General features: G+C 42.5%; 52 protein-coding genes and 1 pseudogene. 28 read left to right on the forward strand and 25 right to left on the reverse strand.

Features of this window, described 5'->3' with window-relative positions; genetic code table 11:
* Positions 1-154: 154 nt before the first annotated feature.
* From HXY43_RS14485 to HXY43_RS14495, 3 genes are all read left to right on the forward strand, one after another.
* Positions 155-454, forward strand: a complete 300-nt coding sequence (locus HXY43_RS14485) for a 2Fe-2S iron-sulfur cluster-binding protein (protein WP_026731065.1) — start codon at positions 155-157, stop codon at positions 452-454.
* 302 nt (positions 455-756) lie between these two features.
* On the forward strand, positions 757-1,008 hold the full coding sequence (locus HXY43_RS14490; protein WP_290883971.1) for a FeoA family protein: 252 nt from the start codon (positions 757-759) through the stop codon (positions 1,006-1,008).
* 92 nt (positions 1,009-1,100) lie between these two features.
* Complete coding sequence (locus tag HXY43_RS14495) at positions 1,101-2,048, forward strand: heme o synthase (protein ID WP_290883973.1); 948 nt, start codon at positions 1,101-1,103, stop codon at positions 2,046-2,048.
* Between the two features lie 82 nt (positions 2,049-2,130).
* Here HXY43_RS14495 and HXY43_RS14500 read toward each other — a convergent pair whose 3' ends face one another.
* Positions 2,131-2,340, reverse strand: a complete 210-nt coding sequence (locus HXY43_RS14500; protein WP_290884058.1) for a molybdopterin-binding protein — start codon at positions 2,338-2,340, stop codon at positions 2,131-2,133.
* A 1,025-nt stretch (positions 2,341-3,365) separates the two neighbouring features.
* Between HXY43_RS14500 and HXY43_RS14505 the strand changes: the two genes are divergently transcribed.
* The 3 genes from HXY43_RS14505 to HXY43_RS14515 all read left to right on the forward strand — a co-directional run bounded on the left by HXY43_RS14505 (position 3,366) and on the right by HXY43_RS14515 (position 5,315).
* Positions 3,366-3,962, forward strand: coding sequence for a CBS domain-containing protein (locus HXY43_RS14505; RefSeq protein WP_290883975.1), 597 nt, complete (start codon positions 3,366-3,368; stop codon positions 3,960-3,962).
* 161 nt (positions 3,963-4,123) lie between these two features.
* On the forward strand, positions 4,124-4,348 hold the full coding sequence (locus HXY43_RS14510; protein ID WP_290884064.1) for a hypothetical protein: 225 nt from the start codon (positions 4,124-4,126) through the stop codon (positions 4,346-4,348).
* Between the two features lie 598 nt (positions 4,349-4,946).
* Positions 4,947-5,315: a hypothetical protein gene (locus HXY43_RS14515; protein ID WP_290883977.1), complete on the forward strand. Its 369-nt coding sequence runs from the start codon at positions 4,947-4,949 to the stop codon at positions 5,313-5,315.
* Between the two features lie 132 nt (positions 5,316-5,447).
* On the opposite strand, the gene HXY43_RS14520 is transcribed toward HXY43_RS14515, so the two are convergent.
* Complete coding sequence (locus tag HXY43_RS14520; RefSeq protein ID WP_290883979.1) at positions 5,448-5,969, reverse strand: hydrogenase maturation protease; 522 nt, start codon at positions 5,967-5,969, stop codon at positions 5,448-5,450.
* Between HXY43_RS14520 and HXY43_RS14525 the strand changes: the two genes are divergently transcribed.
* The 6 genes from HXY43_RS14525 to HXY43_RS14550 all read left to right on the forward strand — a co-directional run bounded on the left by HXY43_RS14525 (position 5,963) and on the right by HXY43_RS14550 (position 11,505).
* Complete coding sequence (locus HXY43_RS14525) at positions 5,963-6,355, forward strand: hypothetical protein (RefSeq protein WP_290883981.1); 393 nt, start codon at positions 5,963-5,965, stop codon at positions 6,353-6,355. The genes HXY43_RS14520 and HXY43_RS14525 overlap by 7 nt on opposite strands.
* A 514-nt stretch (positions 6,356-6,869) precedes the next feature.
* Entirely contained in the window at positions 6,870-7,370 is a 501-nt protein-coding gene (locus HXY43_RS14530; protein WP_290883983.1) for a DUF2231 domain-containing protein, read from the forward strand.
* Positions 7,367-7,972, forward strand: coding sequence for a DUF2231 domain-containing protein (locus HXY43_RS14535; protein ID WP_290883985.1), 606 nt, complete (start codon positions 7,367-7,369; stop codon positions 7,970-7,972). The genes HXY43_RS14530 and HXY43_RS14535 overlap by 4 nt, the downstream gene beginning before the upstream one ends.
* Before the next feature lie 57 nt (positions 7,973-8,029).
* Positions 8,030-8,995, forward strand: a complete 966-nt coding sequence (locus HXY43_RS14540) for a cytochrome c oxidase subunit II (RefSeq protein ID WP_026731074.1) — start codon at positions 8,030-8,032, stop codon at positions 8,993-8,995.
* 14 nt (positions 8,996-9,009) lie between these two features.
* On the forward strand, positions 9,010-10,713 hold the full coding sequence (ctaD, locus tag HXY43_RS14545) for a cytochrome c oxidase subunit I (protein WP_290883988.1): 1,704 nt from the start codon (positions 9,010-9,012) through the stop codon (positions 10,711-10,713).
* A gap of 189 nt (positions 10,714-10,902) precedes the next feature.
* Positions 10,903-11,505 carry a heme-copper oxidase subunit III gene (locus tag HXY43_RS14550; RefSeq protein ID WP_290883990.1) on the forward strand — a complete coding sequence of 201 codons (603 nt, stop codon included), beginning with the start codon at positions 10,903-10,905 and terminating at the stop codon, positions 11,503-11,505.
* 630 nt (positions 11,506-12,135) lie between these two features.
* Here the strand turns inward: HXY43_RS14550 and HXY43_RS14555 are convergent.
* The gene (locus tag HXY43_RS14555; protein ID WP_290883992.1) at positions 12,136-12,960 is read right to left on the reverse strand and encodes a carbonic anhydrase; all 825 of its coding nucleotides are present in this window, start codon (positions 12,958-12,960) and stop codon (positions 12,136-12,138) included.
* Positions 12,961-13,378: 418 nt separating this feature from the next.
* Between HXY43_RS14555 and HXY43_RS14560 the strand changes: the two genes are divergently transcribed.
* The gene (locus tag HXY43_RS14560) at positions 13,379-13,591 is read left to right on the forward strand and encodes a helix-turn-helix transcriptional regulator (RefSeq protein WP_290884060.1); all 213 of its coding nucleotides are present in this window, start codon (positions 13,379-13,381) and stop codon (positions 13,589-13,591) included.
* Between the two features lie 398 nt (positions 13,592-13,989).
* Here the strand turns inward: HXY43_RS14560 and HXY43_RS14565 are convergent, their stop codons facing one another.
* The 3 genes from HXY43_RS14565 to HXY43_RS14575 form a co-directional block, all read right to left on the reverse strand.
* Positions 13,990-14,412: a hypothetical protein gene (locus HXY43_RS14565; protein WP_026731078.1), complete on the reverse strand. Its 423-nt coding sequence runs from the start codon at positions 14,410-14,412 to the stop codon at positions 13,990-13,992.
* Between the two features lie 105 nt (positions 14,413-14,517).
* Positions 14,518-16,113, reverse strand: a complete 1,596-nt coding sequence (locus HXY43_RS14570; protein ID WP_290883994.1) for a nickel-dependent hydrogenase large subunit — start codon at positions 16,111-16,113, stop codon at positions 14,518-14,520.
* 110 nt (positions 16,114-16,223) lie between these two features.
* Positions 16,224-17,186 (reverse strand): hydrogenase small subunit, encoded by a 963-nt coding sequence (locus tag HXY43_RS14575; protein WP_290883996.1) that lies wholly within the window; start codon positions 17,184-17,186, stop codon positions 16,224-16,226.
* A gap of 799 nt (positions 17,187-17,985) precedes the next feature.
* Between HXY43_RS14575 and HXY43_RS14580 the strand changes: the two genes are divergently transcribed.
* The 11 genes from HXY43_RS14580 to hypB all read left to right on the forward strand — a co-directional run bounded on the left by HXY43_RS14580 (position 17,986) and on the right by hypB (position 27,106).
* A complete protein-coding gene (locus HXY43_RS14580; RefSeq protein ID WP_290883998.1) occupies positions 17,986-18,960 on the forward strand; it encodes a hypothetical protein in 975 nt (324 codons plus the stop codon).
* A 92-nt stretch (positions 18,961-19,052) separates the two neighbouring features.
* Positions 19,053-19,292, forward strand: a complete 240-nt coding sequence (locus tag HXY43_RS14585; RefSeq protein ID WP_290884000.1) for a hypothetical protein — start codon at positions 19,053-19,055, stop codon at positions 19,290-19,292.
* 8 nt (positions 19,293-19,300) lie between these two features.
* On the forward strand, positions 19,301-19,525 hold the full coding sequence (locus tag HXY43_RS14590) for a hypothetical protein (protein WP_026731083.1): 225 nt from the start codon (positions 19,301-19,303) through the stop codon (positions 19,523-19,525).
* 87 nt (positions 19,526-19,612) lie between these two features.
* On the forward strand, positions 19,613-20,089 hold the full coding sequence (locus tag HXY43_RS14595; protein ID WP_290884003.1) for a NifU family protein: 477 nt from the start codon (positions 19,613-19,615) through the stop codon (positions 20,087-20,089).
* A 258-nt stretch (positions 20,090-20,347) separates the two neighbouring features.
* A complete protein-coding gene (gene hypF / locus HXY43_RS14600; RefSeq protein ID WP_290884062.1) occupies positions 20,348-22,717 on the forward strand; it encodes a carbamoyltransferase HypF in 2,370 nt (789 codons plus the stop codon).
* A gap of 155 nt (positions 22,718-22,872) precedes the next feature.
* Positions 22,873-23,127 carry a HypC/HybG/HupF family hydrogenase formation chaperone gene (locus tag HXY43_RS14605; RefSeq protein ID WP_290884005.1) on the forward strand — a complete coding sequence of 85 codons (255 nt, stop codon included), beginning with the start codon at positions 22,873-22,875 and terminating at the stop codon, positions 23,125-23,127.
* Between the two features lie 106 nt (positions 23,128-23,233).
* The gene (hypD, locus tag HXY43_RS14610) at positions 23,234-24,379 is read left to right on the forward strand and encodes a hydrogenase formation protein HypD (protein WP_290884007.1); all 1,146 of its coding nucleotides are present in this window, start codon (positions 23,234-23,236) and stop codon (positions 24,377-24,379) included.
* A gap of 87 nt (positions 24,380-24,466) precedes the next feature.
* Positions 24,467-24,682 carry a 4-oxalocrotonate tautomerase family protein gene (locus HXY43_RS14615; RefSeq protein WP_290884009.1) on the forward strand — a complete coding sequence of 72 codons (216 nt, stop codon included), beginning with the start codon at positions 24,467-24,469 and terminating at the stop codon, positions 24,680-24,682.
* A gap of 69 nt (positions 24,683-24,751) precedes the next feature.
* The gene (hypE, locus tag HXY43_RS14620) at positions 24,752-25,855 is read left to right on the forward strand and encodes a hydrogenase expression/formation protein HypE (RefSeq protein ID WP_290884011.1); all 1,104 of its coding nucleotides are present in this window, start codon (positions 24,752-24,754) and stop codon (positions 25,853-25,855) included.
* Positions 25,856-25,919: 64 nt separating this feature from the next.
* Positions 25,920-26,261, forward strand: a complete 342-nt coding sequence (gene hypA, locus HXY43_RS14625; RefSeq protein ID WP_290884013.1) for a hydrogenase maturation nickel metallochaperone HypA — start codon at positions 25,920-25,922, stop codon at positions 26,259-26,261.
* Positions 26,252-27,106 (forward strand): hydrogenase nickel incorporation protein HypB, encoded by an 855-nt coding sequence (hypB, locus tag HXY43_RS14630; protein ID WP_290884015.1) that lies wholly within the window; start codon positions 26,252-26,254, stop codon positions 27,104-27,106. The genes hypA and hypB overlap by 10 nt, the downstream gene beginning before the upstream one ends.
* Positions 27,107-27,122: 16 nt before the next feature.
* On the opposite strand, the gene HXY43_RS14635 is transcribed toward hypB, so the two are convergent.
* From HXY43_RS14635 to HXY43_RS14650, 4 genes and pseudogenes are all read right to left on the reverse strand, one after another.
* Positions 27,123-27,353: a hypothetical protein gene (locus HXY43_RS14635; protein WP_290884017.1), complete on the reverse strand. Its 231-nt coding sequence runs from the start codon at positions 27,351-27,353 to the stop codon at positions 27,123-27,125.
* Positions 27,344-27,712, reverse strand: a complete 369-nt coding sequence (locus HXY43_RS14640) for a hypothetical protein (RefSeq protein ID WP_290884019.1) — start codon at positions 27,710-27,712, stop codon at positions 27,344-27,346. The genes HXY43_RS14635 and HXY43_RS14640 overlap by 10 nt, the downstream gene beginning before the upstream one ends.
* Positions 27,713-27,811: 99 nt before the next feature.
* A pseudogene (locus HXY43_RS14645) lies at positions 27,812-27,964 on the reverse strand (LLM class flavin-dependent oxidoreductase); the annotation flags it as partial.
* A gap of 843 nt (positions 27,965-28,807) precedes the next feature.
* The gene (locus tag HXY43_RS14650; protein ID WP_155960332.1) at positions 28,808-29,011 is read right to left on the reverse strand and encodes a hypothetical protein; all 204 of its coding nucleotides are present in this window, start codon (positions 29,009-29,011) and stop codon (positions 28,808-28,810) included.
* Between HXY43_RS14650 and nifB the strand changes: the two genes are divergently transcribed.
* Positions 29,011-30,462, forward strand: coding sequence for a nitrogenase cofactor biosynthesis protein NifB (nifB, locus tag HXY43_RS14655; RefSeq protein ID WP_290884021.1), 1,452 nt, complete (start codon positions 29,011-29,013; stop codon positions 30,460-30,462). The genes HXY43_RS14650 and nifB overlap by 1 nt on opposite strands.
* Positions 30,463-31,156: 694 nt before the next feature.
* Here nifB and HXY43_RS14660 read toward each other — a convergent pair.
* The 6 genes from HXY43_RS14660 to HXY43_RS14685 all read right to left on the reverse strand — a co-directional run bounded on the left by HXY43_RS14660 (position 31,157) and on the right by HXY43_RS14685 (position 37,376).
* A complete protein-coding gene (locus HXY43_RS14660; protein WP_290884023.1) occupies positions 31,157-31,363 on the reverse strand; it encodes a beta-Ig-H3/fasciclin in 207 nt (68 codons plus the stop codon).
* Positions 31,364-31,576: 213 nt separating this feature from the next.
* Positions 31,577-31,819: a hypothetical protein gene (locus HXY43_RS14665; protein ID WP_290884025.1), complete on the reverse strand. Its 243-nt coding sequence runs from the start codon at positions 31,817-31,819 to the stop codon at positions 31,577-31,579.
* 108 nt (positions 31,820-31,927) lie between these two features.
* Positions 31,928-32,329, reverse strand: coding sequence for a bacteriorhodopsin (locus tag HXY43_RS14670; protein ID WP_290884027.1), 402 nt, complete (start codon positions 32,327-32,329; stop codon positions 31,928-31,930).
* Between the two features lie 243 nt (positions 32,330-32,572).
* Positions 32,573-34,336: a Rieske 2Fe-2S domain-containing protein gene (locus HXY43_RS14675; RefSeq protein WP_290884029.1), complete on the reverse strand. Its 1,764-nt coding sequence runs from the start codon at positions 34,334-34,336 to the stop codon at positions 32,573-32,575.
* An 841-nt stretch (positions 34,337-35,177) separates the two neighbouring features.
* Positions 35,178-35,606, reverse strand: coding sequence for a hypothetical protein (locus tag HXY43_RS14680; protein ID WP_290884031.1), 429 nt, complete (start codon positions 35,604-35,606; stop codon positions 35,178-35,180).
* 132 nt (positions 35,607-35,738) lie between these two features.
* Entirely contained in the window at positions 35,739-37,376 is a 1,638-nt protein-coding gene (locus HXY43_RS14685; RefSeq protein WP_290884033.1) for a CTP synthase, read from the reverse strand.
* A gap of 70 nt (positions 37,377-37,446) precedes the next feature.
* On the opposite strand from HXY43_RS14685, the gene HXY43_RS14690 reads away from it, so the two are divergent.
* Positions 37,447-39,228 (forward strand): N-acetylmuramoyl-L-alanine amidase, encoded by a 1,782-nt coding sequence (locus HXY43_RS14690; protein ID WP_290884035.1) that lies wholly within the window; start codon positions 37,447-37,449, stop codon positions 39,226-39,228.
* Between the two features lie 394 nt (positions 39,229-39,622).
* Here HXY43_RS14690 and HXY43_RS14695 read toward each other — a convergent pair whose 3' ends face one another.
* Positions 39,623-39,907, reverse strand: a complete 285-nt coding sequence (locus tag HXY43_RS14695) for a peptidoglycan-binding domain-containing protein (protein ID WP_290884037.1) — start codon at positions 39,905-39,907, stop codon at positions 39,623-39,625.
* Between the two features lie 98 nt (positions 39,908-40,005).
* Positions 40,006-40,452 (reverse strand): DUF4157 domain-containing protein, encoded by a 447-nt coding sequence (locus HXY43_RS14700; protein WP_290884039.1) that lies wholly within the window; start codon positions 40,450-40,452, stop codon positions 40,006-40,008.
* On the opposite strand from HXY43_RS14700, the gene HXY43_RS14705 reads away from it, so the two are divergent.
* Positions 40,453-40,719 carry a hypothetical protein gene (locus HXY43_RS14705; protein WP_290884041.1) on the forward strand — a complete coding sequence of 89 codons (267 nt, stop codon included), beginning with the start codon at positions 40,453-40,455 and terminating at the stop codon, positions 40,717-40,719.
* On the opposite strand, the gene HXY43_RS14710 is transcribed toward HXY43_RS14705, so the two are convergent.
* The 6 genes from HXY43_RS14710 to HXY43_RS14735 are packed head-to-tail and all read right to left on the reverse strand — an operon-like array spanning position 40,682 to position 42,774.
* A complete protein-coding gene (locus tag HXY43_RS14710; RefSeq protein WP_290884043.1) occupies positions 40,682-41,293 on the reverse strand; it encodes a hypothetical protein in 612 nt (203 codons plus the stop codon). The two genes, HXY43_RS14705 and HXY43_RS14710, sit on opposite strands and share 38 nt — an antisense overlap.
* A 7-nt stretch (positions 41,294-41,300) precedes the next feature.
* Entirely contained in the window at positions 41,301-41,627 is a 327-nt protein-coding gene (locus tag HXY43_RS14715; RefSeq protein ID WP_290884045.1) for a hypothetical protein, read from the reverse strand.
* Positions 41,628-41,680: 53 nt separating this feature from the next.
* Positions 41,681-41,980 (reverse strand): hypothetical protein, encoded by a 300-nt coding sequence (locus tag HXY43_RS14720; RefSeq protein ID WP_290884047.1) that lies wholly within the window; start codon positions 41,978-41,980, stop codon positions 41,681-41,683.
* Positions 41,977-42,171 carry a hypothetical protein gene (locus HXY43_RS14725; RefSeq protein ID WP_290884049.1) on the reverse strand — a complete coding sequence of 65 codons (195 nt, stop codon included), beginning with the start codon at positions 42,169-42,171 and terminating at the stop codon, positions 41,977-41,979. Before HXY43_RS14725 ends, HXY43_RS14720 begins: the two co-directional genes overlap by 4 nt.
* The gene (locus HXY43_RS14730; protein ID WP_290884051.1) at positions 42,168-42,674 is read right to left on the reverse strand and encodes a hypothetical protein; all 507 of its coding nucleotides are present in this window, start codon (positions 42,672-42,674) and stop codon (positions 42,168-42,170) included. The genes HXY43_RS14725 and HXY43_RS14730 overlap by 4 nt, the downstream gene beginning before the upstream one ends.
* The gene (locus HXY43_RS14735; RefSeq protein ID WP_269321001.1) at positions 42,649-42,774 is read right to left on the reverse strand and encodes a hypothetical protein; all 126 of its coding nucleotides are present in this window, start codon (positions 42,772-42,774) and stop codon (positions 42,649-42,651) included. The genes HXY43_RS14730 and HXY43_RS14735 overlap by 26 nt, the downstream gene beginning before the upstream one ends.
* 119 nt (positions 42,775-42,893) lie before the next feature.
* On the opposite strand from HXY43_RS14735, the gene HXY43_RS14740 reads away from it, so the two are divergent.
* Complete coding sequence (locus tag HXY43_RS14740) at positions 42,894-45,605, forward strand: bifunctional serine/threonine-protein kinase/formylglycine-generating enzyme family protein (RefSeq protein ID WP_290884054.1); 2,712 nt, start codon at positions 42,894-42,896, stop codon at positions 45,603-45,605.
* A gap of 396 nt (positions 45,606-46,001) precedes the next feature.
* Here HXY43_RS14740 and HXY43_RS14745 read toward each other — a convergent pair whose 3' ends face one another.
* Complete coding sequence (locus HXY43_RS14745) at positions 46,002-46,721, reverse strand: energy-coupling factor ABC transporter ATP-binding protein (RefSeq protein ID WP_290884056.1); 720 nt, start codon at positions 46,719-46,721, stop codon at positions 46,002-46,004.
* Positions 46,722-46,884 lie beyond the last annotated feature (163 nt).

The raw sequence follows: 46,884 nt of genomic DNA on the forward strand, positions 1-46,884 counted from the left end.
CATGAATTATGTTTGCATACATTTTTGTAGCTCGATGCCAAATCATTGTAGAGACGTAGCAATGCTACGTCTGGTCATACCCGTGAATTGTAAATTCATATCTTGATTCAGCAACGCCCAACCAACAACAAAGTTTTTTGAGGAGAACGCGAAAATGGCAACCTACCAAGTTAGATTAATCAACAAAAAAGAAGATCTGGATACCACAATAGAAGTTGACGAAGAGACTACCATCCTAGATGCAGCAGAAGAAAACGGTATTGAACTCCCCTTTTCTTGTCACTCCGGTTCTTGCTCTAGCTGCGTTGGCAAGGTAGTTGAAGGTGAAATCGATCAATCTGAGCAAATTTTCCTTGATGATGAGCAGGTTTCTAAAGGGTTCGCCCTGCTTTGCGTTACTTATCCACGTTCTAATTGCACAATCAAGACTCATCAAGAACCTTATCTTGTCTAAAGGTCTCATTTTTTCTCCCCTTCATATTTTCTTTCCTTAGCTAATTTTGAAGTCGTAGCTTTCACAATGCTATGACTTCTTTATTAAGAAGACAGAAGAAAAACTAAAAGAGATTTTATGCATAATTATGTAAGCTGTTGATGACAATTACTTATCAAAGAAAATCTTAATTTTAAGATAGCGTATATCTATATATTTCATCACTGTTTTTTATTTTTATTTTATAAATCATTTAATTCTTACTAGGGTAGAAAGTGTTGCAGCCCTACTACTAACAACTAACAACTAACAACTAACCACTAATGTTTAACAGCTTTAGTGTCACTGGGTCTTCATTAGCATTGCTGAAAGCGGGAGAAAAAGGAATCATTCAGTTCTGTAACAGTCAGGACGAAAAAATCCTGAATCAAGTGATATCTTTGGGGCTAATTCCAGGAGCTTACATTACTTTAGAACAACGGTTTCCCAATTTTGTTCTCAAAGTAGAACATCAAAGCTTGGTAATTGATAAGGTAATTGCTCGCACACTTTATGTCCGAGTTGTTAATAGATAATCGCGTTCTGAGAATGGATGAAAATCCTTACACCTTCTTCCTTCTTTCCTCTTTTTCTTCCTTATTTTCACAATAGAGGGACTAGTAAAAATATGAACGGGAATACCGTCACGCGCCACTATCACAACTTTTTACAAGTTGCTCAGAGTTACTATCAGCTAACAAAGCCCCGCATTATCCCTCTGTTGCTGATTACCACGGCTGCTAGCATGTCTATTGCATCTGGAGGAAAATTAGACCCTGTATTGCTGCTAGTAACCCTGGCTGGTGGTACTTTTGCTGCTGCTAGCGCCCAAACATTTAATTGTATCTACGATCGCGATATCGATTATGAAATGGAACGCACGCGCCACCGTCCTTTGCCTTCCGGTCGAGTGCAACCTGCTCATGCTTTAATATTTGCGATCGCCCTAGCTTGTATTTCTTTCACGTTGCTGGCAGTCTTTGTAAATTTGTTGAGCGCTCTGTTAGCAATGTCCGGTATTTTATTTTATGTGGGCGTCTACACCCATTTACTCAAGCGTCACACATCTCTTAACATCGTCATTGGTGGTGCGGCTGGGGCTGTTCCGGCTTTGGTCGGTTGGGCAGCGGTAACGGGTACACTTAGCTGGACGGCGTGGCTATTATTTGCGATCGTATTCCTGTGGACACCCCCCCACTTCTGGGCACTGGCATTGATGATTAGTGAAGATTATGCCAAGGTGGGTGTGCCAATGCTGCCTGTAGTTGCTGATAGTCTCACTGCTGCTAGGCAGATTTGGGCGTATACTTTAGTGCTTATTCCTGCCACATTTTTATTGATAGATCCTCTGCAAGTGATGGGTGCTATTTACACCTGCACTGCTTTTGTATTGGGGGCTATCTTCATCAAAAAAGCGTGGGCGTTATTGCAAGCCCCAGAGGAAAAACAATTAGCGCGATCGCTATTCCTCTACTCTATTCTCTACATGATGTTACTGTGCGCTGCAATGGTAGTTGATAGTTTCCCTATTACTCATCAACTTACTGAGTTAATTGTTAGATTTGTTAGTGGTTAGTTAAATTTTGTTCTTTGTTGATTGTTGTTCGTTGTTTGTTCCAATCAACAACCAACAACCAACAAACAACCAACAACATTTCTTAATCAACAGCAATCATTACATCTGTTGCTTTAACCACAGCGTAAGCTTCTTTTCCTTCTGATAGTTGGAGGCTGTCTGCTGAGGCTTTTGTAATGATTGCAGTCACCTCTACTCCAGGTGCAAGTTCTAAAGTAACTTCTGTATTGACAGAACCTTGTACAACTTTTTTTACAGTAGCTTTAAGAGTATTACGAGCGCTAATTTTCATATCTTGATATTGTTGTGACAATTTTTCCTCATCAATAATATCTATTTTGCATAATTTATAAGTATTTCTTTAGATTGTATTTATAATTTATCATATATAAAATTGCAAGTTTGACTTTTCACATATCAGATACTTACTGTTGTGGCAAAGCTAGCTGGTAAAGCTGTATGAAACCAATGCCGGAACAGCATAAGTTTTGAAAAACAAATTCAGCAAGAATCATATCTTACAATTAAATACTCGCAAGCTCTTACTAATAAATAATTACATTTTAATGCAAAACGAGATAGGAACAAAATAATTTTGTACCCCTATTACAATCAAGCTGTATTCCATCCAATTGATTCTCACCATAAGACAATACAGTTCGGTGAGCAGAACTTGATTCTTAGAGTCCCCCTAAATCCCAATACGTCACAACCCTTTGTAGAGACGCGAAATTTCACATCTCTACAGACCAATTTTTTGTACCAAAAATCTCTAAGACACTATAATTATTGATATTTAATCGCAATTTTATTCTTAATAAGAATTGTAATTGTTGTTTTAACCATTATCTACTACCTCTTTTCAGTTCAAAAAACATATTTTTTTGTGTTTTTTTAATATTTCATATTTAGATATTTCTGCAAAGTTTTATAACTGACCCCTTGTCCAAATTTTTTATGAGGATATTATATGAATGTAGGCTAAAGCGTTGCCAATAATCCTAAACTTCAGTAGCAAAAAGCGACTATATAGTTCTCTAAATAAATGCCATGCTCAAGCTGAGCGAATTTGTAAACTGGAGCAAAGAAGATATCTTCAAGATAGTAAATAACGGGGAAATGCGTAAGTTTACTCCTAGAAAAAGTCAGATTTATTTAGAGAGAACAGAACAACCCTTCGCAATTTTCGTAATCGCTTTTGGCAGCAGTAAATCTAAACAACCTGAGTTTAGGTAAGGCGTGTGTGCTTGAGGCGCACGCAGCTAGGAAAGAATGATAGAGGCGATTTCCTTACATAAAGGAAAAGGAGCAGGAATTATGAGAGCCAAACACATTATGACTCAAGATGTAGCAACTATCCGCGGTTCAGCTACTGTAGCAGAAGCAGTCAGACTCATGAGGCTCAAAGAATTACGAGCGTTGATTGTAGAACCTCGTAACGATGCAGACGCTTACGGTATTGTTACCGAGACTGATATTGTGTCTAAGGTGGTCGCTTATGGAAAAGACCCCAAACAGACACATGTCTACGAAATTATGAGCAAGCCCTGCATCGTTGTCAATCCTGACCTTGACGTGGAATATGTAGCACGGTTATTTGCCAATACAGGTGTTTGGCGTGCGCCTGTTATCCAAGGTGAACTACTTGGCATTATTTCTGTCACCGATATTATTACTAAAGGTGACTTCCTTGAAAAGCCCAAGTTAGCATTCTTGCAAAAAGAACTCCACAAAGCCATATCAAATGCTCGCTCAATTTCTGTTAACTATGGTGCGGATTCTAAAAAAGCTGTTGAAGCTTGGGATTTTGTAGACGAACTCCAAGCAGAAGCATGTTTTTATGGCGCACCAAAACCAGAAAAATCAGCTAGAGAGCTATTCTCTAATGGACGGCAATCAGTGAGTGTAGGTTAACAGTCCGATCGTAAAAGTAATCTTACTTAGCAACTCATCCTGAATTAATAGAAACCCGGTTTATTGTATAAACCGGGTTTCTCCAAATTGATATCTTGAACCATTCTTAATAACCGTAAGGTGAACACACTCCATTAACCTGAAATTAAAATTATTCGAGTATGTTAAGTGATACCTACCCTACATTAGTTAACATCGATGATCGGTGCCAAAGTTTTGATGTAGGCGCATCGGCTGGCAAGACAGAAGTAGTTCAGTTGCTTTTAGAACACCATCCCAATTTAGAGTTACAAAACTTAGATGACTTCAAAGTGATAGATTTTTCTGCCACTTTGGAAGTCTTAAGAATTATTAAAAATGCAGTCAATTACAGGAAAATCGGGTAAAACTTATCATGACCTACAAAGTAATCCTGCTGATCGGTCTTACCCGACCTCAAGCATATAAATGCATCTACTCAGTCATATGCGTTTAATGTTTATCCTAGATTCATAGAAGAGTGAGAATAAATATCATGAATCAAATACCTTTATTTATTTGGTTAAACCGTGCAATTTTCTTTGAGAACTTTTAGCAAGATAATTCTTAGAAGTTGCAAGGAAGTCATCAGCATATACTCTTTATTTCACGGGAGTTTACGTACATTTCAGAGAAACTTGAGGCATAACAGATAGTAGATATAATTTGGAAGTTGAGAATAATTTTCTAACCCTTATTTATGAATTAATTGATGATATTTTTGAGAGTTATATTTTACAAATTAATAGTATCAAAAGATTCTTTTTTTTGATTTTTTATGTTTATTATAGGTCTAGCTAGCTTTTTAGGACAAAAGCTGTATATGTGTAGCGATCGCTGGGAGGATAAATGTAGTGAAATAGCTACCTTTTAGGATGATGAAACTTAGACTCTTTAGAGACTAATTGAGATGTACTATATGCAATTGTACTTATAAACTAAATTGAGAATTGCAGAGAGAAGGAGATGAAGAAGAATTTTTTGCCCAAGGATGATTCACATCCTATTCAACTAACTTCAGCAGATATCATACTGCGCCAGCGACTAGAGAATTCTATTAGCAGTTATTTTTATAATGCTTGCGATCGCACTATTCAAAATTTGTTATCTAGTTGTCGATGGTATGTCACAAGTCATGCTAGTATTTTAACCTTAGTAATCGAATGTACAGACCAAATTACTAACTGGCGTGTCCTTCAAAAAATCGTGCCAATGGCAGCAGTTTTAGGTGAGATCGTGAGCAGTGCTAAAATTCGCGTTTATCCGCCCAAAAAAGAAGGAATGCCTTTTGAAATGAGAGTAGATGAGTTATCAGTTTACCGAGATATGGCTTAATGGTTGTTGGTTGTTGGTTGTTGGTTGTTGGGTGTTTACTACTAACCACTAACCACTAACTACTAACCACTAACTACTAACCACTAACTACTAACCACTAACTACTAACTACTAACCACTAACTACTAACCACTAACTACTAACTCCCTGTTCAATCATCGCTTTAATTTCTGCAAAAACTAAGTCAGCAGAGTTTTTGACAACAGGACTTAACTCCCAACCGAAACCAAGATTTGCCGCTTCAATTAGGTAAACTATAACCTCTTCGGGAAAGTCATTCTGAAAGATTTTCCTACCTGCGGCTAAAGCATTATCCCAACGAAAATCATGCAAATTATAACTGGGTTCCGGCAGGGCCTCCAGTTCTTTTCCAGGAACTTTAAACACAGCGCCCGGTTCGGAACCCGTTGCACTTGCATCAATAATTATTAACTGTTTACTACCTCTTGCTTGAAACATCACTTCCATCCCAGCAGTTCCGCAATCATAAACTTGCACATGAGGATGGGGATGTTCAACAAGATATTGTTGTAAGTGTTGAGCGACTATGACACCTACAGCATCATCACTACGATTCAGATTGCCGCAACCAATAATGGTTATTTGTCCTAACCTGCGGAAAGCTGAAGAAGGCGCGTCTATGTCGTTTGTCATTTGTTACTATTCCTAAAGTCTGTGAGGTCAATGTTTTAGAATTGGGAAAATATACAGCTTTATCACTTCGTAAGCTGGAGATTACCATGAATAAGATGTATCATTGCGGTAAACGAGGCTGCCCAGGGCATCACAGCCAATATGAACAGTGCCTTTTCGACACTATTAATTTTGAAATACCTAAAATCAACAAGATGCCTGAGATTAGATTGAGTGAGCTGCTTGAGAAATATTATTGTGGCAAACAGGGCTGTCCAGGACACTTGGTTAAAGGTCAACAGTGCATTAACCAGATTAGATTGAGTGAGCTGCTTGAGAAATATTATTGTGGCAAACAGGGCTGTCCAGGACACTTCATTAAAGGTCAACAGTGCATTAACTGGTAACTCCACAGTTAACCGCAATCAACAAAACACTATTATTTCTCAAACGAGGGAAAATGTGAAAGCTTCATAACTTCGTGACTGAAGGTGGCGATCGCTATTTTGTATACATAAATCTTTGGCAAAACAATTTTTACAAGTTCTCCATACCCAAAATCCTTGTAGAGATGCGAAATTACCCTGCGGGAACGCCTGCGGTGTACGCGTCTCTACATTATTTTTCAACAGAGTCCTATATAGTTCACTATTCACATTTGGTAATTATAGTTCTGATTAAAAAATACATTTTTTAGTTTTGTTTAAGAATATTATCGTTGTATGCTAATTATTAAGTTTTGAGTCTAAAAATTAAACTAAATTCATCCAAACCTAAAACCAAGCTGATTCTTAACTAACCGGATTTCGCCACGTACAGATTATAACTATATCGGTTAGATATGAATGCCTGTAGTGATATTTATGAATGCCAATCTTGGAAGTTGAGCTTATATGCAGCAAATATACCCAGGAGAATTCCATGCTTGAGTATTTAACACGTTTGAACGACCATAACTTACCTTATCCAGACACGATTCATCCCATCATCGTTCACTTCGTAATTGCGATGGTGTTGTTTGCTTTTGTTTGCGATGTAGTTGGTTATTTTACCCGTAACTCCCGTCTTTTTGAGGTGAGTTGGTGGAATATGTTTCTAGCTACCATTGCCATCTTCGTCGCTATCATTTTTGGTCAGTTTGAAGCAGGTCTAGCAAGACCTTACCACCTAGCAAAATCAGTACTGAATATGCATACCCTGATTGGCTGGTCACTTTCGGGAATCATTGCAGCAATTACAGCTTGGCGTTATGTAATTCGTACACGCAACCCCCAGAAATTACCAATCACTTATCTAGGAGTAGGGCTGCTATTGACTGTCATAGTTGGTATGCAAGTATATCTGGGGGATCAACTTGTTTGGGTGTATGGACTGCACACAGTACCAGTTGTTGAAGCGGTAAAGGATGGTATTTTGCGATGAACTCTGAACTAATTGACCAATTGAAAGTGCAATTAGGCGCAAACGGACTGCCTTACACCATTCCTATTCATCCCAACTTAGTTCATCTCACCTTGGGTTTGTTCATCATTGGGATTTTCTTTGATGTTGTCGGTGTATTCTTCCCCCTGCAAAAATTCGTCTTTAAGTTTTTGGCAATTCCGGTTGAACGTGCCAACTTCTTTGATGTTGGCTGGTACAACATGCTAGCTTCTGCCATCATCACCTTTTTTACAGTGGCAGCAGGCTTTTATGAAATCATGTTGGCAGAAGCGCCACTAGATGTGAAGAGTGCTTGGGGATTGCAGGCCATGGAAACAATGCTTTGGCATGGTGTAGGTGGTGTTTTACTATTAGCGCTAATTGTTGGCATGACAGTTTGGCGAGGATTCCAGCGCTTCGCTTGGCGCAAAGACGAAGATAGACAAGTGCAGCTGAGTTATCTAGTTGTGGGAATGGCAATCATGTTTGTGATGTACGTCCACGGCACACTGGGAGCACAACTAGCTGCTGAATTTGGAGTACACAATACTGCCGACCAGTTACTAAGAGTCGGTCAAGACCTCAACGCAATGATTAAGTAAATGTTGTTTGTTGTTTGTTTCAACCAACTACCAACCACCAACTACCAACTACTAACCATGAAAATCCAGAAATTACTGAAGATTTTAACCTTGATTACGAGTGCGATCGCTCTTGTTACTACTAGTCTCTGGATTGGGAAACAGGCTTACTCCTGGCTTCCTCCAGAAGCTGCTGCTGAATCGCGACTCGTTGATGATTTGATTAGCTTCTTGGTTACACTCGGAGCATTCATTTTCCTGGGAGTTACCGGAACGCTGATATATTCCGTAATTTTCCATCGGGCGAAAAAGGGCGAGATTATTGACGGGCCTCCAATAGAAGGTAATATAACCCTAGAAGTTGTCTGGACAGCCATTCCAATTTTGCTAGTGTTTTGGATTGCTGGTTACAGCTACCAAATCTACGAGCAAATGGGTATTCAAGGGCCAATGGAGCACGTCCACCTGCACATTCCAATAGGAATGGAATCGGCCTATGCAGCACCGATGCAGGACACGGGGACGCGGGGACACGGTGACGCGGAGACATCTTCTGTATTGGTGGCAAACTCAGAATCTGTAGAAAAAATCGACGTTCTTGCTAAACAATGGGCTTGGGTCTTCCACTATCCAGAAAAAAATGTCACCAGTACTGAACTGCACCTACCTGCTAATAAAAGAGTGCGTTTGGCACTGCAATCAGAGGATGTTCTACACGGCTTCTACGTTCCCGCCTTTCGTGTAAAGCAAGATATTGTTCCCAATCAAACTATTGACTTTGAATTCACTCCTATCCGTACTGGCAAATATCGACTGACTGATTCTCAATACAGTGGCACTTACTTTGCAACCATGCAAGCGAATGTAGTAGTTGAATCCGCTGAAGATTACCACCATTGGCTTGCCAAAACTGCAACCCACAAGCCGACAACTGCATCAAATCAGGCAGCTTCTGAATATGCCCAAGCTGCAAATCAGTCATCCCCATCCGGTTGGGCAACAGTCGCCCCTGCCGAACCTCCTCTAGTTAATTATCCTGGTTAAAAGGAAACAAAGCGATGACGAATATTTCCATCGAAAGCATCGGTATCGCAGCTGAACAATCTCACCACGACAGTTCCAACGACTGGAAGCGATACTTCAGCTTTAGCACTGACCACAAGGTCATTGGTATTCAGTATCTTGTTACCTCGTTCATATTCTTTCTTGTCGGCGGTATATTTGCGATGGTGCTGCGGGGGGAATTAATTACACCCGAAGCAGATTTAGTCGATCGCACCATGTACAACGGTATGTTCACCATGCATGGCACAGTCATGCTGTTCTTGTGGACATTCCCATCACTGGTAGGCCTAGCCAACTACCTCGTACCACTTATGATTGGCGCACGCGACATGGCATTTCCCCGCCTCAACGCCGCCGCCTTTTGGATGGTGCCGATAGTCGGCATTCTATTGATGGCCAGCTTTTTTGTCCCTGGCGGCCCAGCCCAAGCTGGTTGGTGGTCTTATCCGCCAGTTAGTCTCCAAAACCCCACAGGTAACTTGATTAACGGTCAAGTTATCTGGCTGTTGGCGGTAGCAATTTCCGGCGTATCCTCAATTATGGGGGCAGTCAACTTTGTCACCACCATAGTCAAGATGCGCGCACCGGGCATGACTTTCTTCCGGATGCCCTTATTTGTTTGGGCAGTATTCAGCGCTCAGATTATCCAACTCTTCGGACTCCCAGCACTGACAGCAGGCGCGGTGATGCTGCTACTCGATCTCACAGTTGGTACGGGCTTTTTTGATCCCGCCAACGGAGGGAATCCAGTTATGTTCCAGCATTACTTCTGGTTCTACTCCCACCCCGCTGTTTACGTGATAATTTTGCCCATTTTCGGCATTTTCTCGGAAATATTTCCAGTTTATGCCCGTAAACCCCTATTTGGTTATAAAGTAGTCGCCGTTTCCTCACTCCTGATTGCCGTAGTCAGCGCTATTGTCTGGGTACATCACATGTACGTCAGTGGTACTCCCGGCTGGATGCGGATGATTTTCATGCTGACAACGATGTTTGTATCTGTACCCACTGGTATTAAGGTGTTTGCCTGGGTAGCGACGATTTGGGGCGGTAGAATGCGGTTAACTACACCCATGCTGTTTGCCCTAGGTGGATTGGTGTTGTTTGTGTTTGCAGGCATTACAGGCATTATGCTTTCCTCCGTGCCTGTTGATGTTCATGTCAACAATACCTACTTTGTTGTTGGTCACTTCCACTATGTTTTGTATGGGACGGTGACGATGGGAATGTATGCAGCCATCTATCACTGGTTCCCGAAGATGACTGGACGGATGTACTACGAAGGCTTAGGCAAACTACACTTCTGGTTAGCATTCATCGGCACTAACCTCAACTTTTTCCCCATGCATCCCTTAGGATTACAAGGAATGTTGCGTAGAGTCTCTTCCTACGCACCAGAGTATGAATTCTGGAATATTGTTGCTAGTCTTGGCGCATTTCTATTAGGTATGTCTACGCTACCCTTTATTCTCAACATGATTGGTGCATGGATGCAGGGTGAGAAAGCACCAGATAACCCCTGGCACGCAATTGGCTTGGAATGGGAGGTTTCTTCACCACCTCCTGTAGAAAACTTTGAAGAGATTCCTGTTGTTGTCAGCGCACCTTATGGTTATGGCAAGTCGGAACCATTAGTTGCTCAAGCTCACACACAGAAGCATGTATCTGTCAGCCCAACTTTGACAGGTGTAGAATAACGCGGCCAGATCTTTGTGTCTTTGTGCCTACCCTGCGGGAAGCCGCTGCGCGTCTATGTGGTGAAAAAGCAATGATTAGAACCACCAAGACACTAAGACACGAAGTTAAAAAGCTCAAGAATGAGCATGAATTTCCACATCACGCTTCAGCAAAGCTGTCACAGCTTGCAAATAAAGGAGAATTCAAGCATGGACGGTTATATGATTTCAGAGGAGTTGCAACTGCATCAGACAGAGCATGTTCATGACGAAGAAGGCAATAAGATGTTTGGCTTCGTTGTGTTTCTGCTATCTGAAAGTGTTATTTTTCTGAGCTTTTTCGCTGGATATATTGTTTATAAAATAACAACTCCTAATTGGTTGCCACCTGGTATTGAAGGATTAGAAGTTGTAGCGCCTGCAATTAATACGGTGGTTCTTGTTGCCAGTAGCTTTGTCATTTACTTGGCAGAACGTGCCCTTGGAAGTCACAATTTATGGGGTTTTCGCCTGTATCTGTTGGCAACGATCGCGATGGGAAGTTACTTTTTGTTTGGACAGGCAATTGAATGGAATAGCTTGGAATTTGGCTTTACTTCTGGTGCATTTGGTGGGATGTTTTACCTACTAACTGGTTTCCACGGTTTGCACGTTCTCACCGGCATCCTGTTGCAGTTGATTATTTTGGTACGTTCCTTCATTCCAGGTAATTACGATTCTGGTCACTTTGGAGTGAATGCCACTTCGCTGTTTTGGCACTTTGTTGACGTAATTTGGATTATTTTGTTTATTCTGATCTATATATGGCAGTGACGTTAAGTAGGTCGGTACAAATAAAGCTAACTAGTTAAGGTCGTCATTAGTCATTGGTGAGCTAGCGCGCTCCAAAGGGGGTTCCTCCCCCAACCCCAGAGGGGGCCCCGAAGCCCCCAATCCCCACTCAGAGTCAGTCGTGGGGGCCGGTGAGTCCCCCACTCGCTGTTGGCACCAGACGCGCGCAGCGCGGCTTCCCGCAGGGTACCCGTAAGGGTCATTGGTAAGGATTTCAAGCATATTTATGTTTCGTAACATAGCTTGATTTATTTCCACTGACCTACTTATTTATTGGTTGAAGTGAATATTTACACTCTAAAGTTAAAGTTTTTGGTGCGTTAGCTTAAGTACAGTTTTGCGTAAAATCGTAGCTTTTTTAAACGCAGAGGAACACAGAGTGTTTCCAAATTTAATTCGTTACGAATTTGTGCAATATTTTACTAAGTATGACGCACCAACTGTCTTGATTGGTGAGACAAGGGAGAGGAAGAAGACACGCTTCGGGAAGTCAAAAGTACCAAGTCAAAAATCAAAATTAAAATCTTTACTTTTGACTTTTGAATGCGTGACTTTTGAATTGTTTTGTCCTCCTTGTCCTTCTTTTCATTTGAAGATTACTGAATCAGTGTTCTAGACCCTCGATAGATCTGCTTGGACTTGTTCGGGTGGGAGCCAAGGTGTCAAAACAGGCTCTTGGGATGCACCATTGCCATCCTGCCCAACCATTTCTGCATAGAGGGCTTCCTGGTGAGCGAGCTCGCAGGCAACAGGTGGGGCACTGGTGTGAATAAAAGGCGTTTGGGTTGGCTCATCGTTAGCATCGTAGTCAGGCAATTGACTTTGGGGATGCATGTAGGTATGGGTTTTGGGATCGTAAGCCATCACTTCGCCTGTCTCGATGTAGTAAACCCAGCCGTAAATCTGGAGTTTGCCCTGATACAGCTTGGAGTGGACTGATGGATAGGTCTTCAAATTTTCGATTTGCGTTAGCACATTCTCCGCAACCGCAATTTCTAGCAGTTCTTTATCGGTGTAGTTTTTGTAGCTATCTTTCACGAGTCTACGAGTCGCTTCCGCGTGCTTGAGCCAGTCATACACTAGCGGCATATCTTCTTGAAGCTTGTTGAGATGTAGCAATCCGTTCATTGCACCGCACTGGGAGTGACCGCAGACAATGATTTGCTCGATGCCCAATGCTTGAATGGCATATTCAATCGTTGCTCCTTCGCCCCCATTAGTTGCTCCGTAGGGCGGGATGATGTTTCCGGCATTGCGAACGATAAATAGCTCACCTATCTCTGTCTGGGTAAGTAGGTTAGGGTCAATCCGGGAGTCAGAACAAGTAATGAACATTACTCTCGGCTTTTGACCATGAGCGAGTTGTGCTAACAAGTCCCGATGGGCAGGGACGTAATTTGCCCGAAATTCCTGCAAACCTTTAAGTAATTTCTTCATTGCTTATAACTCCTCGGCAGTGTTTGCTTTGAGAAATGTAGTGCGGACGTTTTGTGAGCAAGGGCTCTGCCTGCACTACTGTTTTGGAGTGTGATCTTAGGTATTAGATTAAATAAGTGACGGTGACAAACTCGAAACACAAATGTAACAAAGTCGGAAAAAAGCAGATATTTTCGCAGGCGATACGAACCCGAACAATTCGATTGTCAAGTTAGTAACCAAAATATATGAGACTAGGTGAAACTTACTAAAAAAGCAATATCTAAAATTGAGATTTAAATCGAAGATATCACCAATTTTACGCAAATCTTTACTCACTCTTGTAGGCAAGCAGTTTTTGTAAATGCGATCGCTTTGATACAGGCAATTGTATTGAGAAAAGCTTCCTTCTGTTTCGTCCAAAGAAGTAATTCTTGGGATTACTCGGTTATTCAAACAAGCTATGGGGCTTACACCCCGGCAGTATGTGATTCGATGCCGGATTGAAACTGCAAAACGGCTGTTGGCAAAGTGGGAGTTGTCCATTACAGAAATTAGCGATCGCCTGGGATTTACTAGTCACAGTCATTTCACTACGTTCTTTCGCAAACATACTGGCATCACCCCCACCGCTTATCGACGAGGGCTATGATCCTGCCTTTTAGGTGAACAATGATTTCTATCTCTAGGATGAATTAACGCTAAACCAAACTTAACTAGCAAGATTTGTAAAATTTTGGCAATTTTTAGTAAAGACAACACAAAGCACAATCGCTACGCTTATTTAGTCACAAAGTTTTATTTTTTAGGAAGGCGATCGCGTCTAATTTTCTGGATGTATTTGAAACATGGAGACTCAAATGAATACAATTGATAGGAAAGCTGAGGAGTGCAAGTAGATAACAATGAGATGGCAGCGATCGCCTGCAAATACGGCATCGAATTTTGAGAGTAAGTTTAGTATCGCCCTGTCAGTTTACATCCCACAAGCATTCAGAGACGGGATGTGTTGAGAGGGCGTTACCAGCTAGAAGCAGAGTGCGATACAGTTTAGATTTCTACACCATATTTTTTAGCGATTTGACCAAGTTGCTCAAACTGTTCTTGTGAGGCTTGAGTTAATTTCTCTTCTGGAGGCAGTTCATTTTTCTCGCCTTTAGGAACTAAATACCTAACGTAAAGAGAAATGAAATCAACTATAGCTGCTATACCAGGCAAAGCGTGGTTGTCAGCTTGCTTTCCTGCTACTAAAATCGCCATACTTCCTTCAATCGATTTCCTGGTTGCTTCCACAAATTGACCGATAAGTTCGTTGATGTAGTCTACTGCCGCCAGGTTCTCTAACTTCATTAAATCCGGAGTAAATTCGTATCCCGCTGCTGTTGCTTGTTCTAGAACACACCATTGTGTGAACTCTCGCAGTACTGCTTCGGGAAGGCCAGAAAGATACTTGTGCAATTCTAAATCAGACACTAGCTTACCTTATAAATTTCAGTTTTCTTTGTGTCTTAGTGCCTTGGTGGTTAATAAAATAATTTTTGAACCACAAAGACACTAAGACACCAAGTTAAAAGCAGATTATGCGGTGCGGAAACGTGCCAGTTCTTTACCCGTCTTCGCATCGTGGGCGTGAACGGTACACACTAAGCAGGAATCAAATGACCGTGCTACATGACCTACTTCCACCGGATCGGTCGGATCGGCAATCGGTGTACCTATCAAAGCCTCTTCAATCGGGCCGCGTTTTTCTTCAGCGTCACGGGGCCCGACGTTCCAAGTTGTAGGGGCGATCACCTGATAATTTTTAATCTTGCCGTCTTCTAGTTCTACCCAGTGACACAATGAACCTCGCGCTGCTTCTGTTGCACCCCAACCGCGTCCGTCTTTTTCTTTCGGTTTGATGTACCAGGGTTCATTTAGTTTGAACTCGCGTAGACAGCGTTCGGCTTGGCGATATAACTTGACAATTTCATGAACTCGTGATAGTAGGCGCACATGCACGCTGGGGCCACCCATACGCTTGAAGACATCTAGGATAAATCCGTCGTAGTGCTGCCAAGATTCACCATGTTTACCACCTGCTACTAATTGTCGTGCTAAGGGGCCGGCTTCCAAGCGTCCGTGTTCGATGTGGCGTACTGCTGTTGACCAAGAATAGGAGTTATTGAAGTCTTTGTTATTCTTTTGGGTGGGGTTGGTAGTACGGTCAAAGGGGTGAACATCTCCTGTGCCTTCGTCATACCAAGAGTGAGTGGTATTTTCGCGGGCAAAGGTATGATCCATCAAGACGTGAGTGTCGGTATAACTGTCATATACGCCACTCTTCATGATCGTGGCAGCATTCCGCCCTGCTATTGTTGGCTTCTGGTATCTATCTTCATGAGGTAGATATCCCCAAGTGACGTATTTACCTACACCAGCGCCAAATTGATCTAGACCGATATCTAAACCCATGCGCCAATAGAAACCTAGGTCAGACTGGCGATGGTTGCGGTTTTCATGTAACCAGGCCATGAAGTCATCATAGGTCTGAATTTGTTCGTAGCGTTCTAGCGAACAACCTAACCACACTGGTTCTAACCAATTAGTGCGGAAGTATTCCAGAATTGACCAGGCGCGGGTAATGTCTGTTAAGGTAGGGGCGCACATCACACCACCAGGAACCATGTAGCTAGAATGGGGCCATTGACCACCCAAGAGGGCGTAAATTTCTACAGGTTTAGCAGAAATTGTGACGCCAATTTCGTAATGTTTACCAGTAAAAGCTGCAAAACGTCGGACAGCTTCTTGATAGTAGCGGCTATGCTGGTATTTTTTGTTAGTCAGATCAATGGCAAATAGACCGTAAAAATAACGAGGTATACTTTGGATTGTTTCAACTATTTGACCGAGATTTCTGGCTAAAATCGCATTGCGCGGAACTTCTGTTTCCCAAGCGGTATCTAATGCCCAAGATGCACAAGTGAGATGAGAACCACCGCAAATACCGCAAATACGAGGTGTAACAATCAATCCTGCTTGGGGATCTTTGCCACGCAGAATGACTTCAAATCCTCGGAAGAGTTCGGCATGAGTCCAGGCGTTGACTACGTGACCATCTTCGATTTCGACTCGCACATCTAAATCACCTTCTACTCTCCCGACGGGCGAGATGTCTAATGTTTGAATACCCATAATGTTTTGTTGGTAGTTAGTAGTTAGTAGTTAGTGGTTAGTGGTTAGTGGTTAGTGGTTAGTGGTGAAGGAATATCTACTAACTACTATCTATAACCACTAACCATTAACTAAACTAAGAAAAAGTCTTCTTCTGCCCAAGCGGGTGCAGCATCTTTTGCGACTAGGGTGAGTAAGGCGTAGTCTTTGTTCTTCACTCCTGGTGGTAATTCTTTGGGAACTCCCATCACGGTTTGAGTCTTAAATACAGTTCCAGGTTTGAGATCGTAGAAGGGGAATTCTGGTTCAGTACAACCCAAACAAGGCATTCCAGCACGGGTTTTGGATGAAACGCGGTTCCACAAGATGCGGTTGCAGGAAGAATGAGTCATGGGGCCGCGACAACCCAAGTCATAAAACAGGCAACCTTTACGCTGACCAAATTCGGCAGTGGTTGCTTTATAGGCAAAGTGGATGTTGCGAGTACAACCTGTTTGAGTAAAGGTTTTGAAGAAGGTTTGGGGACGATGGAGTTCGTCAAGGGTAATATCGCCGATGCGATCGGTGGCGATCGCCACTAATATCTGCGTTATCCAGTCGGGATGGGCGGGACATCCGGGAATATTAATTACGGGCAATCCTGCTTTGGAACGGTAATCTGCCCCTAAAAAACCACCTTTTTGGCGCTTGAGAAATTGTAAACCCTGGGATTCACTGGGGTTGGGGGCCATGGCGGGAATTCCACCCCAGGTAGCACAGTCACCCACAGCAACTACAAATTTAGCAGCTTTTGCTAAGTCGCTGACCCAATTTTTCATCGGACGGTGGGCGAAACGATTCCATTCTCCCGTACCGTTGGGGGCATTAACTACCGTACCTTCAAATACCAAAATATCTAGAGGTATTTTGCCGAGGGCACAATCCCACAGCATTGCTTGGAGATTGTCTCCTAGTTCCAATCCCAAAGAGGGATGCCATAGTAAGTTGATGCCAAAGTCAGAAATTAAATCGCAGACAGTAGGTTCTTCGGCATTTAAAAATGACATGGTGTTGCCGGAACAGGCACCACCTTGTAGCCATAATACGTTAGTCATTGGCTGCGTATTTGTAATGTTGACAATAGACTTCTTCCAGAAATTAGGTAAAGATAAAGCAACAATTCTCACCTACTCATCCTTTACCCTTTCCCTAACTAAAGGACATTAATGAGGCTTGTAGAGTTTTACCCGCAAATTATCATTTACCTTTCAATATCAAATATTTTTATTTCCAATTATATATGCTTTTAAAAAAAAATAAAGTATTAAATTCAACTAAATCAACAGGCATAAACTATTTTTTTAGTAATTATAAATACAGAATATATAGTTGCATCAAATATCATTATATTCAGTATTCATACCAACTCTAGTAATGCTAAATTCTTAATTTTAGAGTTAAAAGAAAGTTTTTAATAAGTAATTTGAGTTTAAAATGGATATTAAAATACACTCAAATAAGTCATAAAGCTATCATATTTATGGCTTATTAAACTTAAAATCAGCAGTAAATTTAACGTAAAAATTAAGTAGAGACAGCAAATATATGCCAAGAGTTTTACACTTGAAAAAATCAAAAATGTTAAAAAAATTAATAGTACTGGAATTAAATCAATAATGATGTCTAGTGACTAGAATTTTGATGATAGGCTGATTTATATTAGTGAAGGTTGTAAATGGTTGGTGGTTAGCGAGCAAGAATCAATAACCAACAATAAACTTTCATCATTAATATTGATTCCTACCCAGTTGAGTTGAAAATACTTGGTGTCTTAGTGCCTTGGTGGTTAAAAAAATCTTGAACCACCAAGACACAAAGAGATTCCACCTTCTTATTTGCAATTCCACACTTCCCATGATTCCAAGTATCACAGATGCTGCGGTGAAAGCAGCGATCGCTGCTATTGCCTCTGAGTCAGCATCAACCAAGGATAAAATCGAGATGCTGATTGAAATGGCGCATGGCTTTGTCAAAAAGCCAAAAACTGCCCAAGATTTGTGGAATGCGATCGCGCTGTATCAACAAGCAGAAAAATTATCTGGTGAAGATTACCTGCTGCTGAAAGCGCGGGCAAAAGTGGGAATGGCGGGGGCGCTACGGGCAATACCAAATGACGCGGAAGACTTGCTACTGCAAGCGAAAGAGTTATACACAGAAGCCTTACCAGCTTTGCAAGAGTTTGCCTCACCTGAAGAAATTGCCGAAGCCCAGATGAACTATGGCTTGGTGCTACAGTCTCTAGTACCATTCAACTTGGCACGAATAGCAGATAGTATTCAGGTATATCAAGAAGCTTTGCGGGTGTTTACCTGGGAAAAATACCCCCAGGAATATGCGATTTTACACAACAATATTGCGATCGCCTACCTTTCCATGTCTAGTGGTTCGCAACAGCAATATTTGTTTGAAGGCTTGGCAGTACAGACTTTTGAGGCAGCACTAAAGCACATTAATATCATCGATCATCCCAGGGAATATGCGATGTTGCAGAATAATTTAGGCAACGCCCTGCAATATTTACCATCATCTCATCCCTTGGATAATTTGGTGCGGGCGATCGCCGCTTATGACGAAGCTTTAAAAGTGCGTAATGCCAAAGATACACCCTTAGAATACGCCAATACGATTGCGAACAAAGCCAACGCCTTATTCAACTTACCCGATGACTTGAACAAACCAGAAACAGGTAATCCTCAAAACCTCAGACAAGCGCGTGCCTACTATCAACAAGCTTGGGAAATTTTTACCCAGCATAGACAAATAGAACAAGCCCAAGTAGTAGCCCAAATTTTGCAAGATATTGAGACGGAAATAGGGAGTAAGGGTTAGTGGATAGTGGTTAGTAGATAGTAGGAAACAATAACCTATTAACCACTAACTACTAACTACTAACTACTAACCATTTATAAGGAGAATACATCATGACAGACATACTCACAAGCTTAGCGATTGGTGATATCAACTTGCTGACAGGAACAATTTTGTTGTTAATAGCAACTGGATTCTCTCTAGTAGGTGGTGCAATTGGCGGAATGCTTTTAGCTGGAGAAGAAGTAGGTTATCAGTTTGCGGCCATGCTTGGTGGTTTATTTGGCCCTGCTGCTGTGATTCCAGCGATGCTTTTAGGGTTGTTCCTGCTGAATTTATGTCCTCAATTCTAGGAGATTTTATGTTAGAAATAGGTTGGTTTTCCGCTAGATTATTTTTTAAAGGCAAGCTAATACGCGATCCAAAGTACTTTTGGCAGCAAACCAGTATTGGTGCTGGTATAGGTTTACTACTACTAATTTTACCTTTATTCTTAAAATTTCCGTTGTGGCTAGCAGTGGTAGCATCCAGTTTAACAACGGGTACTGTAATGCCGTTTCTGCTTAAAGACTTCAAAATGAAGTGAATAATTAGTTGTTAGTTGTTTGTGATGAGTTATTCGTACTAACAACTAACAACTAACCACTATCTACTAACTACTAACCAATCTCTAATGACTACCCTTGAGGAATTAGTACAAGAAATTAGTCGTTTTGAAGCGATAATATCCGAGTGGGATGAAAGCCAAAGGTGCGTAGCCATAGGATTGAAACGGGCGATCGAAGACTTGCATAAAGAAGCGTTAACCCGCTTAATTAAAAGTGTCAAACAAGAATCAATGTCAGCTTTGCGTAATGCCGTTAAAGATGAAATAGTCTACGGCATTTTGCTTTATCACGAACTAGTCAAACCACCAACGCCACCTTTAACACAACGTGTTCAACAAGCATTGAATGAAGTTCGTCCTAGTTTGAAAAGCCATAATGGTGATGTGGTATTAGTAGCAGTGAAAGAACCGGATACAGTAGAAGTGAGATTAATTGGCACTTGTAGTCATTGTCCGGCTTCCACGTTAACTTTATCTCAAGGAATTGAACAGGCAATTAAGGCATATTGTCCGGAAATTAATAACGTCATCGCGGTAGGGTAATTTTTTAGTAGTTACGCTACTGTCGAATTAGTCGAAATCGCATTTGTTTGTAATGCCTGTTGCAAAGACTAGTTTTATGATGATAACGATCGCAGATGCACAATAAATAAAAGTTTTTCCTCTGCCTTCCCCCTCTTGTAGGGGGAATGAGGGGGTGCACACTGATGAAGAATCTGTGTGCATCTGTGTTCGTATTATCAAGAATTATCTGCTTTTGTGCTGATAGAAAGGGAATTAAGGGGTGAAATTCTGCAAAATATGACTACTGAAGAAATTAGAGTTCGCGGTACTGTTCAAGGAGTAGGATTTCGCCCTACTGTTTATCGACTGGCGAAAGCTTGCGGATTGTGTGGTGATGTCTGTAATGATGGTGAAGGTGTCTTAATTCGCGTATCTGGGACTGGTGCATCTATAGAAGAATTTGTGAAAAGATTGCAACAAGAATGTCCTCCGTTAGCAAGAATTAATGAACTAACACGTAACCGCTGTGATGGGGAATTTTCTTTCAATGATTTTGTGATTTCTCACAGTGTTAGTAGTGCGGTAAAAACAGAAATTGCCCCCGACGCTGCGACTTGTCCGCAATGCCAACAAGAAATCTTCGACTTCTATAGCCGCTGGTATCGCTATCCCTTTACTAATTGTACCCATTGCGGCCCCCGCCTGAGTATTATTCGTACCATTCCTTATGACCGTTGCAACACCAGCATGGCTGCGTTTTCTATGTGTCCGGAGTGCGCTAAAGAATATAACGATGTTGAAAATCGCCGCTTTCATGCCCAACCTATAGCTTGTCATGTTTGTGGCCCCAAAGCATGGTTAGAACGTGCTGATGGTAAACCAATTACAGCTTCAATGTTTTCCATGCTGGATGATGTCGATGCTGTCTGTACTTTGTTGCAAAAAGGTGAGATTGTGGCTATCAAAGGCATAGGCGGGATTCATCTTGCTTGCGATGCAACGAATGAAACTGCTGTGCAAAAACTACGCCAGCGCAAGCAACGGTATCACAAACCTTTTGCTTTGATGGCACGTGACATTGAAATAATTGCACAATACTGCACTATCAGTGATAAAGAAAGAGAATTACTGCAAACTCCCGCCGCACCAATTGTGTTAATGCGGGTAAAGGAAATAAAGGAACAAAGAGGAATTACTTCTCTCCCCATCTTCCCATCAGTAGCACCAGGGCAAAATACCCTCGGCTTCATGCTACCTTATACACCCTTGCATCACTTAATTCTCAAGCGGATGAATCGCCCAATTGTCCTAACTAGTGGCAATCTTTCTGATGAACCGCAATGTATTGATAATGATGAAGCACGAGAAAAATTAGGGCAAATTGCTGATTATTTTCTTTTACATAATCGGGAGATTGTTAACCGCGTAGATGATTCAGTGGTGCGAGTAGTTTGCGATCAAGTACGAATGATTCGTCGTGCCAGAGGATATGCACCAGCACCAATTAATTTACCATCTGGGTTTCATGATGTTCCCCAAATTTTAGCAATGGGCGGCGAGTTAAAAAATACCTTTTGTTTAATCCGAGATGGACAAGCAATTTTATCTCAACATTTGGGAGATTTAGAAAACGCTGCCGCTTTTACTGCTTATCAAGATACTCTCAATTTATACTTGAATTTATTCGAGCATAAACCAAAAGCGATCGCCATCGATAAACACCCCGAATATCTGTCAACAAAACTCGGCAAAGAACTAGCAGCGGCAAATCAAATCAAACTCTACCCCATTCAACACCATCACGCCCATATTGCTGCTTGCATGGCAGAACATCATCTGCCTCTGGATTCACCACCTGTGTTAGGTATCGCCTTAGATGGTTTAGGTTATGGTGAAGATAACACACTCTGGGGTGGAGAATTTTTATTAGCAAATTACCAGACTTTTCAGCGACTAGCAAAATTTAAGCCAGTGGCAATGATTGGTGGAGAACAAGCAATTTATCAACCTTGGCGTAACACCTATGCTCAATTAATTTCAGCTTTTAGTTGGGAATATTTAAAAAATAAATATGGCACTTTAGAAATAATCAAATTTTTAGAACAAAAGCCATTAAACCTTCTTAACCAACTTAATTTAAAAAGAATCAACTCACCATTAGCTTCTTCAGTGGGACGATTGTTTGATGCTGTCGCCGCTGCTATCGGTATTTGCCGAGAAGAATGTAGCTATGAAGGACAAGCAGCAATTGAAATGGAAGCTTTAGTCGATGCCAGTAGCTTAAATAATAATGAAGAAAAACTAAATTATTCTTTTGATATTGCCATTTTAGATAATATTTACTGTATAGACCCTCGACCAATGTGGCAAGCCTTACTAGATGACTTGCAGCAGCAAATTCCACAAAGAATCATGGCTGCGAAATTTCACACAGGTTTGGCTAAAGCTATAGTTGAGATGGTTAACCATCTGTGTCAAGAAAATCTAATCAAAAATATCGTTTTAACAGGAGGAGTTTTTCAAAATAGTATCTTGTTAGACCAGGTTAGCAAACACCTGGAAACCTTGGGCTTAAATATACTAACTCACAGCTTAGTTCCTTGTAACGATGGCGGTTTATCACTTGGTCAAGCAATAATTGCAGCAGTTCAAATTCTCAGCGAATAACTCATCAACATTATATATATAGCAAATCTAGTAAATCTAAATAATTTGTCTGCTCCTCCTCTTTTTATTTGTGTACTTTGTAGTACTTAAAAAAAGACTTATTATCACCACAAAAATCTTAAATCCATAACACGCCTTTATAAGGAAAATAAACTATGTGCTTAGGCATACCCGGTCAAATCATCGAAATAACAGACACTAATAACAAACTAGCAATTGTCAACGTTGCTGGTGTCAAACGTCAAGTTAATATTGCTTGTATTATTGATGATCAACATCCTCCTGAATCTTGCGTTGGTGACTGGGTGTTAGTTCATGTTGGCTTTGCCATGAACCGCATTAACGAAAAAGAAGCAGTGGAAACATTACAGCTACTGCAAGAAATTGCAGAAGTAATGGCAACTGGTTAGTGGATAGTAGTTAGTGGATAGTGGTTAACAAGTAAAAAATTAACTACTAACTACTAACTACTAACTACTACCTACTAACTACTAACTACTACCTACTAACATTCATATGAAATATGTAGATGAATTTCGCGATCCTTCTAAAGCTGAGGCATTACTTGGGCAAATAGAAAAATTGTCCAACCTGTTGGGCAAGAATATCAAAATTATGGAAGTGTGCGGCGGTCATACCCATTCTATATTTAAATATGGTATTGAAGAAGTCCTACCCAAAGCAATTGAATTAATTCACGGGCCTGGTTGTCCGGTGTGCGTAATGCCAAAGGGTAGGTTAGATGATGCGATCGCGATCGCCCAAAATCCCAACGTCATCTTTGCTACCTTTGGCGATGCAATGCGGGTTCCTGGTTCCAAAACAAGCCTGTTGCAAGCCAAAGCACAAGGCGCAGATATTCGCATGGTGTACTCGCCACTGGATAGTCTCAAAATCGCCAAAGAAAATCCTAACAAAGAAGTTGTATTTTTTGCCTTAGGTTTTGAAACTACAGCCCCCAGTACTGCTTTTACCATCCTACAAGCAGCAGCGGAAAATATTAATAACTTCAGCATGTTTTGCAATCACGTCCTCGTGATTCCTGCTTTAGAAGCATTGTTGGATAATCCTGATTTACAACTAGATGGATTTATCGGGCCTGGTCATGTCAGTATGGTAATTGGCACTGACCCTTATCAGTTTATTTCCCAACACTATCACAAGCCAATTGTGATTTCGGGATTTGAACCTTTAGACATTCTCCAATCAATTTGGATGCTGTTAAGGCAATTAGTAGAAAATCGCTGCGAAGTCGAAAATCAATATAACAGATTGGTGGAGAAGGGAGGAAATCAAATCGCGCTTACTGCTATGAATAAAGTGTTTGCAGTGCGAGAAAATTTTGATTGGCGTGGCTTGGGTGATATACCCTATTCGGGATTAAAAATTCGTCCTGAATATGCCCAGTTCGATGCAGAATTGAAGTTTACGATTCCAAATCTTAAAGTTGCCGATCATAAAGCTTGTCAGTGTGGAGAAATTCTCAAGGGTGTGTTGAAGCCTTGGCAATGCAAGGTATTTGGCACAGCTTGCACTCCAGAAACACCAATTGGAACTTGTATGGTGTCTTCTGAAGGTGCTTGTGCAGCTTATTACAAATATGGTCGCTTTTCTCAGGTGGCGAAGGATATAGGGGTTGAGAAAGAAGGAGTAGGGGTTTAGCGAACGGAAGAATATTTTTTTAACTAACCACATAGACGCGCTAGCGGCTTCCCGCTAGGGTAGGACACAAAGGACACGAAGAAGATTATGCCATTTATTACTGTTCAAATTGCTAAAGGTCATTCTATAGAAAAGAAACGGCAACTGGTGCAAGCAATTACTGATGCACTAGTTTCTACTATGGGTACTAAACCAGAGTGGGTGACAGTACACATTGATGAATTTGAACGAGAGAATTGGGGCGTGGGGGGTGTTTTGCATATTGATAAACATAGTGGTAGGCACGTTGAAAAAGGTGTATAAATCTAGTTAGTTGTAAGGTGCGTTACGCTTTAGCTAACGCACCTGATTAAGCTGAATTACAATTTAAATATGAAAATTTACTCTGCTAATTCCTCCCAAAATACTCTCTTTCAAAATATCGAAAAAATCCGCCGTCGTCGGGGCAAAGTACACGATACTAACATCACTCTTGCGCATGGTAGTGGCGGTAAAGCGATGCGCGATTTAATCGATGATATTTTTGTCAGTAATTTTGATAATCCGATTCTTTCACAATTAGAAGACCAAGCAACTTTTAATTTAACAAGTCTCCTTGAACAGGGAGATAGACTTGCTTTTACCACTGATTCCTATGTTGTAGACCCTTTATTTTTTCCTGGCGGTAATATAGGAGAATTAGCTGTTAATGGCACTATCAATGATTTAGCAGTGAGTGGTGCTAGACCATTATATCTTACCTGTAGCGTCATTTTAGAAGAAGGATTACCAATAGAAACATTGCGACGTGTCGCTATCAGCATGAAATCTGCTGCGAATAAAGCAGGCATACAAATTGTCACTGGTGACACAAAAGTCGTGCATCGCGGTGCAGCCGATAAATTGTTTATTAATACAGCGGGTATCGGTGTAATTCGTGCAGGTGTTTCTATTTCTGCCCACAATATTCAAGCTGGAGATGTAGTAATTATTAATGGTGAATTGGGCAATCATGGCACAGCAATTTTAATTGCCCGTGGCGAATTAGCATTAGAATCTAATATTGAAAGTGATTGTCAGCCGTTACATAGTTTAGTAGAAACTATCCTTGATGTGTGTCCCGAAGTTCATGCTATGCGAGATGCTACACGCGGCGGTTTAGCCACAGTATTAAATGAATTTGCCCTCAGTTCTGATGTAGCAATCCGCCTTGATGAATTATCTATCCCAATCAGAGAAGAAGTAAAAGGCGTTTGCGAAATATTAGGTTTAGATCCCTTGTATTTGGCAAATGAAGGTAAATTAGTCGTGGTTGTAGGACGCGAACACGCTGATACTGTCTTATCAGCAATGAAATCTCACCCAGACGGAAAAGATGCTTGTATTATCGGTGAAGTTATTTCCTCACCAGCAGGTGTTGTTTTGTTAAAAACTATTTTTGGTGCTGAACGCATTGTTGATATGCTTGTTGGCGACCAACTGCCACGAATTTGTTAGTTTTTATCTAAAAATTCTCACTTATTCTCCTCTGTGTTCTCTGCGCCTCTGTGGTTCATTAAACATGCACGAACTTGGCATCACGCAAAATATTGTTGCAATCGTATCCGAACATGCTCGCGGTTCCAAAGTCCAACGAGTATTATTAGAAATAGGCAAACTTTCAGCCATCATGCCTGACGCCATCCGATTTTGTTTTGATATCTGTTCTCAAGGTACAGTTTTAGAAGGGGCAAAATTAGAAATTTTAGAAACTCCTGGTTTGGGAAGATGTCGCCAGTGTGGTGCAGAAATTCTTCTAGAACAGCCCTTTGGGATGTGTAATTGTGGCAGCGTAGAAATAGATTTAATAGCTGGTGAAGAATTAAAAATTAAAGAAATAGAAATAGAGGAAGTATGTGTGTAACCTGCGGTTGTTCTGATGATAATGCGAAAATTGCTAATCCGGAGACGGGTGAAGCAGTGACAATTAATTCCAACGGTAATAGTCCTCACACTCACACCCTACCAGATGGCACTGTCATTACCCACTCTCACACTCACGATCATATCCACGACGAAGCATCACAAATTCACGCCAAAATACATAGCACAACTATATCTTTAGAACAGGATATCCTAGCAAAAAATAACCTGATAGCAGCCCAAAATCGCGGATGGTTTAAAGGTCGAAATATCCTGGCATTAAATCTCATGAGTTCTCCAGGTGCAGGGAAAACCACCCTCTTAACTCGTACCATCAATGATTTAAAGGATCAATTAACTATCAGTGTCATTGAAGGCGATCAAGAAACTATTAATGATGCAAAAAAAATTCAAGCGACAGGCTGTAAGGTTGTACAAATCAACACAGGTACAGGCTGTCATCTTGATGCAACAATGATAGAAAGAGGATTGCAAAAACTGAATCCGCCGCTAGATTCAGTGGTGATGATTGAGAATGTTGGTAATCTGGTTTGTCCAGCTTTATTTGATTTAGGAGAAAATCTAAAAGTAGTGATTCTCTCTGTTACCGAAGGAGAAGATAAGCCGATCAAATATCCCCATATGTTCCGTGCTAGTGAGATTATGATTCTCACTAAAATTGATTTGCTGCCTTATGTACAGTTTGACGTAGAAAAGTGTATAGAATATGCTCAGCAGGTCAATCCTCACATTCAGATTTTTCAAGTTTCAGCATTGACTGGAACTGGGTTAGAAAATTGGTATGAATGGTTAACACAAAAGGTAGCAAATTTGTCAATAATTTAAAACTCAAATATTACACTTAGGGACTTCCAAATAAAAAAACATACAATTTTTCTTGTGGGGTGGACATTCTGTCCGCCCATAACCAAGGGCGGGCGAGACGCCCACTCCACAAGAAGGGATAATTTATTTCTTGGTAATCCCTTACAAAAAGCGATCGCCTAAAACCTAACTTAAGCGATCGCGCTTGGTAATCAACATCCAGTTGCTGATATTTTGTCGCTAAGAAAGAATCGACTATTAAAGCCAATCTCGATAAGCCGAAATTTCATTGACACTAATTTCAAACGGCATCCCCTTACCAAATGGAGGATGAACGCGAATTTTAGTGTCACTGCTAAATTTTTCTAGCTTATTCCCTATTTGCAGAATATTGTTGACGATATGCCAGTAAGTTACTATGTCCGGACAGTCAATTACTAATTTCAGACTGCTACCATCTGTGGTGAGATACCACTGACAATTCGACAATAACACTTGGGTAATGCGATCGCACGCTTGAAAAAAGCACGCACCAATCGACTGTTCTAGTTCCAGATGCAGCATTCTATCTTGTGGCGTCACCTGGTTCGGTGGCATATCATCTGGATGCAAGAAGGGTTTTTTCATGATAATAGCCCTTTCTTTAATATTTGTTAGTGGTTAGTAGATAGTAGTTAGTAGTTAATTTTTTACTATCAACTACTAACCACTAACTACTAACTATTTTCAGACATAATTCTGCACTTCTTGATTGTAGCGTGTCAAACTTTCTAGGTTTTTTTGCAAATCAAAAGCTGAGGGTTTTAGCGCCAGTGCGTCCAGATTTAATTCATCCTGAAATCTTTTGATTTTGTCGCGACAAGTTGCTACGTCACCAATAGAGGATGTTTGAAAAGTAATTTTTTATGCTAGCCGCCTCACCATGATGCGTATCATTAGCCACATAAATAAATGCTTCTGAGGTGACAGGCACTGAAGTTAAGCAAGAACTATCTTCTACGATGTTTTGCAAGTTATTCTCATTTTTAAGCCTCCAGAGTTTCCATAACTCACTCAGAGTCAGGCTTATTCAAACCTCAGACCTTTATTTCCTCTCCAATAATTAAAAAAAATTAAATCGCATTTTTTATCAAAAAAAAAGTGATATGTTGGATACAGAATTGAATTTCGCAACTTTCTGGAGTAGCTTTCTGTAAGCTACTCCAGATTTCTAAATCTAAAACCCTACCAAAATTAGTGCTTTAGGCTGTTTGAAATGAGCCTGTGAGTGCAACTTAAAGCAGGACTAAAAAAAGTCCAATTGACCTGGAAATGCTTGCTATGACTGAGTTTGGGTTGAGTACAAAAAGACTTGTACCCTTCTCCATAAATACTTGTACTTCCACCTCAAAATACTAGTACCCCTACCCAAAAAGATTTTTTAATTCTTCATAAAGCCCTGCGAGTCTGGGTTTAAAATTTTGAGTACAAACTTAATAAATCTAATAAATCTTATCCAGATGCATTGTCAGCCCCCTTACTATCGGCTGATATAAAACATATATCGCCAATCACTTGACGCACCAATCAAGGAGCGATAAGTGAGTGGAGGGATGAGATAGCACCATGCCCCTGTGAACGAAGTCGCGGCTGTCAGCGCAAAATCCACCCACATCTTGTGCATGACACACACCAGCCAAGAAAATTGGGTTAATAGCCTACCCCGAACCCCGGTAGGCAACGCTAAAAACAGACGCGGCTTCCATTCCTGGCTTCAACGATGCCTAGTTGCGGTTTTTTGGAGCAGGCTGACGCGGAGACAGTAAGACGCGGTGACGCGGTGAACTGTTTTGATATTTTCCCCGCGTCTTTGTGTCCCCGTGTCTCGGTGTCAGGACTTCCATCTCCCACAGTGGCTGCCAGTCCATCGATTTTTGCGAAATTCAATGACTCCACCGTCTACAGGACTTATTACTTCCTCAATTACGGAACCCACCATTCAAGCGAAATCCGGTGGTTGCGGCGGATGCAGCAGCAGCACCACCGTGGAAATGGATGAAAAACTTCAAGAACGCATTGCCAAGCATCCCTGCTACAGCGAAGAAGCACACCATCACTATGCCAGGATGCACGTTGCAGTTGCCCCTGCTTGCAACATCCAATGCAACTACTGCAATCGCAAATACGATTGTGCTAACGAAAGCCGCCCAGGAGTAGTTAGTGAATTGCTCACACCGGAAGAAGCAGCACATAAAGTTTTGGTAATTGCAGGCAAAATTCCTCAAATGACAGTTTTGGGAATTGCAGGCCCTGGCGATCCCCTAGCAAACCCAGATAAGACTTTCCGCACCTTTGAGTTGATAGCAGAGAAAGCACCCGATATCAAACTTTGTTTATCAACCAATGGTTTAATGCTTCCCGAATATATCGATCGCATTAAACAGCTAAACATAGATCACGTTACTATCACCATTAACATGGTGGACCCAGAAATCGGAGCCAAGATTTATCCTTGGGTTCACTACAAGCGCAAGCGTTACAGAGGTATCGAAGGGGTAAAAATTCTGCACGAAAAGCAGATGGAAGGATTACAAGCCCTCAAGGAAGCCGATATTCTCTGCAAAGTCAACTCCGTGATGATTCCGGGAATTAATGATGAACACCTGGTAGAGGTGAATAAAGTCATTCGCTCTAAAGGTGCATTCCTTCACAACATTATGCCGCTGATTTCGGCACCGGAACACGGCACTCACTTCGGCTTAACTGGACAGCGTGGCCCCACTCCCAGAGAACTGAAAGCAGTACAAGACAAATGTGCTGGTAACATGAAAATGATGCGCCACTGTCGCCAGTGTCGTGCCGATGCAGTAGGATTATTAGGAGAAGACCGCAGTCAAGAATTTACTAAAGATAAATTCTTGGAAATGGCTCCAGAGTATGACCTTAGCAAACGTCAAGAAGTTCATGCAGGTATTGAAAAGTTTAGAGAAGAACTCAAAGCAGCCAAGGAAGCTGTAGAGACTTTGCATACAACGTCTCTACAAAACCGCCCGAAAATTTTAGTTGCAGTCGCAACCAAAGGCGGCGGCTTGGTCAACCAGCACTTCGGTCATGCGAAAGAATTCCAGGTTTACGAAGTCGATGGCAAAGAAGTGCGCTTTATCGGTCATCGCAAAATAGACCACTACTGTCAAGGTGGTTACGGCGAAACAGCGACTCTCGAAAATATCATCGAAGCGATCGCAGATTGTAAAGCGGTATTTGTTGCCAAAATTGGTGATTGTCCCAAAGAAAAATTGCACGCAGCTGGCATACAAACCGTTGAAACTTACGACGTAATTGACAAGGTTGCTTTGGAGTATTACCAGCAATACTTGCAGGAAAAAGTTAGTAGTTAGTCGTTAGTAGTTAGTAGTTATTAGTTAGTAGTTAACCAGTAACCACTATCCACTAACTACTAACCATCATCCATTACCTAAGCCTCAATCTGCCCTCTATGGAGAATAGTAATGGCTTACCAGGCGTTGCTGAATAATGGGATGAATGAGGCTGACGCACCAGACGCGGAGAGATTTTAATAATAAGTAATTATCCGAACTTGATATAAGAAGGGAAATCACATCGCAGGCTTGGTAATAGTTCTCCACTCCAAAGTCGAGACTGTATTGGCACTGTAGCGATGGAATAGTTCTGCTCACACCACAAATGCGATCGCATTTACTGCAAGCCCATATAGACAATGCCCAACCACGATTCGGTAAACGCAGAGATATTAAGGGGATACTTATATCTTGCACCTCTCAGGATAAACTACTAATACACAAATAGGAACGTAAATAAAGTGACTCCCAAAACGAAAACATATTCAAGTATTAAAAAGTAATTTATATAACTATGATAAAAACATATATTCAGTAATTTTCCGAAGAAAGGGCGATCGTTAACTTGAAACAGTAGCGGGATTTGCACTTCATCGCAGAAATATGAGAAAAAAGGGCGTGAAAAGCATATAGAAAAGCAAGAAAAATGGTTTCAATTCTTGCCCACGCCCAAGGGCTAGTTTACACTCTGTTGTCGAAGAAAAAAGATGTGTTAGGGAGTGGTTGCTGGTGGTGTCTCATATTGTGGATCTGTTGGTGTTGGAGTGGTTGCTGGCGGAGTCTCAGCAGGTGGAACTGCTGGTGTTGGAGTAGTTGCTGGTGGTGCAGTTGTTGGGGTTTCCGCAGCAGGTTCACAGGCTGCTATAAGTATGTTCAGTCCAACTGCTGAAGCTAGAAAAATCAATTTTTTTGTGTTCATAACTCCTATGAATGAAAATCAAAGTGACAAACAAGGCAATGACTTCTGGAGGATGAGCAAAGAAGCTGTTTCAAGAATTGCTTTATCCTGAGTGATTTCAAAATGCTTTACATCCATCCATAGTTGAAACTTCTCCAATTACACCCTCAAAATTCCATACCAAACAAATCCAAGAAATAGAAAATCGCAGGTAGGTGCGATCGCTGTTGTTACTTATCTGCTCAAAGATACGGAATGCATTTCATCTACACTCTCAAAGAGATTGATTTTTTGCAGATATGCCCAAAGCTTGGAGACATCAGCAGGCTGGGTACGATAACCGATATAGCCATCTGGGCGAATCAGATAAAGGCACTCGCCTGTGGCACTGTAGCGATGATGACACTTGCCTTGAGGGTCAAGTAGTATTGATTTGAACCACTCTAACTCCTCTGGTATTAGGGAATTCAACAGCACGATATGCACCTCTATGCGATCGCGAAATTTTTCCTCTTGTGCAGCTATAGTAAGCCTGTCGGTTCAGCTCCCACGATTAGTATATCAACCGACATCAGTACCTCCTGATTAATATCGCGTTCTTCTTAACTGCGATCGCCTTGGTTTTGCCACAACGGTTGCGAATCCTAGCATCCGCATCACACCACCTACACTCTCATCAACGCGAGTTTGCGTATCAGGACTACTAAGATTGCGTAAGCCATGTAAATCTAAGAAGCTAAATCCCACTTTGGAGAAGAAAGGAATGAGGCAGAACAGAAACGTATCCACAGTTTGATCGAAAACTCTAAAACCTGAAGGGCCGAGAATCCACACAATTGGATAGCAAATCCACAGCACTGTGAAATAGGTAGCAATTCTGTTATAGAAACTACTGAGAGCTGAGTCTTGACTGCTAGCCTTGGCACGCAACGGCCCCCAAATTCCTCCCAAAATGACTAAAAAAGCAACGACACTCCCCTCTCCCAATTTGGGAGAGGCGGGGTGAGGGAAGTACTATCTGTGTGAAAACGCCCAAACAATCCAGCCAAATGCTGTTAGTGTGCCATTGAAGTGTCAAAATTCCCAAAAAAAAGCGCCAGCAGTTGCTGGGCTATCAAAACTATAGTTGACAGTATTACATGATACTCTCCCCTAAAAAGCAGTAGTTGCCAAATTGCCGGATAGAGGGGCGATTTTACACCAATTTCTAAGCTTGGCTTTCTTTAGGAGCTAGGAATCTTCAAATAAGCGATCGCCGCGATGCAATCGCTCAGCCATTTGATAAGTTTGTCCTTGCGATCGCATGGTTGGTGCATGGGCTGCCAAATACCGCACTGCTGCAATCAATACCTGTATTCCTGCTGTTGTGTCGCACAGCAAATTATACTGGCGAACTGCGGCTTCGATTTCTTGAATAACATGAAAGCTACGGTCTTCTCGCAATAGCAATTTACCCACTACTGCTAAAAGTCGGTCAGGATTTCCACCACTGTACAGGTAACGGGCGACTAATGCACCTGCTTCATTCACCTGTTGCTGCCGATTCAGCAATTCTGGGAGTTCATCCAGCAAAGTTTCTGGGTTGTCTACGGTCTGATTTGCTTCTGGTAAACGTGCTGGTGGCACATTCAAAAAGCGGTTGAGATACACGCTCATGGCTGCGTCGAAGACTCCCCGCAATAATGACTGAGAAGCAACTCGCCGCAATCCTTGATGAACGGCATTGGCAAAAGTAAAAGAATGATGTGCCGTATCCCAATCCCCAAAGTCGTTGTTGGTGTGGAAGCGAGCAATTCGCAACGCTGCTGCATAAGCAACAACACCTGCTAATTCTTCCTCACTGCAACCAGATCGCAGTGCTTCTAACAGAGAATCTGCGATCGCTTGGGCATCCTCACCTAATAGTATTAATACTAATTTCTCACGACCAGACCACGTTCCTCGCCGATTTCGTCCTAACTCTAACGCTGCTGGCAACTCCGCAAAAGCACGATCCAAAATTGCAACCAAATCTATCGGATAACGCCAGGAATTTGACTCTTCCATACGTTCAGCGCTGGCATATTCAGCAACTAAGCTCGTCAGAACTGATTCTGCATTCTGCCAACCCGTAGCATCAAGAGCTTCCAGGGCTTTATTGGTAAAATCGATCGCATGACCAACATCAATGTAGCGATGATCTGTTGCAGCGGTAAACAACATCTCGGCAATTTGTTTTTGATCGGCACCTCCACGCACTGCTGACACCAAACACCGTTCTGCACCTTCTGCATCTCGCACTTCAATAAATTGGCGAAACCATCTTTTCAAGGTGTCTATGTCTGGTGTAGATGTGGGCAGTGGGTGAACTTCAAAACGTGGTGGTTGACCTGTACAATCACGCGCCACAGCCGCAAGACCGTGATAAAGGGCGCGGGGTCGGTCTTCCGGGTCAAGGTAGGGCAATAGATTCATCATACAAGTGTGCATAGTCAAACCCGCTCCCCAGCCTGCTTTCCGGTAACGTACCCCAAAATCAAGCCCGATGCGGAATGGGTCTGTTGGTTCGACACCTGCATCCAACAGCGCAATCACCGACTTAGCAATGACTAAGGAGATACCCTGTTCTAAACCATCTTGGAGACGCTGGTGCTGATGAGTCTGCGGATCTGCATGAGGTGCCAGATCCACCCACACCTCGCCATCGCGAATCTCTACAGGGAAAGCACGTACATCATCGGCCCAAGCATCAAAAGTACCGCCACTAGCAAGGTCAAAACGGGCATGATGCCAGTGACAAGTCAAAATACAGTCTTTGACCGTGCCTCGGTGTAAAGGAAAGCCCATATGGGGGCAACGGTTATCAATCGCATAAATTTTTTCACCCTGGCTGAAAAGAGCGATCGCCTGTCCTTCAGTGTAAATAACTTGACAACCAGCAGCTTTTACGTCGGTAACTTGAGCAACGCGCACATAATGTTGAGTATTAGTGGTTGCTTCCAAAGCTTGAGCCATGTTGCACCTCCTCCTTGGAAGATGGCAAGTCCTTTCTTTCACTCTAGCTACTGGGATTTGGACTGGAGGGAGTTCGTATCAATAAATAACAGGGAATAGGGAGAGTGGGGGAGGGGGGAGTAAGTAGTAAACAATCAATTACTAACCACTAACTACTAACCACTAACCACTAACCAATACATTAAGAATCTTCACAATTTTGATCGCGCGATCGCTTTTCTATAGGAGAATAAAAAATACTATCAAAAAATAACTTTGGTAAATTTTTTAAGCAACAAAACGTGTAAAAACGCCGACATTGGCAGTTGATGCATTTAGTTCTTTAGATATTGATGAGTTAGTCTTTAGAAATGAGCAAATGATTGCTCTTAATATCTTTTTCTGAGATTAACTTAGAAAATTGCGTGTCTGGTGAAGCGCAATAAAATCGGAGGGATAAATATGGCAATCCGCAATAATAATTCCGACACTAATTTGTGGCAAAAAATACAACAAGATTCCGTTAGTTGGGGAGCTTTAATACTTTGGGTTAGTGGGTTGTTAGTGATGTTAGCTTTGGTTACAATGTTTGCTTACGCTTAGAGGATGTTTTAAAAGTCCTCTTATCGGTAGCAAAAAGTTTTAGATCCCCCTAAATCCCCCTTAAAAAGCAGGGTGGTTTCATACAAACACCAGAAAAATTAATTAGTCCCTTCCCACCTAGGGATATTTATGTTAACGAACCACAAAGGACGCAAAGAACACAAAGAGTTTAAGAGGTTGGAGGAATTTAGATTTTTCCTTTTTAGAATGAAACAGCCCTGCTTAAAAAGGGGGACTTTGATTCCAGTTCCACCCTTTTTTATTCAGATAAATAATAACCCGTTGTCTTTTTAATGTGGTTCACAACTTTCTCATAGGACTCTGGGTTACTTACTGGATTGATAATGATGGGAATAATGCCGTCTGGCAACCAAAAAGTTATCCTGCCATTCGGCGGTTCAAAACAAAAGGAACTGATGCAGTTGAGATTAATTACGTATTCATTTCTCTCGTAATATATTTTTACCCAGTAGTTATTTTCTAATCCAGCTTCTGTAACATTTTTTATATACTCCAGAATTTTTTGGTAGTCTTGTTGGTTACTTTGAGGATTAACGATAATTGGGATGGCACAATCGGGTAACCAAAACGTTACCCTACCGTTCTGCTCATAACAAAAGGCACTTACACGCTCAAAATTCACAACATATTCTTTCCTCTCGTAACTGATTTTCACCCAGTACGACACAAAATATCCTCACGTCCCATATTTATCAGGAGCATATTACTGTACAGCACTCTCTTAGGAGAGTATAGTGCTTTAACTACCTGAACGTTTTGCGTGATTTCTCTGGAATATGGCGATCGCATGTGAAAAAATCTAGGATACTGGCACTGGTGTATGTCTGTCAGAGGCAGATTGAGAATGAGCGATCGCAGCCTCTATAAATCCTTGAAATAAAGGATGGGGGGCGCTGGGACGGGATTGGAATTCGGGATGGAATTGGCAAGCAAGAAAGAAAGGATGCTCAGACAATTCAATCATTTCCACTAAGCGTCCATCGGGGGATGTACCGCTAATTACATAGCCAGACTCTAAAAACAAGTTGCGGTAAGTGTTATTAAATTCATAGCGATGGCGATGCCGTTCGTAAATCACTTCTTCTTGATAAAGACGGAATGCCAGAGTATTAGGCAGAAGGCGGCAAGGATATAAACCCAAACGCATTGTGCCACCCAAATCTACTACATCCTGCTGTTCTGGTAACAGGTTAATCACTGGATTTTCTGTATGAGGTTCAAATTCGGCACTATTAGCATCCGTAAATCCCGCAACGTTTCTTGCCCATTCAATTACTGAGCATTGCATTCCCAAGCACAAACCAAGGAAGGGTGTTTGCTGAATGCGAGCGTATTTAATGGCTTCAATTTTGCCATCTACACCGCGAATACCAAAACCTCCCGGTACGACTACGCCATCGACACCATCCAAGTGATTTTCAATACCCTCAACTTCCAATTTTTCCGAGTCCACCCAACGCAGGTGTAGTTCGCTACTCATTGCAATCGCCGCATGGCGCAACGCTTCCACTACAGAAAGGTAGGCATCACTTAATTGTACGTATTTACCGACAATAGCAATTTCTACACGATGTTTGGGGCTATACAGCCTTTCCACTAAAGTTTGCCACTGATTCAAATTCGGTTGGCGTTGCTCCATATTCAGCAACTCTAGCGTTTGCTGTGCCAGTCCTTCCCGTTCTAAAATCAGCGGTACTTCATAAATGCTCTTGGCATCAATCGCAGGAATTACACATCCCACAGGCACATCGCAAAACTCAGACAATTTCTGTCTTAATCCGGTTGGTAGGTGGCGATCGCACCGACACACTAAAATATCTGGTTGAATGCCAATCGAACGCAGTTCTTTGACAGAATGCTGCGTCGGCTTAGTTTTCATCTCACCTGCCGAAGCAATCCACGGTATCAAAGTTACGTGCAAGTACAACACGTTTTGCCGTCCCACATCCTTGCGGAATTGGCGAATTGCTTCCAAAAACGGTAGTGATTCTATATCTCCCACCGTACCGCCAATTTCTGTAATTACCACGTCAGGATTAGTATCTTTGGCAACTCTGGCAATTCTGTCTTTAATTTCATTGGTAATGTGGGGAATCACCTGTACTGTGCCGCCATTATAATCGCCACGCCGCTCTCGATTAATTACTGCTTGGTAGATCGAGCCAGTAGTAACACTGTTGAGACGGGACATTGAGGTATCAGTAAAGCGCTCGTAATGCCCCAAGTCTAAGTCCGTCTCAGCACCATCCTGGGTAACAAATACTTCACCATGCTGAAACGGACTCATTGTTCCTGGATCAACATTAATATAAGGATCGAGTTTGAGAATTGACACAGAATAATTTCGGGATTTAAGCAAACGTCCTAGACTTGCTGCTACAATGCCTTTGCCGATACTGGAAACTACACCACCGGTAACAAATACAAACTTAGTCATAATTTGTAATTTTTAGTAACTTCTCCGAATACACCCCGTCATTCTGACACAGTAATTGTTGTGAATCTTAATGAATTTTGGCGTGAAAACACTTTTAGGAATTTTAATATTATTAGGTTTTCTAGTCGCTTCCTCCGTAGTAGTTGTGGCACAAGAACAATCTCTCAAGGTTGTTTATCCCCCCCCAAATCACCAAACCACCGCCGATCAAATTTTTTTCATTGGCACAGCCCCACCAACCGGACAGGTTTTAATCAATGGTAAGCTAATTACCCGCAGTAAGTCTGGTCATTTTGCCCCTAGTATACCTTTGCAGTTGGGAGAAAATAATTTTACTGTCAACTACCAAAATCAAGCAGTTCAAATTCAGGTGAAAAGGCTTGCCAGCGAACCTGAACTACCGCAGGGATTAGCCTTTGCCAAAGATTCCCTGACTCCAACAGTTGATATTGCCAGACTCCCAGGAGAACTGATTTGTTTTAGTGCGATCGCCCCTCCCTACGCCAGTGTATCTGTGAAGTTGGGCAATCAAACAATTCCTCTTTCGCCCCAACCCCAGCAAGCACAACTGCCAGGTAATTTGGCAGCGCTGACAGGACGAAACCAGCCTACTGCTCATCATAGTGCTAGCAAGTACGAGGGTTGCACTACTGCGGACGATACTCAAGAAGTGGATTTGGGTAAACCTCAGTTTCAACTTACGCTCAATGACAAAACAATAACTCAAGAAGGACAGGGAAAAATCACCATCCTCTCACCTGCAAAACTGCAAGTTGTGGAAGTAACAGCCGATGCTGGTGTTGCCCGCACTGGCCCCAGCACAGATTATTCTCGACTGACGCCCCTACCCAAAGGTACGTGCGCAGCAGTCACAGCTAGGGAAGGAGAATGGTTGCGCTTGGACTACGGCGGTTGGATTAATAGTAAAGAAACAACTATTATACCAGGGGCAATTCCTCCACGCTCAATCATTCGCAGTGTTGGTTATCGCCCACTTCCTAACGCGATAGAGATGGTTTTTCCTCTGCAAGTTCCTGTTCCGGTGAGTGTACAACAAAGCAATAGCACTTTCACTGTCACTCTCTACAATACCACCGCCCAAACAGATATTATTCGTTTGGATGATAACCCCTTGATTTCTCGCCTAGATTGGCAGCAGGTGACACCAGAGCAAGTGCAATACACCTTTAACCTCAAAAAAGACCAACAGTGGGGATATCAGCTGAAATACAACGGTACAAGCTTGGTTTTGAGTTTGCGTAAACCACCCGTACTTCCGCGTAGCAAACAAAAACCGTTAACTGACATCAAAATCCTTCTCGATCCGGGACATGGCGGTAAAGAATCTGGTGCTAGAGGCCCGACTGGATATTTAGAAAAAGATGTCAACTTGAAGGTATCTAAATTAGTGCGGGACGAGTTGAACAAGCGAGGCGCGACAGTAGTGATGACGCGAGAAGAGGATAAAGACGTGTCGCTTCCCGAACGCCAAGCAATCATTGATAAAGAACAACCCGCCATTGCCATTTCCATCCATTACAACTCCCTCCCCGATGATGGTGATGCTGAAAATACCAAAGGAGTGGGAACGTTTTGGTATCATCCCCAAGCACACAGCCTAGCTGTATTTATGCATAACTCTTTAGTGAAAAAGCTCAAACGACCTTCTTATGGGGTGTTTTGGAATAACCTGGCACTGACACGTCCGGCGAGTGCGCCATCAGTACTGCTGGAGTTGGGTTTTATGATTAACCCAGATGAATTTGAGTGGGTGACGAATGAGAAGGAACAAAAGAAATTAGCAAGGGCGATCGCAGACGGAATTGTAGAGTGGTTCAAGAAGGTTCAATAAATCATCTTTTCTATCTTGAAAATAGGGGAAAGGGGAGCGTAAGCGCCCTTGGAGGTTCCCGAGGCAGTGCGCCCTTGCGCTTCGCCGACTTGTAGACGCGCAGCGGCTTCCGCAGGTAGCACCTGCCGTTGGGTTGTAGCGACTGGCGTGAAAGGTTAAGGGGGAAAGGAGAGATTTATTTTCATCCGTTTGGTGTGTGATGAAATCGCATGGGCGTCTGACTTGAAAGTAACCTCACCCCGTCCTACCACCGGACACCCCTGGGGGGTGAGGTTTTTTCATCGCGACTGCCATCAAAGCAAATTTAGACTCTGGAATTGAAATTAGCGATCGCCTGATTCATTCAGTACATCATTTGCAACACAACCCGCGCAAAGTATCTAAAACGACACAATTAACGGCCAATATTCGCGCCTAAAGCACGCCAAGTGTTAATACCGACAATCCCATCTACAACTAGATTATGTTTCCTTTGAAAGTCTTTGACTGCTTGTTGAGTTTGAGAACCAAAATTAGCATCAAAAGGTATGTTGTATCCATAACGGAGAATCAAAATCTGTTGTAGAAATCTTACTCCTTCACTTATTTGACCTATAGCTAGAGTTGGTAGATCCTGTAAAAGTCTCGTTTCAGTGGGAGCAGCAGCAGCGTCACCTCTAGCTTCAATTTGTTGTGGCATAGTCTGCACCTCTATGACTTTGTTTGAAAGTAAGAACATTCAGTTTGTAACCTAGTTACAACTGTAGTTTTGATGCTAAATAAAATTATTTTCTCCCCTTACAATCTGGATAATAGAGTCTGGTATTGAAAACTTAACATCGGAGCACTGGCGAATTCGTATGGCTTTGTCGTGGGTTGGTGGCTCTGTTGCACTACGTGCGTTAATTCGTGCGCCAATAGCCTCTGTCCTGTGGGCGTTCCTGGCGCATATTGTCCGGTTCCAAAGACGATTGCATGTGCCGATTCTGCTGCTTTGGCATCTGTATGTACCCGTACCGAACTGAAGTCATGTCCAAAGCGGGATTCCATGAAGGAACGGGTTTCGGGGTCGAGGGAATAACCGGGAGAGTAGAGGACTTCGTGGACGATGGGCGGTACTTGAGAAGATTCTTGATTTTGGCTTGAAGGGGTAACTGGATTGGCGATCGCTTTCGTCTGAATCGTCTCCTCTTCTTCCTCTTCTTCCTCAGGTTCAACCTGCCGTTGAAGTGCTGGTTCTGGCATTTGCATAACTTCATCAGCAATGCGATCGGCTTCCTGCTCATACTTATCCCCCGGTTCGCCGATCCTGAGCTTGGTTTGAATTCCCAGTTCTTCCTTACAACGCGGACAACCTCCACCGCAGGCACATTGGCGTTGCAGCAGTGGTATCCCTGTCGAAAGGGGGGAGGAATTGTGCGATCGCAGAGTCGGTGCAGATTTTGCCTTGACGAATTTCTGCCTAGTGGAATTGTTAGTGGGTTGTTTGGTGCCAAGGGTATTTTGTTTTAGCAGCAGCTGTTAGTGTTGAGTCTGTTGTATCTGGCTTTATAGTTACGGTTAGAGCGCCAATATTATAAACAAATGGAGGTGAACCTAGGGTAATGCCTAGGGCAATTTCTAAGCTTGTCTGGTTGGCAAGCAGATTGTTAATATACGCTTTGACCGCTACATCGGCTACGCGATCGCGATACTTAATGAGTTCATTTCTGGGCAATGCTTTGAGACGAGCAATAATCTCTGCATCGGATAAATCTCTTTCTGTAATTGTGAAGGTATCAAAACGATAATTAGTTTGTCCGATTGTAGAAAATGTGTTGAAGAAGTCCCTTCGTTGAATACGGGGTTCTGGTATCTGCATAATTTGGTCGGCAATGCGATCGCCCGGTTGGTCGATCTTGAGTTTGGTTTGAATCAGAGAAGATTCTTGGCAACGAGGACAACCGCCGCCACAGGCACAACTGGATTGGCGCTGCAATGCCATACTGGCTGAAGATCTATGTTGATCGGGCATTCGCAGCAGGGGGACGGATTTGGTAGTTTCCCTTTTTCTGTGGGAATCTTGTTTGATTGCAAGCGATCGCATAGTTTGATTACTCTTGAGGTTTACCGAAATGCCTTGTTGAATAGTTCGTCGAGTTTGCCAGGTAAACCTTGCTGAAATCTTTCCCCAAGCGGGATTCCATGAACAGCCTGGTCTGGGAATCTAGAGGAGATCCGGGCGATCGCAATACTTCATCCACAATCGACGGCGTTTCAGAGACTCCTGTTTGATGGGTGAGAGGCGCGATCGCCTTCGTCTGAATCATCTCCTCTTCTTCCTCTTCTTCCTCCTCAGTTTCCATCTGACGTTGAATAGCTGGTTCTGGCAAACGAATCCTCACCCACGAAAAATATTCCAGGCCAGGAACTGGTAACATCTTTCATTTGAATGCGGCAGTCGCGGATAGTGATTAACTCGCCTACGTGGGTTTCAATGGCGTGAGGGTCGCTGTCTAGGGGCGCTGATATTTGCAATCGGAACTGGCTCGGTGAAGTTGTTGTCAATTAGGATACCAATACCCGTATCATCGGCGGTAATGGCTAAGGACTCGATGTGGATATTTTGAGAAGCTGCGATGTGGATTACAGGGTTGGGAGTTGCAGAGGTGATGTGGCTGCGATCGCCACAGCCTCTGATAGTAATATTTTGCTTAGCTTTTATCAGTATATTCTCGGTGTAGACTCCGGGCAAAACGCAAATTTGACCGCCAGCAGCAGGCAAGTGATTCACTGCCTTTTGGATAGAATCAAAATCACCGTGACCTTGCTTACCGAGTTGCCAGCCGCAGGAATTGCACCGAAAATCGGCGCATTAGGTAGTTGCAGTTCGTTGCCATTCAGCGTCACTATGGCACCATAGGTTACTTTCCAATACCCTAAACTTTCATCATACTCAATCGCTTCCAGATAGAAGCTACTCAAGCCAGAGGAGGCGATCGCCGACAAATTGCCAGTAATCCTAACTTTGTTATCCTTAAATTCGCCCCGTCCCACCAGTCCGCCGTTGAACCAGCTACACTACCCTCAAGCTTGAGGTTCATATCGCTCAAATCTGAGGTGGCGATCGCAAATTTTTTCGTGCCATTGGTAATATCTGGATGATAGGAGGGGCGATATAAATAAAATTGCGAGAGTGCTTGCTTCCAGCAATTAATGCGATCGCCATACGATAAGTTTGGTACATCAACTATTGACAGCAGCAGACTTAAGGAAATGTCGGCTAGATCTTTGCGTTCGCGAATGCCGAGGAAAATTGTCACCAATCCGTAACGCCATAATGAGTGAGCGGGGTCTGCGATCGCCAGCACCTTTTCTGGCTCATCCCACAGTTGTTGAGCCAGCGCCAAAGTAGGCTGTGTGGCATTTACATCATTACAGAATGACAATTCATATCTTGATTCAGCAACGCCATTCTGCAAAAGCATTGGCGATCGCACTGTAAGGAATATTGCGCACCAATTCCAAAACATCGGTGGTAGGAAACGGCAATTGTCCGGTGAGTAGTTCGTAGAAACTAACGTCCAATGAATGAAAACCTGTACGATTGTTAAACGAACACTATTAATACTTGAGAATAATGTCAGTGAGATTATCACCTGCAACAAGTTTTATAATAAGATTTATCCTCTCAAAGTCAAAAATTAATGGTTTGGGCAGTAGGATATAAGTTGCAGGGCGATAAGTATATTATCGAACAAGTCCTGGGACAAGGAGGCTTTGGGGTTACTTATAAAGCACGGCATAGGTACTTAAATAATTTAGTAGTGATTAAAACGCCCAATGAAAGTCTGCGACATGACCCAGAATACCCTAAATATGTAAAGCGATTTCTTGAAGAAGGGCAGCGATTAGAAAAGCTTTGTGAAACTCAACATCCTAATATAGTGCGTGTCAGGGATTTGTTTGATGAAGGCGGTACATATTGCCTAGTGATGGATTTTGTTCAAGGCGAGAGTTTGTTTAATTTAGTGCAGCGACGGGGAGCGTTATCTCCACAAGAAGCAGTCAACTACATAAATCAAATTGGCGAAGCTTTGAAGGTAGTACACCAAGCAGGGTTAGTACATCGCGATGCTCATCCTGGTAACATCATGGTGCAGCAAGATGGTAGAGCAGTTTTAATTGATTTTGGCATTGCTGGCGAAACTGTCCCCATCACAGTAAGTTCAAAGTTTTTTGCCAATGTCGCCTTTGCCCCTTACGAGCAAATAGGAGGTGGTCGCAAGCCTAGCGTCGATGTTTACTCTCTAGCTGCTTCTTTATACTATGCAGTTACAGGTCAACGCCCGGCAACATCCCTTGACCGCAAACTATACAATACTCCACTCATTCCACCGCAGCAACACGTCTCAAGTATCAGCGATCGCTTGCAGGCAGCAATTCTCAAGGGGATGGAACTTGAACCCCAAGACCGACCCCAGACCATGCAGGAATGGTTGGAAATGCTAACTCCCATACAGGTTTTAACAGTTTGGTTGCCGGGGTATCAACTCCAGAGTGGTAAATATATTATCATCAGAATGCTCGCTCAAGGTGGTTTTGGCGTCACCTATTTAGCTAGGAGCGATAGAGGGGAACAAGTTGTCATCAAAACTTTGAATGAAACAGTGCAATGCCGACCTGACTTTGCCAAATTCCAGGAAGATTTTGTCAGAGAGGCACTACGGCTAGCCAAATGCAGTCACCCTCATATAGTGCGGGTTAACGATGTATTCCAACAAGGGCAGTTGTGGTGTCTCGTGATGGAATACATTCAAGGGAAAAATCTTGCAGATATAGTTGCCAATCGTAGTATTTTGCCAGAAGCTGAGGCAATAGGCTACATCCAGCAAATTGGAGAAGCCTTAACAGTGGTTCACAAACAAGGCTTGTTGCATCGAGATGTCAAGCCAGCAAATATAATCATACGTGCTAATCAGCCGGAAGCTGTATTAATTGATTTTGGCATTGCACGGGAATTTACGCATGATTTAACACAACTGCACACGGCAAACTTATCCGATCGCTTTGCACCGATTGAGCAGTATTTATCAGTAGCGAAACGGGGTGCTTATACTGATGTTTATGCTTTGGCAGCAACGTTGTATTTTCTGTTAACAAAAAGACTGCCTCCACCTGCTCCACTCAGGGCTAATGGTACGGAAGTATTAGAGCCACCACAGCAGATTAATCCCAGTATTAGCAACAGAGTGAATGAGGCGATTCTCAAAGGAATGGAGTTAAAGGCAAACAACCGTCCGCAATCAATGCAGGAATGGTTGCAATTGTTGAAGGAGCCTGGTAGCCAAAATCACACTAACCTGTCAAAAACCCCATCTTCGCCACCATCACCAACTGCCTGGTCACGGCGTAGAGTTATTCAAACTACTGGGTTGATAGCTGCTGGTTTTGCTGCAACAGTAGTAGGTCAAAGAATTTTTTCTAATACTTCTAATCAAACTTCGCGAGAACAACCTACTTCACCAACCCCCACCAGTAATACTCCAACATCTTCCCCAACAAATGCAACCGTCAAGGAACAAACCCTACAAACCTTTTATTTTGAAACTGTTAGTGTTGATGTATTGGGAAAGATCACCAACCGTCAAAATCACCAAGCAAATTATTTTGTAGAAGACTTGGGGAATGGTGTCACCTTGGAGATGGTACAGATACCAGGTGGTAAATTTCTGATGGGTTCACCGAAAAGAGAACAAGGAAGAAGACCAGACGAAGGGCCGCAACATCAAGTAACAGTTCCTGGGTTTTTCATAGGTAAGTATGAAATTACCCAAGCACAGTATCAGGCAATTATGGGTAATAATCCTTCAGATTTCCGAGAGGCAAAAAGGCCTGTGGAAAGAGTGTCTTGGAATGAAGCTGTAGAATTTTGTAAACGTTTAAGCCAGAAAACGGGACACACCTATAGATTACCCAGCGAAGCAGAATGGGAATATGCAGTTCGTGCAGGAACTACTACTGCCTTTTACTTTGGCGAAACTATTACGACTAATTTAGTTAATTACAACGGAAACTACACTTACGCTGCTGAACCAAAAGGTCAAAATCGCCAACAAACAACAAATGTGGGGAGTTTTCCGCCTAACGCCTTTGGATTATACGATATGCACGGGAATATGTGGGAATGGTGTGCCGACCATTGGCATGAGAATTATATAGGAGCGCCCACAGACGGCAGTGCATGGGTAGATGAAAACAATAACGACGGGCGGCTGCGTGTACAGCGCGGTGGTTCGTGGTACGGCAATCCGGAGGTCTGCCGTTCTGCCGTCCGCCTCTATAATGTCCCAAACAGCAGGCGCTTCGATGATGGGTTTCGGGTGGTGTGTGTTGGCGTTGCGATCGCAAGCAGATAAAAAACAACGCTAGACCTATAAATTTGGCATTTGTAAGAGGGAACAGGGAATAGGGAATAGGGAACAGTTTGATATCCCATGCTTAGATGAGTATGAAATGGCTGGTGGAACACGCAAGTCAGACCGACGAAAAGCACGCCCGGTGGTAAACCAAACGGTAAAGCTTGGGGAGTGATTAGCTGAGTAAACACTGATTTGATTCAAAACAAGAAATTTATACGCTCTCATGTAGGGTGCGTTGCGCCTTGCGACAACGCACCCTACTACTAGGGATTTGATAATATTAACAAAGTGGCGATCGCCTACAATCCAACTTAAGCGATCGCTGATTCAGATTGCTTGATGAGATGCCCAAACCAATCGCTGCTTCTGTTAGAACAACAACGTTGTGTCATTTTACCAATCAACAGGCAAACCCAATCTTTCCAAAGTATCGGCATCTTGCAATAATGGTTGAATCTCACTATCTATTTCAATGCGACCTCCAGAAAGCACTAAAGCACGTCGAGTCACTTTGCTTAGCCAATGCAAATCATGGGAGGCAATTAACATCACTTTTCCCTGCCACTGTAACAACAATTGAGCAAAATGACGCCGCCATGCCGGATCAAGACCGTTCGTCGGCTCATCCAAAATCAAAATATCAGGTTCTAAAGCTAAAATTGCAGCAAGGGCAGCAAGGCGTCTTTGCCCCCCCGACAGTTCGTGGGCAGAACGGTTGACGTAAGCTTCTAAACCAAAATTAGCTAACAAATGTCTTGCTTTGTCAATTGCTATGGCTGGTGATACACCATAGTTACGCGGGCCGAAGGTAACATCTTCGAGTATAGTTGGCATAAAAAGTTGGTCGTTGGCATCTTGAAAGCCAAAACCGATTTGACGACGCACTTGAGGTAAGGTTTTTGGTTCTAAAGGGATGCCATTAATCAAAATTTTCCCGCCTTGAGGTTGTTTTAAGCCAATTAGGTTCTCAAGCAAGGTGCTTTTGCCAGAACCAGTTGGCCCCATTAGCGCTACGCGATCGCCTGCATTTAAGGTAAAAGAAATTCCTCGTAAAACTGGTTCACCCTGGGAATAGGCATAAACTAGGTTTTGAACCACTACAGCTTGTAGCATTTTGGTTGGTTTTTGGTGGTTAGTGGTTAGTAGTTAGTGGTAGTCCTGTCAAGGTGGGTAAAAAACGAACCCAAATCTTAGTAGAGAAGACTATTTTCCTCTTTGTGTCCCTACCCTACGGGAAGCCGCCCTTGCGGTCGTCTACGCTGCGCTCGAGGGCAAG

The organism is Fischerella sp. (assembly GCF_013388695.1).
Lineage (GTDB): Bacteria > Cyanobacteriota > Cyanobacteriia > Cyanobacteriales > Nostocaceae > PCC9605.

Bases quoted from the DNA above. Each gene is read 5' to 3' on its own strand.
- HXY43_RS14485 (WP_026731065.1), top strand. From the start codon at position 155: ATGGCAACCTACCAAGTTAGATTAATCAACAAAAAAGAAGATCTGGAT.
- HXY43_RS14490 (WP_290883971.1), top strand. From the start codon at position 757: ATGTTTAACAGCTTTAGTGTCACTGGGTCTTCATTAGCATTGCTGAAA.
- HXY43_RS14495 (WP_290883973.1), top strand. From the start codon at position 1,101: ATGAACGGGAATACCGTCACGCGCCACTATCACAACTTTTTACAAGTT.
- HXY43_RS14500 (WP_290884058.1), bottom strand. From the start codon at position 2,340: ATGAAAATTAGCGCTCGTAATACTCTTAAAGCTACTGTAAAAAAAGTT.
- HXY43_RS14505 (WP_290883975.1), top strand. From the start codon at position 3,366: ATGAGAGCCAAACACATTATGACTCAAGATGTAGCAACTATCCGCGGT.
- HXY43_RS14510 (WP_290884064.1), top strand. From the start codon at position 4,124: ATGTTAAGTGATACCTACCCTACATTAGTTAACATCGATGATCGGTGC.
- HXY43_RS14515 (WP_290883977.1), top strand. From the start codon at position 4,947: ATGAAGAAGAATTTTTTGCCCAAGGATGATTCACATCCTATTCAACTA.
- HXY43_RS14520 (WP_290883979.1), bottom strand. From the start codon at position 5,969: ATGACAAACGACATAGACGCGCCTTCTTCAGCTTTCCGCAGGTTAGGA.
- HXY43_RS14530 (WP_290883983.1), top strand. From the start codon at position 6,870: ATGCTTGAGTATTTAACACGTTTGAACGACCATAACTTACCTTATCCA.
- HXY43_RS14535 (WP_290883985.1), top strand. From the start codon at position 7,367: ATGAACTCTGAACTAATTGACCAATTGAAAGTGCAATTAGGCGCAAAC.
- HXY43_RS14540 (WP_026731074.1), top strand. From the start codon at position 8,030: ATGAAAATCCAGAAATTACTGAAGATTTTAACCTTGATTACGAGTGCG.
- ctaD (WP_290883988.1), top strand. From the start codon at position 9,010: ATGACGAATATTTCCATCGAAAGCATCGGTATCGCAGCTGAACAATCT.
- HXY43_RS14550 (WP_290883990.1), top strand. From the start codon at position 10,903: ATGGACGGTTATATGATTTCAGAGGAGTTGCAACTGCATCAGACAGAG.
- HXY43_RS14555 (WP_290883992.1), bottom strand. From the start codon at position 12,960: ATGAAGAAATTACTTAAAGGTTTGCAGGAATTTCGGGCAAATTACGTC.
- HXY43_RS14570 (WP_290883994.1), bottom strand. From the start codon at position 16,113: ATGGGTATTCAAACATTAGACATCTCGCCCGTCGGGAGAGTAGAAGGT.
- HXY43_RS14575 (WP_290883996.1), bottom strand. From the start codon at position 17,186: ATGACTAACGTATTATGGCTACAAGGTGGTGCCTGTTCCGGCAACACC.
- HXY43_RS14580 (WP_290883998.1), top strand. From the start codon at position 17,986: ATGATTCCAAGTATCACAGATGCTGCGGTGAAAGCAGCGATCGCTGCT.
- HXY43_RS14585 (WP_290884000.1), top strand. From the start codon at position 19,053: ATGACAGACATACTCACAAGCTTAGCGATTGGTGATATCAACTTGCTG.
- HXY43_RS14590 (WP_026731083.1), top strand. From the start codon at position 19,301: ATGTTAGAAATAGGTTGGTTTTCCGCTAGATTATTTTTTAAAGGCAAG.
- HXY43_RS14595 (WP_290884003.1), top strand. From the start codon at position 19,613: ATGACTACCCTTGAGGAATTAGTACAAGAAATTAGTCGTTTTGAAGCG.
- hypF (WP_290884062.1), top strand. From the start codon at position 20,348: ATGACTACTGAAGAAATTAGAGTTCGCGGTACTGTTCAAGGAGTAGGA.
- HXY43_RS14605 (WP_290884005.1), top strand. From the start codon at position 22,873: ATGTGCTTAGGCATACCCGGTCAAATCATCGAAATAACAGACACTAAT.
- hypD (WP_290884007.1), top strand. From the start codon at position 23,234: ATGAAATATGTAGATGAATTTCGCGATCCTTCTAAAGCTGAGGCATTA.
- HXY43_RS14615 (WP_290884009.1), top strand. From the start codon at position 24,467: ATGCCATTTATTACTGTTCAAATTGCTAAAGGTCATTCTATAGAAAAG.
- hypE (WP_290884011.1), top strand. From the start codon at position 24,752: ATGAAAATTTACTCTGCTAATTCCTCCCAAAATACTCTCTTTCAAAAT.
- hypA (WP_290884013.1), top strand. From the start codon at position 25,920: ATGCACGAACTTGGCATCACGCAAAATATTGTTGCAATCGTATCCGAA.
- hypB (WP_290884015.1), top strand. From the start codon at position 26,252: ATGTGTGTAACCTGCGGTTGTTCTGATGATAATGCGAAAATTGCTAAT.
- HXY43_RS14640 (WP_290884019.1), bottom strand. From the start codon at position 27,712: ATGAAAAAACCCTTCTTGCATCCAGATGATATGCCACCGAACCAGGTG.
- nifB (WP_290884021.1), top strand. From the start codon at position 29,011: ATGACTCCACCGTCTACAGGACTTATTACTTCCTCAATTACGGAACCC.
- HXY43_RS14660 (WP_290884023.1), bottom strand. From the start codon at position 31,363: ATGAACACAAAAAAATTGATTTTTCTAGCTTCAGCAGTTGGACTGAAC.
- HXY43_RS14675 (WP_290884029.1), bottom strand. From the start codon at position 34,336: ATGGCTCAAGCTTTGGAAGCAACCACTAATACTCAACATTATGTGCGC.
- HXY43_RS14685 (WP_290884033.1), bottom strand. From the start codon at position 37,376: ATGACTAAGTTTGTATTTGTTACCGGTGGTGTAGTTTCCAGTATCGGC.
- HXY43_RS14690 (WP_290884035.1), top strand. From the start codon at position 37,447: ATGAATTTTGGCGTGAAAACACTTTTAGGAATTTTAATATTATTAGGT.
- HXY43_RS14695 (WP_290884037.1), bottom strand. From the start codon at position 39,907: ATGCCACAACAAATTGAAGCTAGAGGTGACGCTGCTGCTGCTCCCACT.
- HXY43_RS14700 (WP_290884039.1), bottom strand. From the start codon at position 40,452: ATGCCAGAACCAGCACTTCAACGGCAGGTTGAACCTGAGGAAGAAGAG.
- HXY43_RS14710 (WP_290884043.1), bottom strand. From the start codon at position 41,293: ATGCGATCGCTTGCAATCAAACAAGATTCCCACAGAAAAAGGGAAACT.
- HXY43_RS14715 (WP_290884045.1), bottom strand. From the start codon at position 41,627: ATGTTACCAGTTCCTGGCCTGGAATATTTTTCGTGGGTGAGGATTCGT.
- HXY43_RS14730 (WP_290884051.1), bottom strand. From the start codon at position 42,674: ATGCTTTTGCAGAATGGCGTTGCTGAATCAAGATATGAATTGTCATTC.
- HXY43_RS14740 (WP_290884054.1), top strand. From the start codon at position 42,894: ATGGTTTGGGCAGTAGGATATAAGTTGCAGGGCGATAAGTATATTATC.
- HXY43_RS14745 (WP_290884056.1), bottom strand. From the start codon at position 46,721: ATGCTACAAGCTGTAGTGGTTCAAAACCTAGTTTATGCCTATTCCCAG.